At 68.0% G+C, this 55,344-nt stretch carries 55 protein-coding genes, 1 tRNA gene and 2 pseudogenes (1 of these 58 only partly in view); 26 read left to right on the top strand and 32 right to left on the bottom strand.

All coding sequences use genetic code 11. From position 1 onward, the window contains the following. Positions 1-14 precede the first annotated feature (14 nt). From ASF28_RS03115 to ASF28_RS23145, 4 genes are all read left to right on the top strand, one after another. Positions 15-230, top strand: a complete 216-nt coding sequence (locus ASF28_RS03115; protein ID WP_082476113.1) for a SlyX family protein — start codon at positions 15-17, stop codon at positions 228-230. A 100-nt stretch (positions 231-330) separates the two neighbouring features. Beyond that, the gene (locus ASF28_RS03110; RefSeq protein WP_056087509.1) at positions 331-1,728 is read left to right on the top strand and encodes an ethanolamine ammonia-lyase subunit EutB; all 1,398 of its coding nucleotides are present in this window, start codon (positions 331-333) and stop codon (positions 1,726-1,728) included. Positions 1,729-1,756: 28 nt separating this feature from the next. Further along, positions 1,757-2,560 (top strand): ethanolamine ammonia-lyase subunit EutC, encoded by an 804-nt coding sequence (gene eutC, locus ASF28_RS03105; protein WP_056087507.1) that lies wholly within the window; start codon positions 1,757-1,759, stop codon positions 2,558-2,560. Between the two features lie 90 nt (positions 2,561-2,650). Next, positions 2,651-3,070 (top strand): hypothetical protein, encoded by a 420-nt coding sequence (locus ASF28_RS23145; protein ID WP_056087505.1) that lies wholly within the window; start codon positions 2,651-2,653, stop codon positions 3,068-3,070. 115 nt (positions 3,071-3,185) lie between these two features. On the opposite strand, the gene fabI is transcribed toward ASF28_RS23145, so the two are convergent. The 3 genes from fabI to fabA all read right to left on the bottom strand — a co-directional run bounded on the left by fabI (position 3,186) and on the right by fabA (position 6,182). Further along, positions 3,186-4,019: an enoyl-ACP reductase FabI gene (fabI, locus tag ASF28_RS03095; protein ID WP_056087502.1), complete on the bottom strand. Its 834-nt coding sequence runs from the start codon at positions 4,017-4,019 to the stop codon at positions 3,186-3,188. A 280-nt stretch (positions 4,020-4,299) separates the two neighbouring features. Next, entirely contained in the window at positions 4,300-5,526 is a 1,227-nt protein-coding gene (fabB, locus tag ASF28_RS03090) for a beta-ketoacyl-ACP synthase I (RefSeq protein ID WP_056087499.1), read from the bottom strand. 89 nt (positions 5,527-5,615) lie between these two features. Beyond that, the gene (gene fabA, locus ASF28_RS03085) at positions 5,616-6,182 is read right to left on the bottom strand and encodes a 3-hydroxyacyl-[acyl-carrier-protein] dehydratase FabA (RefSeq protein WP_056087496.1); all 567 of its coding nucleotides are present in this window, start codon (positions 6,180-6,182) and stop codon (positions 5,616-5,618) included. A gap of 346 nt (positions 6,183-6,528) precedes the next feature. Between fabA and irr the strand changes: the two genes are divergently transcribed. Beyond that, positions 6,529-7,026: a Fur family transcriptional regulator Irr gene (gene irr, locus ASF28_RS03080; RefSeq protein WP_443189705.1), complete on the top strand. Its 498-nt coding sequence runs from the start codon at positions 6,529-6,531 to the stop codon at positions 7,024-7,026. A gap of 286 nt (positions 7,027-7,312) precedes the next feature. Here the strand turns inward: irr and ctrA are convergent, their stop codons facing one another. Both ctrA and ASF28_RS03070 read right to left on the bottom strand, forming a co-directional pair. After that, complete coding sequence (ctrA, locus tag ASF28_RS03075; RefSeq protein ID WP_056087493.1) at positions 7,313-8,014, bottom strand: response regulator transcription factor CtrA; 702 nt, start codon at positions 8,012-8,014, stop codon at positions 7,313-7,315. Between the two features lie 378 nt (positions 8,015-8,392). Then, positions 8,393-8,938, bottom strand: a complete 546-nt coding sequence (locus ASF28_RS03070) for a PAS domain-containing protein (RefSeq protein ID WP_056087489.1) — start codon at positions 8,936-8,938, stop codon at positions 8,393-8,395. 142 nt (positions 8,939-9,080) lie between these two features. On the opposite strand from ASF28_RS03070, the gene ASF28_RS22200 reads away from it, so the two are divergent. Continuing rightward, positions 9,081-9,299, top strand: a complete 219-nt coding sequence (locus ASF28_RS22200; RefSeq protein WP_147709996.1) for a hypothetical protein — start codon at positions 9,081-9,083, stop codon at positions 9,297-9,299. Positions 9,300-9,346: 47 nt separating this feature from the next. Here ASF28_RS22200 and ASF28_RS03065 read toward each other — a convergent pair whose 3' ends face one another. Further along, positions 9,347-10,777 carry a TAXI family TRAP transporter solute-binding subunit gene (locus ASF28_RS03065; RefSeq protein ID WP_056087486.1) on the bottom strand — a complete coding sequence of 477 codons (1,431 nt, stop codon included), beginning with the start codon at positions 10,775-10,777 and terminating at the stop codon, positions 9,347-9,349. Between the two features lie 163 nt (positions 10,778-10,940). Between ASF28_RS03065 and ASF28_RS03060 the strand changes: the two genes are divergently transcribed. The 3 genes from ASF28_RS03060 (at position 10,941) to ASF28_RS03050 (ending at position 14,216) form a co-directional block, all read left to right on the top strand. Beyond that, positions 10,941-11,471, top strand: coding sequence for a regulatory protein RecX (locus tag ASF28_RS03060; protein ID WP_056087483.1), 531 nt, complete (start codon positions 10,941-10,943; stop codon positions 11,469-11,471). 85 nt (positions 11,472-11,556) lie between these two features. Continuing rightward, a complete protein-coding gene (locus tag ASF28_RS03055) occupies positions 11,557-12,771 on the top strand; it encodes a putative DNA modification/repair radical SAM protein (protein WP_056087480.1) in 1,215 nt (404 codons plus the stop codon). Positions 12,772-12,773: 2 nt separating this feature from the next. Next, positions 12,774-14,216: a UdgX family uracil-DNA binding protein gene (locus tag ASF28_RS03050; RefSeq protein ID WP_056087477.1), complete on the top strand. Its 1,443-nt coding sequence runs from the start codon at positions 12,774-12,776 to the stop codon at positions 14,214-14,216. 10 nt (positions 14,217-14,226) lie between these two features. Here the strand turns inward: ASF28_RS03050 and ASF28_RS03045 are convergent, their stop codons facing one another. Further along, positions 14,227-14,547, bottom strand: coding sequence for a hypothetical protein (locus ASF28_RS03045; RefSeq protein WP_056087473.1), 321 nt, complete (start codon positions 14,545-14,547; stop codon positions 14,227-14,229). Positions 14,548-14,679: 132 nt separating this feature from the next. On the opposite strand from ASF28_RS03045, the gene ASF28_RS03040 reads away from it, so the two are divergent. The 6 genes from ASF28_RS03040 to ASF28_RS22905 all read left to right on the top strand — a co-directional run bounded on the left by ASF28_RS03040 (position 14,680) and on the right by ASF28_RS22905 (position 18,739). After that, on the top strand, positions 14,680-14,898 hold the full coding sequence (locus ASF28_RS03040) for a hypothetical protein (protein WP_056087469.1): 219 nt from the start codon (positions 14,680-14,682) through the stop codon (positions 14,896-14,898). A 56-nt stretch (positions 14,899-14,954) separates the two neighbouring features. Then, positions 14,955-16,580 carry a DEAD/DEAH box helicase gene (locus ASF28_RS03035; protein WP_056087465.1) on the top strand — a complete coding sequence of 542 codons (1,626 nt, stop codon included), beginning with the start codon at positions 14,955-14,957 and terminating at the stop codon, positions 16,578-16,580. A gap of 70 nt (positions 16,581-16,650) precedes the next feature. Continuing rightward, entirely contained in the window at positions 16,651-17,043 is a 393-nt protein-coding gene (locus ASF28_RS03030; protein ID WP_056087462.1) for a phage holin family protein, read from the top strand. A 92-nt stretch (positions 17,044-17,135) separates the two neighbouring features. Further along, complete coding sequence (locus ASF28_RS03025; RefSeq protein WP_056087459.1) at positions 17,136-18,023, top strand: HpcH/HpaI aldolase/citrate lyase family protein; 888 nt, start codon at positions 17,136-17,138, stop codon at positions 18,021-18,023. Further along, positions 18,020-18,523, top strand: a complete 504-nt coding sequence (dut, locus tag ASF28_RS03020) for a dUTP diphosphatase (protein ID WP_056087456.1) — start codon at positions 18,020-18,022, stop codon at positions 18,521-18,523. The genes ASF28_RS03025 and dut overlap by 4 nt, the downstream gene beginning before the upstream one ends. A gap of 42 nt (positions 18,524-18,565) precedes the next feature. Then, entirely contained in the window at positions 18,566-18,739 is a 174-nt protein-coding gene (locus tag ASF28_RS22905) for a ribosome modulation factor (protein ID WP_187273046.1), read from the top strand. 13 nt (positions 18,740-18,752) lie between these two features. Here ASF28_RS22905 and ASF28_RS03015 read toward each other — a convergent pair whose 3' ends face one another. Then, positions 18,753-19,094 carry a hypothetical protein gene (locus ASF28_RS03015; protein ID WP_082475965.1) on the bottom strand — a complete coding sequence of 114 codons (342 nt, stop codon included), beginning with the start codon at positions 19,092-19,094 and terminating at the stop codon, positions 18,753-18,755. 132 nt (positions 19,095-19,226) lie between these two features. Here ASF28_RS03015 and ASF28_RS03010 point away from each other — a divergent pair, with 132 nt between their 5' ends. Continuing rightward, complete coding sequence (locus tag ASF28_RS03010) at positions 19,227-20,699, top strand: TAXI family TRAP transporter solute-binding subunit (protein ID WP_082475964.1); 1,473 nt, start codon at positions 19,227-19,229, stop codon at positions 20,697-20,699. Then, a complete protein-coding gene (locus ASF28_RS03005; RefSeq protein ID WP_056087451.1) occupies positions 20,696-22,042 on the top strand; it encodes an L-serine ammonia-lyase in 1,347 nt (448 codons plus the stop codon). Before ASF28_RS03010 ends, ASF28_RS03005 begins: the two co-directional genes overlap by 4 nt. A 7-nt stretch (positions 22,043-22,049) precedes the next feature. Here the strand turns inward: ASF28_RS03005 and ASF28_RS03000 are convergent, their stop codons facing one another. Next, a complete protein-coding gene (locus ASF28_RS03000; RefSeq protein ID WP_056087448.1) occupies positions 22,050-22,487 on the bottom strand; it encodes a hypothetical protein in 438 nt (145 codons plus the stop codon). Between the two features lie 205 nt (positions 22,488-22,692). Here ASF28_RS03000 and ASF28_RS02995 point away from each other — a divergent pair, with 205 nt between their 5' ends. Further along, the gene (locus ASF28_RS02995; protein ID WP_056087444.1) at positions 22,693-23,763 is read left to right on the top strand and encodes a DUF808 domain-containing protein; all 1,071 of its coding nucleotides are present in this window, start codon (positions 22,693-22,695) and stop codon (positions 23,761-23,763) included. 16 nt (positions 23,764-23,779) lie between these two features. Here ASF28_RS02995 and ASF28_RS02990 read toward each other — a convergent pair whose 3' ends face one another. Next, complete coding sequence (locus ASF28_RS02990; RefSeq protein ID WP_056087441.1) at positions 23,780-29,758, bottom strand: DUF3320 domain-containing protein; 5,979 nt, start codon at positions 29,756-29,758, stop codon at positions 23,780-23,782. A gap of 396 nt (positions 29,759-30,154) precedes the next feature. Here ASF28_RS02990 and ASF28_RS02985 point away from each other — a divergent pair, with 396 nt between their 5' ends. After that, positions 30,155-30,529, top strand: coding sequence for a hypothetical protein (locus tag ASF28_RS02985; protein WP_056087438.1), 375 nt, complete (start codon positions 30,155-30,157; stop codon positions 30,527-30,529). A 36-nt stretch (positions 30,530-30,565) separates the two neighbouring features. Here ASF28_RS02985 and ASF28_RS02980 read toward each other — a convergent pair whose 3' ends face one another. Continuing rightward, on the bottom strand, positions 30,566-30,871 hold the full coding sequence (locus ASF28_RS02980; RefSeq protein ID WP_056087436.1) for a hypothetical protein: 306 nt from the start codon (positions 30,869-30,871) through the stop codon (positions 30,566-30,568). Positions 30,872-31,031: 160 nt separating this feature from the next. On the opposite strand from ASF28_RS02980, the gene htpG reads away from it, so the two are divergent. From htpG to ASF28_RS02960, 4 genes are all read left to right on the top strand, one after another. Beyond that, the gene (gene htpG / locus ASF28_RS02975) at positions 31,032-32,900 is read left to right on the top strand and encodes a molecular chaperone HtpG (RefSeq protein ID WP_056087431.1); all 1,869 of its coding nucleotides are present in this window, start codon (positions 31,032-31,034) and stop codon (positions 32,898-32,900) included. A 46-nt stretch (positions 32,901-32,946) separates the two neighbouring features. Further along, the gene (locus ASF28_RS02970; RefSeq protein ID WP_056087429.1) at positions 32,947-34,005 is read left to right on the top strand and encodes a glycosyltransferase family 4 protein; all 1,059 of its coding nucleotides are present in this window, start codon (positions 32,947-32,949) and stop codon (positions 34,003-34,005) included. Between the two features lie 82 nt (positions 34,006-34,087). Then, positions 34,088-34,177, top strand: a tRNA-Ser gene (locus tag ASF28_RS02965). A 436-nt stretch (positions 34,178-34,613) separates the two neighbouring features. Then, on the top strand, positions 34,614-34,991 hold the full coding sequence (locus tag ASF28_RS02960; protein ID WP_056087426.1) for a hypothetical protein: 378 nt from the start codon (positions 34,614-34,616) through the stop codon (positions 34,989-34,991). A gap of 69 nt (positions 34,992-35,060) precedes the next feature. Here the strand turns inward: ASF28_RS02960 and ASF28_RS21375 are convergent. From ASF28_RS21375 to ASF28_RS02900, 16 genes and pseudogenes are all read right to left on the bottom strand, one after another. Beyond that, positions 35,061-35,360, bottom strand: a pseudogene (locus ASF28_RS21375) (transposase); the annotation flags it as partial. 197 nt (positions 35,361-35,557) lie between these two features. Then, a complete protein-coding gene (locus ASF28_RS21370; RefSeq protein WP_082475963.1) occupies positions 35,558-35,764 on the bottom strand; it encodes a hypothetical protein in 207 nt (68 codons plus the stop codon). 622 nt (positions 35,765-36,386) lie between these two features. Next, a complete protein-coding gene (locus ASF28_RS22195) occupies positions 36,387-36,614 on the bottom strand; it encodes a hypothetical protein (protein ID WP_157085305.1) in 228 nt (75 codons plus the stop codon). A 58-nt stretch (positions 36,615-36,672) separates the two neighbouring features. Further along, positions 36,673-36,930 carry a hypothetical protein gene (locus tag ASF28_RS02950; protein WP_056087421.1) on the bottom strand — a complete coding sequence of 86 codons (258 nt, stop codon included), beginning with the start codon at positions 36,928-36,930 and terminating at the stop codon, positions 36,673-36,675. 565 nt (positions 36,931-37,495) lie between these two features. Beyond that, a complete protein-coding gene (locus ASF28_RS02945) occupies positions 37,496-37,756 on the bottom strand; it encodes a hypothetical protein (RefSeq protein ID WP_056091122.1) in 261 nt (86 codons plus the stop codon). Positions 37,757-37,767: 11 nt separating this feature from the next. Beyond that, a complete protein-coding gene (locus ASF28_RS02940) occupies positions 37,768-37,986 on the bottom strand; it encodes a hypothetical protein (RefSeq protein ID WP_056087418.1) in 219 nt (72 codons plus the stop codon). Between the two features lie 21 nt (positions 37,987-38,007). Continuing rightward, complete coding sequence (locus tag ASF28_RS02935; RefSeq protein WP_056087414.1) at positions 38,008-38,295, bottom strand: hypothetical protein; 288 nt, start codon at positions 38,293-38,295, stop codon at positions 38,008-38,010. 139 nt (positions 38,296-38,434) lie between these two features. Then, on the bottom strand, positions 38,435-38,635 hold the full coding sequence (locus tag ASF28_RS22190; RefSeq protein WP_157085303.1) for a hypothetical protein: 201 nt from the start codon (positions 38,633-38,635) through the stop codon (positions 38,435-38,437). A 5-nt stretch (positions 38,636-38,640) separates the two neighbouring features. Further along, a complete protein-coding gene (locus tag ASF28_RS02930; protein WP_056087411.1) occupies positions 38,641-38,913 on the bottom strand; it encodes a hypothetical protein in 273 nt (90 codons plus the stop codon). Between the two features lie 116 nt (positions 38,914-39,029). Beyond that, complete coding sequence (locus ASF28_RS02925; RefSeq protein WP_056087408.1) at positions 39,030-39,410, bottom strand: hypothetical protein; 381 nt, start codon at positions 39,408-39,410, stop codon at positions 39,030-39,032. Then, entirely contained in the window at positions 39,407-39,865 is a 459-nt protein-coding gene (locus tag ASF28_RS02920; protein ID WP_082475961.1) for a lysozyme inhibitor LprI family protein, read from the bottom strand. The genes ASF28_RS02925 and ASF28_RS02920 overlap by 4 nt, the downstream gene beginning before the upstream one ends. Continuing rightward, positions 39,829-40,122: a hypothetical protein gene (locus ASF28_RS02915; protein ID WP_157085302.1), complete on the bottom strand. Its 294-nt coding sequence runs from the start codon at positions 40,120-40,122 to the stop codon at positions 39,829-39,831. The genes ASF28_RS02920 and ASF28_RS02915 overlap by 37 nt, the downstream gene beginning before the upstream one ends. Before the next feature lie 146 nt (positions 40,123-40,268). Then, on the bottom strand, positions 40,269-40,967 hold the full coding sequence (locus ASF28_RS22185; RefSeq protein WP_157085300.1) for a hypothetical protein: 699 nt from the start codon (positions 40,965-40,967) through the stop codon (positions 40,269-40,271). 908 nt (positions 40,968-41,875) lie between these two features. Then, positions 41,876-42,250 carry a hypothetical protein gene (locus ASF28_RS02910; RefSeq protein WP_056087400.1) on the bottom strand — a complete coding sequence of 125 codons (375 nt, stop codon included), beginning with the start codon at positions 42,248-42,250 and terminating at the stop codon, positions 41,876-41,878. Positions 42,251-42,287: 37 nt separating this feature from the next. Then, a complete protein-coding gene (locus tag ASF28_RS02905; RefSeq protein ID WP_056091119.1) occupies positions 42,288-42,611 on the bottom strand; it encodes a hypothetical protein in 324 nt (107 codons plus the stop codon). A 5-nt stretch (positions 42,612-42,616) separates the two neighbouring features. Beyond that, positions 42,617-42,988 (bottom strand): hypothetical protein, encoded by a 372-nt coding sequence (locus ASF28_RS02900; RefSeq protein WP_244474869.1) that lies wholly within the window; start codon positions 42,986-42,988, stop codon positions 42,617-42,619. A 304-nt stretch (positions 42,989-43,292) separates the two neighbouring features. Here ASF28_RS02900 and ASF28_RS23650 point away from each other — a divergent pair, with 304 nt between their 5' ends. Next, entirely contained in the window at positions 43,293-43,502 is a 210-nt protein-coding gene (locus tag ASF28_RS23650) for a hypothetical protein (protein ID WP_338011684.1), read from the top strand. Between the two features lie 320 nt (positions 43,503-43,822). Here the strand turns inward: ASF28_RS23650 and ASF28_RS21360 are convergent, their stop codons facing one another. Next, positions 43,823-47,185, bottom strand: a complete 3,363-nt coding sequence (locus tag ASF28_RS21360) for a DUF4214 domain-containing protein (protein WP_162239974.1) — start codon at positions 47,183-47,185, stop codon at positions 43,823-43,825. A gap of 1,096 nt (positions 47,186-48,281) precedes the next feature. Here ASF28_RS21360 and ASF28_RS02885 point away from each other — a divergent pair. Together ASF28_RS02885 and ASF28_RS02880 are read left to right on the top strand one after the other, a co-directional pair. Continuing rightward, the gene (locus ASF28_RS02885) at positions 48,282-49,304 is read left to right on the top strand and encodes a helix-turn-helix domain-containing protein (RefSeq protein WP_056087390.1); all 1,023 of its coding nucleotides are present in this window, start codon (positions 48,282-48,284) and stop codon (positions 49,302-49,304) included. Positions 49,305-49,513: 209 nt separating this feature from the next. Next, positions 49,514-49,780, top strand: a complete 267-nt coding sequence (locus ASF28_RS02880) for a hypothetical protein (protein ID WP_056087387.1) — start codon at positions 49,514-49,516, stop codon at positions 49,778-49,780. Positions 49,781-50,437: 657 nt separating this feature from the next. Here the strand turns inward: ASF28_RS02880 and ASF28_RS21350 are convergent. From ASF28_RS21350 to ASF28_RS21345, 4 genes and pseudogenes are all read right to left on the bottom strand, one after another. Continuing rightward, positions 50,438-50,656, bottom strand: a pseudogene (locus ASF28_RS21350) (DUF4113 domain-containing protein); the annotation flags it as partial. A gap of 214 nt (positions 50,657-50,870) precedes the next feature. Then, on the bottom strand, positions 50,871-51,614 hold the full coding sequence (locus ASF28_RS22180) for a hypothetical protein (protein ID WP_157085296.1): 744 nt from the start codon (positions 51,612-51,614) through the stop codon (positions 50,871-50,873). Between the two features lie 90 nt (positions 51,615-51,704). Next, the gene (locus tag ASF28_RS02875) at positions 51,705-52,052 is read right to left on the bottom strand and encodes a hypothetical protein (RefSeq protein WP_056087384.1); all 348 of its coding nucleotides are present in this window, start codon (positions 52,050-52,052) and stop codon (positions 51,705-51,707) included. A 7-nt stretch (positions 52,053-52,059) separates the two neighbouring features. After that, positions 52,060-55,344: the 3' portion of a beta strand repeat-containing protein gene (locus tag ASF28_RS21345; RefSeq protein WP_162239973.1), read on the bottom strand. It continues 360 nt past the right edge of the window; 3,285 of the gene's 3,645 nt are visible here — the last part of the coding sequence; its start codon lies off the right edge, out of view; it ends in the stop codon at positions 52,060-52,062.

Here is a 55,344-nt window from a genome sequence, read left to right as displayed (position 1 = left end):
TGAGCGACCCCGAGATGAGCGACCCCGACCTCGGCCTCCGCATCGACGCCCTGGAGATGCGCCTGACCGAGCAGGATGCGGTCATCGACGACCTCAACGCCACCATCACCGCGCAGTGGCGCCAGATCGACGCCCTCACGCGGCGGATGGCGAAGCTGGCGGAGGAGATGGAAGAGGCGGGAAGCCGCCCCGGCACCCATGCGCCGGAGCCGCCGCCCCCGCATTACTGATCGCCCGTGACGGATCGCGCGGTCCGCCCGAGAATCCGGGCCGCCTCGACACGTGCCCCGGGCTGTGGCTTCGTAGGCCTCCGGTGCGGGAGACAGGGCCATGGCCTACCGGTGCGACCTCGGCGGCGAGCGCTACAGCTTTTCCGACCTCCGACACGTGCTCGCCGCGGCCTCGCCCCGGCGCTCGGGCGACGAATTGGCGGGGCTGGCGGCCGCGAGCGATGCCCAGCGGATCGCGGCCCGTCGCGTTCTCGCCGACCTGCCGCTCCGGGTGTTCCTCACCGAGGCTCTGGTCCCCTACGAGGACGACGAGGTCACCCGGCTCATCATCGACACCCACGATGCCGCCGCCTTCGCCCCCGTGGCCCACCTCACGGTCGGGGGTTTTCGCGATTGGCTCCTGTCCCACGCGGCCACCTCCGCGGTCCTCGCCGCCCTAGCGCCGGGCCTGACCCCCGAAATGGTGGCGGCGGTGTCGAAACTGATGCGGGCCCAGGACCTCATCGTGGTGGCGCGCAAGTGCCGGGTGGTGACGGCGTTCCGCACCACCATCGGCCTGCCCGGGCGCCTCGGCACGCGGCTGCAGCCCAACCACCCCACCGACGACCCGCGCGGCATCGCGGCTTCCGTCCTCGACGGCCTGCTCTACGGCGTGGGGGACGCCTGCATCGGCATCAACCCCGCCACCGACAGCGTCGAGAACGCCGGCGCGCTGATGACCATGCTCGACGAGCTGCGCCAGCACTACGCGATTCCCGCCCAGACCTGCGTGCTGACCCACGTCACCAACGCCCTCGCCATCCTGGAGCGCGGCGCCCCCGTCGATCTCGTGTTCCAGTCGGTCGCCGGCACCGAGGCGGCCAACCGCGGCTTCGGCGTCGATCTCGCGGTGCTGGCCGAGGCCCACGACGCGGCCCGCGGCCTGAAGCGCGGGACGGTGGGCGACAACGTCATGTATTTCGAGACCGGCCAGGGCGCGGCGCTGTCGGCCGACGCCCATCACGGCGTCGATCAGCAGACGGTGGAGGCCCGCGCCTATGCCGTCGCCCGCGCCTTCCGGCCGCTCCTGGTCAACACCGTGGTGGGCTTCATCGGCCCGGAATATCTCTTCGACGGCAAGCAGATCGCCCGCGCCGGCCTGGAGGATCATTTCTGCGGCAAGCTGCTCGGCCTGCCGATGGGCTGCGACGTCTGCTACACCAACCACGCCGAGGCCGACCAGGACGACATGGACGGGCTGATGACCCTGCTGACGGTGGCCGGGTGCAGCTTCCTCATCGCCGTGCCGGGCTCGGACGACATCATGCTCAACTACCAGAGCCTGTCGTTCCACGATGTGCTGACCCTGCGCACCACCCTGCGGGTCCGCGCCGCCCCCGAGTTCGAGGCATGGCTCGACCAGATGGGCATGACCACGCCGGAGGGCGGCATCCGCGAGCTCGAACCCCGCCACCCGAGCCTGACCCGCCTCATGGACCGCGCGAGCCGAGTGGTATGATGCGGCTGGATCGGAGGAGAGGTTCACCATGAGCGACGGCACGCCCGCCACCGCCGCCGACCGCTGGGCGGCCCTCCGGTCGGCGACCTCCGCCCGCATCGGCCTCGGACGCCGGGGCGACGCGATGCCCCTGGAGGCGGTGCTCGACTTCCAGCTCGCCCATGCCAGGGCCCGCGACGCCGTTCACGCCGCCCTCGACGTCGCGGCCCTGGAGGACGCGTTGCGGCCCCATCCGGTGGTGCGCGTCCGCAGCGCCGCCCCCGACCGCGCGACCTACCTGCGCCGGCCCGACCTCGGCCGCACCCTCGACCCGGACAGCACCCTCCACGGCGCGGCGGACGGCGTCGATCTCGTTTTCGTCGTGGCGGATGGCCTGTCGGCGATGGCGGTGCAGAGCCAGGCCGCCCCGTTGATCCATGCCTGCCTCGCGCGCCTCGACGGGCTCTCGGTCGGCCCCGTCGTGGTGGCGAGCCAGGCCCGCGTCGCCATCGGCGACCCCATCGGAGAAATGCTCGGCGCGCGCCTGTGCGCCGTCCTCATCGGTGAGCGCCCCGGCCTCAGCGTCGCCGACAGCCTCGGGATCTACGTCACCTATGGACCGCGCCCGGGCCGGCGCGACTCGGAGCGCAACTGCATCTCCAACATCCACGACCGGGGCGGCCTGTCCATCGACCGCGCCGCCGACACCCTGGTCCGGCTCGCCCGCGAGGCCCTGCAGCGCGGTGTGACGGGCGTCGCCCTCAAGACTAGCCTCGGCGTCGAACCGGACGCGTCTGGACTTCCACCTGCGACGGCGGGTCGATCCCGCAATGCGGAACCCCCGTCAGGCTAAAGGCTTGAGACAACGCCGGCTGCTCCTTGGGGACGCTGGCGTACCAGATCACCTGAGGGGGTGATTTGCTCGAGAGATGGCCCAAGCACCATGATCATCACCCGCACCGCACCGTTCCTGCTGCTCCTGTCCCTGGGTTTGCCCGCCGCGGCACAGCCGGCACACGGCCTCGACAGGCCCCTGCTGGTCCACGGCAACTATTGCGGCCCCGGCAACAATGCACCGCTGCCGCCCATCGATGCCCTCGACGCGGCCTGCGCCCGGCACGATGCCTGTACGCCGTCGGGCGGTCTGCCGTCGAAGGCCTGCAACATGCGTCTCGAGCGCGAGGCCGCTGCCGTTTCCCGCGATCCACGCCAATCCGAGGACGTGCGCGCCATGGCGGGCCTCGTCTCGACCAGCATCGCCCTGATCCCGTCGGAGGAAATGATCCGGCCCGCGTCGCATCGGCTCGGGACGCCGCTTCCCATGTCCCACCACCGGGACGCCCCCGTGGACGCCGAAGACTGATCCGTAGACGCGTCCCTCCCCGGAAGGGGAGGGCCGCACCTCCGGAGCATGGCGAAACGGTGCGGAACGGCCCACACGGAACATCGTCCCGTGATCCTCGGATCACGGGACGGTTTCAGGCGGTGGCGTCGATGACGCCGGCCTCGTCCTGGGCCTGAAGGACGTCCGGGCGCGGCATCGAGATGATGTTGTATCCGGAATCGACGAAGTGGACCTCGCCGGTGACGCCGCCGGACAGGTCGGACACGAGGTACACCGCCGAACCGCCGACTTCCTCCAGGGTCACCGTGCGCCGCAGGGGGGCGTGGGCCTTCTGGTGATTGAACATGAGCCGGGCATCGGCGATGCCGGCCCCGGCGAGCGTCCGCATCGGGCCGGCCGAGAGGGCGTTGACCCGGATGCCGTCCGGGCCGAGGTCGCCGGCGAGATAGCGCACCGACGCCTCCAGGGCGGCCTTGGCCACGCCCATGACGTTGTAGTTCGGCATGACCCGGGTCGAGCCGCCGTAGGTCAGGGTGAGGAGCGAGCCGCCGCGGGGCATCCGCTTGGCCGCGCGCTGGGCGATCTCGGTGAACGAGAAGCACGAGATGGCCAGGGTCCGCGAAAAGTTCTCGCGGGTGGTCACATCGACGTAGCGGCCCTTGAGCTGGTTCTTGTCGGAAAATCCGATGGCGTGGACGACGAAATCGATCCCGTCGGGAAAACGCGCGTCCAGGGCGGCGAACACCGCGTCGACGCTGGCGATATCCTCAACGTCGCAAGGAATGACGGTGTCGGACCCGAGGGATGCGGCGAGGGGAGCGACGCGACGACCGAGGGCTTCCCCCTGATAGGTGAATGCGAGTTCGGCACCGTGCTTGTGCAGGGCCGAGGCAATGCCCCAGGCGATGGAATGATTGTTGGCGACCCCCATGATGAGGCCGCGCTTACCCGTCATCAAACCCGTCATGCGTTTCCCCGTGGACGTGGCCGCGATTGGCCGCCGCACTCATCCCTGGGGATGGGCTTAGCGTGCGGGTCGCGGACCTGTCCAATTCGGGGCGACGGACGGCCTAGAAATATCCGTTCGTGTCGGCGCGGGCCCAGTCGATCAGGGCCTGCTTGGCATAGACCGCCGCGAGACCGGTGACGGCCAATCCACCGACGGTGCCCAGGGTGAACCACAGCATGCGCTTTATCCTTGCGTGTTGCAGGGAAAACGCAGCCGGAGTCCGGGGGTTCCGACGGTCTCAGGCGTCGACGTTCTTCAGCACCAGGGTGGCGTTGGTGCCACCGAAGCCGAAGGAGTTCGACAGGACGTGACCGAGCTTGGCCCCGTCGCGGCGCTCGCGCAGGATCGGCATGTCGGCGAAGGCCGGATCGATCTCGTCGATATGCGCACTCTCGCAGATGAAGTCGTTGTTCATCATCAGGAGGGAGTAGATCGCCTCCTGCACGCCGGTGGCGCCGAGGGAGTGGCCGGTGAGGGACTTGGTGCCCGAAATCGGCGGGCACGCGTCGCCGCGGCCGAACACCTCGCGGATGGCCTCGATCTCCTTCTCGTCGCCCACGGGCGTCGAGGTGGCGTGCGGGTTGATGTAGTCGATGGGCGCGCCCTTGAGGCCGCCGATGGCCTGGCGCATGCAGCGCACGGCGCCCTCGCCGGAGGGGGCGACCATGTCGTAGCCGTCGGAGGTGGCGCCGTAGCCGGCGATCTCGCCGTAGATGGTGGCCCCGCGGGCCTTGGCGTGCTCGTACTCCTCCAGCACCAGCACGCCGGCGCCGCCGGCGATGACGAAGCCGTCGCGGTTGGCATCGTAGGCGCGCGACGCCCTCGCCGGGGTGTCGTTGTACTTCGACGACATGGCGCCCATGGCGTCGAACAGCACCGACAGGGTCCAGTCGAGGTCCTCGCAGCCGCCGGCGAAGATGATGTCCTGGCGCCCGCCCTGGATGATCTCGGCGGCGTTGCCGATGCAGTGGTTCGAGGTCGCGCAGGCCGAGGCGATGGAATAGTTCACGCCCTTGATCTTGAACCACGTCGCCAGGGTCGCCGAGGCGGTGGACGACATGGCTTTCGGCACCGCGAACGGGCCGACGCGCTTCGGCCCCTTCTCGACGGCGATGGCGGCGGATTCGACGATCACCTTCGTCGACGGGCCGCCCGAGCCCATGATGATGCCCGTGCGGTCGTTGGAGATGTCGCCGGCCTCGAGGCCGGACTGGCGGATCGCCTGATCCATGGCGACGTGGTTCCAGGCGGTGCCGCCGCCGTGGAACCGCATGGCGCGGCGGTCGACGATGCCCTCGGGATCGAGGCTCGGCCGGCCTTCCACCTGACTGCGGAAGCCATGCTCGGCATACGAATCCGAATGGGCGATGCCGGACTTGGCCGCGCGCAGGGAGGCCAGGACCTCGTCGGTGTTGTTGCCGATGGACGAGACGATGCCCATCCCGGTGATCACGACACGCCGCATGGACCGCTTCTTCTCCGCCGCCGGTGCTTCGGACGGCACCCTGTCGTCGTCAGTTAGGACGCTGGCGCGCCGATCTCAACCGTTTCGCCTCAGGCGGCCGGCGAGCCTTGCGCCTGGAACAGGGCGACGCGCAAGTCCTTGGCCTCGTAGATGCGGGTGCCGTCGGCCTCGAGCCAGCCGTCGGCGATGCCGAGCACGAGCTTGCCGAGGCGCACCCGCTTGATGTCGATGCCGTAGACCACCTTGGTCACCGTGGGCAGCACCTGGTCGGTGAACTTGACCTCGCCGACGCCGAGGGCCCGGCCGCGTCCGGGGGCGCCGAGCCAGCCGAGGTGGAAGCCGACGAGCTGCCACAGGGCGTCGAGGCCGAGGCAGCCGGGCATCACCGGATCGTTCTTGAAGTGGCAGCCGAAGAACCAGAGGTCCGGTCGGATGTCGAATTCCGCCAGCACGTGGCCCTTGCCGTTGGCGCCGCCCTCGGCCCCGATGGAAACGATGCGGTCGAACATCAGCATGGGCGGCAGGGGCAGCTGGGCATTGCCGGCCCCGAACAGCTCGCCGCGCCCGCAGGCCAGCAAGTCCTCGTAGGAGTACTGCGTCGCCCGGGCGGGGGCCGGGGTGCCGGTGGGTGCGGTGGGATCGGAAGCGGAAGACATGATGAGCGGATCGGTCCTCTGAGGAGGGGGATCTGTGACGGGCTGGCATCCGCCGCGCGGGAAGAGCCGTTCCGCGACGGCGGAACGGGCCGGAAAACGGCGCTTCGTTAACACAGGGCCGGTGCGCCTCAAAGCTGTGCCGGATCGCGCCTCGAAACGACTGCGCCCGCGACTGCGCCATGGCGCGTGCGGATGCCGGGCGCGGGGAGGGGGGATATGCGCTCACAGCCGGGCTTGCCGGCGTCGGGGCCCCTGACCTCGGCTTGCGGCAACGCGGCGGGTTCCGTATAAACGCAGATGTGAAGACCGAAGTTTGGGTGAAATGTCAGCCACCGCGATTCCGAACATGCAGCCGTTGCAGGCCATGCTGAACGCACGGACCTCCATTCCGTCGGGTGACGTCGCCGGTCGGCGTGGCTGTCCCCTGTCCGACCTGCGCGATCGCCTGCGCCGGGCCGGCCTGCGACCGACCCGCCAGCGCCTGTCCCTCGGCTGGCTCCTGTTCGGCCGCGGAGACCGCCATCTCACGGCGGAAATGCTCTACGACGAGGCCATGCGCGCCAAGGTGCCGGTCTCGCTCGCCACGGTCTACAACACCCTGCACCAGTTCACGGAAGCCGGCCTCCTGCGTCAGCTCGCCCTCGACGGATCGAAGGCGTATTTCGACACCAATCCGAGCGAGCACCACCACTTCTTCCTCGAAGAGGAAGGTCAGGTCCTCGACATGCCGGATTGCGGCATCACCGTCGATTCGCTCCCCGATGCCCCCGAGGGCATGGAGATCGCCGGCGTCGAGGTGATCGTGCGCCTGCGCCGCCGGGGCGCCAGCGCCCGCAAGGGCTGATCGTCCCCACGCTCTTCCGTCGTTGTGCACACGAAAAAGGCCCGGGCGACCGGGCCTTTTTCGTGTGCGCGGGCGGCATCCGCGTTCGATGGGGTCAGAGTGGGCGGAGAGCAAGGGAGGTTGCAGGGTTGAAACCTGCCCTGAGCACGGCGGTGCAACGGGACGATCCGTGTCACCCGTGCGGGCCTCATGGCAACCGCGCCGAGCCCGACCGGTTGTTGCGTTCGGCGGATATCCGCCGCCGCACAGGCGGACGGCGATGCGTTCCCCGCACCACCGTCCTGTCTCAGCTGGCGATGGCGCGCATCTCGGCGACGCCGTCGCGCAGGACGTAGCCGCGGCCCCAGACGGTCTCGATGTAGTTCTGGCCGCCCGAAGCGTTGGCGAGCTTCTTGCGCAGCTTGCAGATGAACACGTCGATGATCTTCAATTCGGGCTCGTCCATGCCGCCGTAGAGATGGTTGAGGAACATCTCCTTGGTCAGGGTCGTGCCCTTCCGCAGGGCGAGGAGTTCCAGCATCTGGTACTCCTTGCCGGTGAGGTTCACGCGGTTGCCGCCGATGGCGACGGTCTTCTCGTCGAGGTTGACGATGAGATCGCCGGTGGTGATCACCGACTGGGCGTGGCCTTGCGAACGGCGGACGATGGCGTGGATGCGGGCGACGAGCTCGTCCTTGTGGAACGGCTTCGTCAGGTAGTCGTCGGCACCGAAGCCGAGGCCCTTCACCTTGTCCTCGATGCCGGCCATGCCGGAGAGGATGAGGATCGGGGTCTTGACCTTCGACACCCGCAAGGCGCGCAGCACCTCGTAGCCCGACATGTCGGGCAGGTTCAGGTCGAGGAGGATGATGTCGTAATCGTAGAGCTTGCCGAGATCGATCCCTTCCTCACCGAGGTCGGTGGTGTAGGTGTTGAACCGTTCGGACTTCAGCATCAATTCGATGCTTTGCGCGACGGACGCATCGTCCTCGATCAGTAGGACACGCATAGGCCGGCTCCTTGAGACATTTACCCGTTCCTATACAAACATTGCCAACAAAACCTTAATGCCGAACGGCGGACGAACGCCGTCGCGCGGTCGGGTTCGTCGAGGTCCGGTCTCACCGCACCCGCTTCCCTACGCTCAGGATCGCGCCCATCATCGACAGGATCTTGATCGTCGAGGGAGCGTGGTCGCGCGAAGCCGCTGGCGCGGCGCGTACCGTCCGTGAGGCGGCGCCCCGCATGGGTGAAAGCCTCGCGAAACACTGGGTTGCGCGAGGGGCCGCGTGGCCGCCACGGCTTCGGGGATCGGCACCGCGGCCGCATCCGGGCGGTGGCCTTCCCCCGGATGCGGGACGTCTGCCGCTCCGTCGGTGGCTGCGGTTCAGTTCAGGGTCCGCTCGGCGTCGACCTTGCGGGCGAGGGCCCGCCCGACCTCGTACAGGGCTTGGCGCAAACCGGGCAGGGCGGCCTTCGCGCCGTCGTCCTCGATCATCGCGTTGGCGATGAGAAGATGGTCGGCGATCGATTCCAGATGATCGTTCGTAATCGTCGCCGGGTGGGCGGGGGGCGGGATGAAGCGGCCGATCTGTCCGTAGGTCTGCAGGGCGTTGGCCGGGTCCGGCACCAGTTCGGTCATCGAGCCGAGGTAGCCGAGGAAGGTGCGGTCCGGCGGCCCGAACGAGGGAACGCCGCCGGCGCCGATCCAGCGCCGACTGCCGTCCGTCGAGCAGAGGCGGAACCGGACGCTGAATTCGGAGGTCCTCTCGGCCGCCCGCGTCAACACATCCTTCACCACCGGGCGATCCTGGTCGTGGACACACGACAGCCAACCCTGGTCCAGGGCGGCCGCGACGGTCTGCCCCGTGAGCTTGGTCCATTCCTGACTGATATGACTTAAAGACCCAATCGGATCGATTGCGAAGATCACGTGCGACTCCTGCCTCAATCCAGCGTCATCGAGGATGTATCGCGTGTGTGACCGCTGATCATACAGCCAACCGATCCTGTGTTTTGATAAGATTCGCAACCCATTATGGAGTTCATGCGGTGCGACTTTATGGCCGGGAAACATGACCGAAGACCCTGACGCGCAGATTCGTGCACGCCTGCGCATGATCGCCGAGACGCTCAACCTGCCGACGGAATATTTCTACATCGAGCCGACGACGCCGGGCAGCGTCGCGGACGCGAACGAATGCCTGCGGCTCTGGTCCCGGATCAGGACGCCCGAGGGGCGCCGCCGGGCCCTGGAGATTCTCCGGGCCCTGGGGGATGACGGCGAGCCGTAGCCGCTCGACCGCGCGTGGGTTCGCTTCGACCCCGGGGGCTCGCGCCGCTACTCGGCCGCCGGCGTGTTGAGGGCCAGGAGGCGCGCCGTTCGGGTCCGGGCCGCGTTGCGCGTGGCCTCCGGTTCGCGCCCGTCCAGGGTCCGGCGCGCGTCGTTGACGGCGGCGTGGACCGCATCGATGGCGAGGATCAGGGCGCTGATGGTGCGGGTGTCGATGTTGCGGGCCCGGGCGTGCTGGACCACGTCGGCGACGAGGCTGTCGGTCTCGCGCACGAGGCCGTCGAGGTCGTCCTGGGTGCGGGCGCCGCGCACTTCGCGCAGGAGGTCGAGGAGGCGGTCGAGCACCACGTCGATGCGCTCGCGCCGCTCGCGGGCGAGGCGCTGGCCGAGCCAGGCGATGCCCGAGCCGATGGTGCCGCCGAAGAAGGCCAGGAGGTAGATGTAATCCTCGTAGCGCTCGAACAGGGTCTGCTGTTCGCGCTCGAAATAATCCACCGCGCCGGGATGGTTGGGCAGGCGCGCGCTGGTGGCGGCGACGCTCGAATCGAAATCCGGGGCCTTCATCAGCTTGGCGATGGGGGCCTGCGGCGCGAGCTTCGAGCGCCACTCGAACAGGTGCTGGGTCACGGAGGCGACGGTGAAGCGGCTGATGCTGCCCCGGGCCATGAGCCGGTAGGAGGCGCCGACGGTCTTCACGTCCTCCTCCGGCCGCTTCGGACGGCCGCCGAAGGTGCCGGCGGGAATCGTCACCGATTGCAGCTCGGGCATCCGCTGGATGATGGCCTCGCCGTCGGGCACCGAGACGAAAGTCACCTGCTTTTCGGTGGAAGCCGCCTCCACGGCGCGTACAGTGGAGATGGCGGCCTTCGAGGCCGGGGCCGCGATGACCGCCACGGCATCGACGCGGCCCTCCTGTACGGCACTCGTCACATCCGCCGGCTTCAGCGGCACCAGGGCGACGCGGGCGGGACCCATCGGCTTGTCCGCTCCGGCCTCCCCGAGGGGTTCGGCGGTGAAGTCGTAGAAGCCCAGCAGGTTGGTCACGAACGGCACGTCGGCCTGATGGCGCTCGACGATGCCGAGGCGCTTGCGCGACAGGTCCGGAAAGCTCTCGATGGCGGCCGATGCGGGGGCCACGATGAGCAGCGCCTCGTCGTGCAGGATCGCGAGCGTCAGGCCGTTCTCCGGCAGGAGGACGTCCGGGCGCACCACGGCGAGGTCGGCCTCGCTGCGCTGGAGGGCCTCGGCGGAATCGCGCACGTCGTCGTAGGGCACGACCTTGAGGCGGACATCCTCGTGGCCACGGGCCAGCGCCCGGGCGTAGGTCTGGAGCAGGGTCGCCTCGGCACCGTCGCGCGGGCCGACGGCCACGGTCAGCGTCGTCGGGCGCGACAGGTACACCACCGCCCCGGCCAAAGCCGCGAGGCCGAGGGCCAGCACGACGAGGAGCCATTCGCGTCTCAGGAGGAATGCCGGCATAGCATGCTCGAGCCCTCGCCCATCATCACCATCCGGGTCGGATCATCCGGACGAACCTGAACCGAAAACCTGTCCGAAGCGTAAAGAACAGATGAAGGCCTCGAACGTTGCAAATCCCAGACCGGCGCTGAGCGGTTCGACTTCACCCAAGCCGACCCCGCCCGTGACCGCCGCCTATCTGGAGCGGGCGGCCCTGCATTACCTGGAGCGCTACAGCGCATCCGTGGCGATGCTGCGGCGGACCCTCCAGCGCCGGGTGGAGAAACGCTGCCGCCTGCGCGGCGAGGACCCGTCCGCGCACGCCGAGGCCATCGAGGCCGTGGTGGCCCGGGCGGTGAGCGCCGGTCTCGTCGACGACGCGCGCTTCACCGCCGGCCGGATGGCGGCCCTGCGCCGGCGCGGCACCTCGGCCCGGGCCCTCTCGGCCAAGCTCGCCGCAAAGGGCGTGTCGCGCGACCTCGTCGCCGACGCCATGGCGGCGGAGCGCGACGAGGCGGACGCGGAGGGGACCGACACCGAGGAGACGGCGGCGGCCGCCTATGCCCGGCGCCGGCGTCTCGGGCCGTGGCGCCGGCCCGGCACCCGCGAGGCCCACCGCGACCGCGACCTCGCCGCCATGGCCCGGGCCGGCTTCGCCTACGGGCTCGCCCGCCGCATCGTCGAGGCGGAGATGGAGCCGGACGCGGACCCGTGAGCCTGCGACGATCCGGCAGCGAACACGGCGGCGATTTTCTCCGGAATAAATTGAACGAACCACGAACGGGGCGCATCTCCTATCCATGGACGAAACCCTCGCGAAGAAGCTGCGCATCCTCGCCGATGCCGCCAAATACGACGCCTCGTGTTCGTCGTCGGGGGCCCCGAAGCGCACGGCGGGCAAGGGCGAACTCGGCTCGACCACGGGGGCGGGCATCTGCCACGCCTACACCCCGGATGGGCGCTGCATCTCGCTCCTGAAGATCCTGCTGACGAATTACTGCCTGTTCGACTGCGCCTATTGCGTCAATCGCCGCTCGTCCAACGTTGAGCGCGCGAAGTTCACCGTCGAGGAGGTCGTGACCCTCACGGTGGAGTTCTACAAGCGCAACTACATCGAGGGCTTGTTCCTCTCGTCGGGCATCATCAAGTCGCCCGACCACACCATGGAGCTGCTGACGCGGGTGGCGAAATCGCTGCGGCGCGACCATGGTTTTCGCGGCTACATCCACCTGAAGTCGATCCCCGAGGCGAGCCCGTGGCTGATCGAGGAAGCGGGGCTCTATGCCGACCGGCTTTCCATCAACGTCGAGTTGCCGACGGAGGTGAGCCTGGAGCGGCTGGCGCCCGAGAAGAACGGCACGATCATCCAAAACGCGATCCAGCAGATCGGCGAGCGGATCACGCAGGCGAAGGCCGAAAAACGCCGGTTCTCGCCGGCCGGGCAATCGACCCAGGTCATCGTCGGGGCCGACGCCACCACCGACGAGGCGCTGATGCGCAAGAGCGCGCATCTCTACGGCTCGTTCAACCTGAAGCGGGTCTACTACTCCGCCTTCAGCCCGATCCCCGACGGCTCGACCATCCTGCCCCTGAAGTCGCCCCCGCTCCAGCGCGAGCACCGGCTCTACCAGGGCGACTGGCTGCTGCGGTACTACGGCTTCACGCCGGACGACGTCGCCGACGCCACGGAGGACGGCATGTTCGCCCTCGACGTCGACCCGAAGCTCGCCTGGGCGTTGAAGCACCGGTCGCACTTCCCCCTCGACGTGAACCGGGCCGACCGGGAATGGCTCCTGCGGGTGCCGGGCCTCGGCGCCAGGGCCGTGGACAAGATCGTGCGGGCGCGGCGCCACACCCGCCTGCGCCTGGAGGACGTCGCCCGCCTCACCTCCGGCCTCAAGCGCGCCCGGCCGTTCCTCATCGCGGAGGATTACCATCCCAGCGGCGGCCTCACCGACCGCCTCGATCTCCGCGCCCGCCTCGCCGACCCGCCGAAGCAGCTGAGCCTGTTCTGAGGATGGAGCCGGACGACCTGTTCGGGACCGGACCGCGGGCGGTGTCGCTGGGCGCCGGAGCGGATGGTGCCGGGTTCCGCGCCGCCGTCCGGCGTCTGGCCGCCGCCGCCGTCCCGCCCGAGCGCGTGGTCTGGTCCGTCGGCGAGGCGCCCGGCCTGTTCGGCGCCCCGGACGCGGCGACCGACGCCCCGCCGCTCGCCCTGCCGCGCGGGGTCGGCGACCTCGTCGCCCGCGTGGTGCCGCACCGCGATCCCGAGCGCTACGCCCTGCTCTACGCCCTGATCTGGCGGGTCCTCCGGGGCGAGCGCCGCCTACTGGAGGTCTCGAGCGATCCCCTGGTCCATCGCCTGGAGCGCATGGCGAAGGCCATCGCCCGCGACCTGCACAAGATGCACGCCTTCCTGCGCTTCCGCCGGGTGGAGGGGGAGGGGCCCGAGCGCTTCGTCGCCTGGTTCGAGCCCGACCACCACATCCTGGAGGCGGCCGCCCCGTTCTTCGTCGGCCGTTTCCGAAGTCTGCACTGGACGATCCTCACGCCGGAGGGCTCGGCCCGGTGGGATACCGAAACCCTGACCTTCGGCCCGCCCGGACGGCGCGAGGACGCGCCCGCCAGCGACGGGTTCGAGGCGGGCTGGCGCGACTATTATGAAAGCACCTTCAACCCCGCCCGCACCAATCTCGCCGCCATGCGGGCCGAAATGCCGAAGAAGTACTGGCGCAACATGCCCGAAACCGCCGCGATTCCGGGCCTCGTCCGGGCGGCGGCCTCGCGCACGGAATCGATGATCGAGCGGGCGCCGCAGAAGGCGATCAAGCGCGATCCCGTCCGGGCCGTGGCCGCCATGGCCGATCAGGCCCCGGATTCCCTCGACGCCCTGAACGCCATCATCCGCCGTTCCGAGCCCCTGGTGCCGGGGGCGACCCAGGCGGTTTTGGGCGAAGGACGGGTGGGGGCCGCCATCGCGTTCGTCGGCGAGCAGCCGGGGGATCAGGAGGACCGCCAGGGCCGCCCGTTCGTCGGGCCGGCGGGCCAGCTCCTCGGCCGGGCCATGGCGGAAGCCGGGATCGTGCGGGGCGACGCCTACCTCACCAATGCGGTCAAGCATTTCAAGTTCGAGCAGCGCGGTCAGCGCCGCATCCACCAGAACCCCACCGCCGGCGAGGTCAGCCATTACCGCTGGTGGCTGGAGCGCGAACTCGACTTCGTCGCCCCCCGCCTCGTGGTGGCGCTGGGCGCCACCGCCGTCCTGGCTCTCGCCGGCCGGGCGATCCCCGTCACCCGGGCGCGGGGGCCGGCGGAGTTCGGCAAGGGCTACGCCGGGTTCATCACCGTGCACCCGTCCTACCTGCTGAGGCTGCCGGACGGGGCGAAGGACGAGGCCTACGCGGCCTTCGTCGCGGATCTGCGGCGGGTCGGCGATCTCGCCACGACCCTGGCCGCCTGAGGCCGCCGTCTCACCGACGCCGCGTCAGGCCGAACAGCGCGAATCCCGCCAGGGCCGCCAGTCCGAGGGCGAGGCCGCGATTGCCGTTGACCGCCGACACCACGGAATCGCCGGTGCGGCGCAGGTCGTCGGCCAGGGCTGAGCCCGTGAGGATGCGCTCGGCCCGGGCCTTGTTCTCGGGGCGAGTGTTGATGGCGACGGAGAAGTCGTCGTCGTGGCGGATGATGTCGATGCTGTTGCGGGCGAACCCCGCCCGCGCGAGGCGGTCGCGCGCCGCGCGGGCCAGGCCGAGGGAGGGAAAGGCGACCGAGGCGAGCACGCTGTCCGACATGAATTTTCTTCTCCGCTGAGTCCGAGCGAAACACGGTGGCGTGAGGGGGAGTTCCGTGGGGCCGCCTTAAGAGCCCGGCAACCCGGCGCGCTTAGGCCCGGTCCGAGCCCGACCGGACGGCCCTGCCAGGAGATGCCCGCCTTGCGCGATCCCTTCGTTCCCGACGCGCTGGCCGAGCGCCTGCGGGCCAAGCGGCGCAACACCCGGCCCGTGGCGGCGCTGGCCTACGAACCGGCCAAGCCCGTCTTCGCCGAGCTGCTGGACGGGCGCGGCCACGGCACGGGCCAGTTCGTGCGCCTGTCGCAGGGGATGGTGGAAGGGATCACCCGCGTGGTGCGCGGCACCGACTAGGGGGCCTGCTCCGCTCGCCGTTCCGCATCGCGAAGAACCGCCGTAGAAACCCGGCGATGGAGCTCAGACCCTACCAGCGTGCCAGCCTCGACGCCCTCTACGCGTCCTGGCGCAACGAGACCGGCGACGGCCTCATCGTCCTGCCCACGGGCGCCGGCAAGGCCTTCGTCATCGCTGCCCTGGTGCGGGAAACCATCGCCCGCGCGGCCGGCGCGCGGATCGCCGTCGTCACCCACACCCGCGAACTCATCGCCCAGAACCATCGCGAACTCCTCGCGTATTGGCCGGACGCCCCGGCCGGAATCTACTCGGCCGGCCTCAATCGGCGCGAGACGGCCACGCAGATCCTGTTCTGCGGCATCCAGTCGGTCTGGAACCGGCTCGATGCCATCGGCGCCTTCGACCTCGTGGTGGTGGACGAGGCCCACCTGATCCCGCGCGCCGCCGAGACCCGCTACGGCCGCTTCCTCGCCGCCCTGCGGGCCGCCAAGCTCGACCTGCGCGTCGTCGGCCTCACGGCCACGCCCTACCGCCTCGACAGCGGCCGCCTCGACGAGGGCGCGGGCCGCCTGTTCGAGCGCATCGTCTACGAGGCCAATGTCGGCGACCTCATCCACCAGGGCTACCTCGCGCCCCTGATCTGCAAGGCCACCGCCACGGCGCTCGATGTCTCCGGCGTGGGCAAGCGCGGCGGCGACTACATCCCGAGCGCCCTGGAGGCGGCGGTGAACCAGGACTGGATCACCCGCGCGGCCGTGGAGGAAATGGCCGGCTACGGCCGCGACCGCCGGGCCTGGCTCGCCTTCTGCGCCGGTGTGGCCCACGCGGAAGCTGTGCGCGACGCCGTGCGGGGGGAGGGGGTTTCCTGCGAGATGGTGACGGGCGAGACCGGCAAGCGCGAGCGCGACCGGATCGTGCGCGCGTTTCGTGAGGGCCGGGTACGCTGCCTCACCTCCGTCGGCGTGCTCTCGACGGGCTTCAACGTGCCCCGCGTCGACCTTATCGCGCTCCTGCGCCCGACCCAGAGCACGGGGCTCTACGTCCAGCAGGTCGGCCGGGCCCTGCGCACCGCGCCGGGCAAGACCGACGCCCTCATCCTCGACTATGCCGGGCTGGTGCGGATGCACGGGCCCGTCGACATCGTCACCGCCCGCAGCGCGGCGCTCATCAAGGGCCGCGAGGGCGAGGTGCGGGCGAAGGCCTGTCCGGGCTGCGGCGCCCTCATTCCCCTCAACGCCAGCACCTGCGAGGGCTGCTGGGTCGAGCCCGAGGACGAGGCCGGCCCGAGCCACGAGGCGGCGGCGGAGGACGAGCATCCGATCCTGTCGCGGGCCGTACCGGTCTGGCGCGGCATCCGGGGCTGGCAGCTCGTCCGCCACGCCGCCTCCGGCAGCTTCGACGTGGTGTTCCGCACGGAGGACGGCCTGACCCACCGGGTCCGGATCGCCCTGGAGCAGACCGGGTACCCCCGCGAGAAGGCGGTGCAGTGGTGGCGCCAGTTCGGCGGCGGGCGCGACGTGCCCCTGACCGTCGCCGAAGCCCTCGATCGGGCCGACGAACTCGCCCGCCCGGCCGCGATCCTCATCCGGGCCAACGGCCGCCTGTCCGAGAGCGTGAGCTACCGTTTCGCCGACGGCCGAACCTTCGTCGAGTCGAGGCGCCTCGACGCGGCCGGCGCCTGATCCTCGGGAACACCCGCGCCCGGCCACGGTTGCACCGTTCGGCCCCTGCGGGGCACGAGCGAGGTGTGTGATGCGCGATCCGGCTGCCAAAGGACTCGGCGCCCTGTTGGGGGACAGTGTGCGCCATGCCGCCGATCTCGTCGGCGGCGAATTCGAGCTCCTGCGCCGCGAGACCGACGGCAACATCCGGGCGATCCTCGGTCTCGTCGCGGCGTTCGGCACGGCTTCGCTCCTCGTCCTCGCCGCCCTGATGCTCTTCGTCGTCTTCCTGGTGAAGGGACTCGGCGCCCTGCTCGGCTCCGAGGTCGCCGGGGCCCTCGTCGTCGGCGGGCCGTTCGCCGTCGCGGCCCTCGTCCTCCTGGTGCTGGGGATGCGGCGCATGTCCCGCGAAAACCTCGCGCCGCGCCGGTTCGAGCGGCAGGTCGCCCGCGACGCCCGCATGGCGACCCGCCCGCGCGACTGAGACTCTCGCCTTGAAGCCCTCGCCTTGAATCGGGGAGCCGGGAGCGGTACCGCTCCGGCCAACGCCGGATTCGCGCGATAGGGTTGACCGTCATGACCGAGATTCGCCCCCGCCGCAGCGTCCTGTCCATGCCGGGCTCGAATGCGAGAGCCCTCGAAAAGGCGGCCCACCTCCCCACCGACGTGGTGATGATCGACCTCGAGGACGCGGTGGCGCCCGAGGCCAAGGACGAGGCACGGCACGCCGTCGCCGAAGCGATCCGGGCGGAGCGGTTCGGTCGGCGCGAGGTGGTGGTCCGGGTCAATGCCCTCGATACCCCGTGGGGCGAGGCGGATCTCGCGGCCATCGCGCCCGCCGGCCCCGATGCCATCCTGGTGCCGAAGGTCACCGGGCCCGATGTGCTCGTGGCCGTGGGCAGCCGGCTGCGCCGCCTCGGGGCGCCGGACCGTACCCGCGTCTGGGCGATGATCGAGAGCCCGATGGCGCTCCTGCACATCGCCGAGATCGCGAGTTCGGCCCGCGACGTCGATACCCGGCTCGCCTGCCTCATCGTCGGCCCCAACGACCTCGCCAAGGCGAGCCGGGTCCGCCTCGGCGTGCCGGGCCGCCCGGCCCTGATGCCGTGGCTGATGAACGTGGTCGCCGCCGCCCGCGCCTACGAGATCGACGTCATCGACGGCATCTACAACGCGTTTCGCGACGCCGCCGGGTTCCTCGCCGAGTGCGAGCAGGGCCGCGATTGCGGCTTCGACGGCAAGATGCTGATCCATCCGGGCCAGATCGAACCCGCCAACGCGGTGTTCGGGCCCACGGCGGAGGCCGTCGCCGAGGCCCGCGCCATCATGGCGGTCTTCGCCGATCCGGCGAACGCCCGGCGCGGCGTGGTGGAATTCGAGGGGCGGATGATCGAGCGCCTGCACGCCGTGGACGCCGCCCGCGTCGTGGCCATGGCCGACGCCATCGCGGCGCGGGCGGCGTGAGCGCGCCGCCCGAACTCGCCGTCGATCTGCACCTGTCCGACCCTCGCCTGACCGGCTGGGGCTTCCCGCATTGGGGCTCGGCCGGGGCCGCCGGCCTCGACCTCCACGCCTGCCTCGACGCGCCCCTGACCCTCGATCCCCGGGCCCCGGCCGTGCTGATCCCGGCGGGGTTCGCCCTGGCGATCCGCGATCCGTCCTGGTGCGGGCTGATCTACCCGCGCTCGGGGCTCGGCCACCGCGACGGCCTCGTCCTCGGCAACGGCGTCGGGGTCATCGACGCCGACTATACCGGCCCGCTGATGATCTCGGCCTGGAACCGCAACCCGGCGGGACCCGCCCTGACGATCGCGCCCGGCGACCGCATCGCCCAGCTCGTCTTCACCCGCATCACCCGCCCGCGCTTCACCCTGGTGGACGGGCCGGCGGAGGCCGGCTCCGGGCGCGGCGCCGGGGGCTTCGGCTCGACGGGGGTGGCGGCCGGACGGACCCAAACGCCCTGAACCGTGTTCACCCCTCGGACGAATTTTGAGCGAGGGACCCCCATGGCATTCGTATCGAAGACGGTGATGGAAGAGGGACTGGCCGCCAAGCGCGCCGGCCGGTCCGACGAGGCCAACCCGTATCCGGCCGGTTCGCAGAACAGCGCCGACTGGCTCGAAGGCTACACCGCCGACGAGACCGAGCAGAACGTCGACCGGCCGGAATCGGAAGCCTGAAGCCGCGCGGCGCTCAGCGCCGCAGCATCGCGATCCAGGACGAGACCGGATCGACCACGTAGGCGGCCATGGAGGCCGCCCACTCCCGGGCGCGCGTCGCCATGGTCCGAGTGCCGTCCCCGGTCGCGCGCTCGGCCATGAGGGCGGCGACGTAGGCGTCTTCCCGGTCCTTGCAGGCATCGAGGGCGTTGCGCTGGGCGCCGGCCTTGCCCTGGATCGCCGGCTGCCCGGCGAAGGACTCGCGCACGCACGCCGTCCAGGCCCGCTCCAGGGCCGGCACGTCGGGGGCGGCCACCACCTCGCCGAAGGGCAGGCAGAGGATCAGACTGAGGACGACGCGCGCGCGGATTCGCATGGCCCCGATATCGCCGATTCGGCCCGTCCCTGACAAGGTGAGGCCGGGCCTCAGCAACCGTCCCGCTTCGCGGCACGTTGCAGTGGCGCCGCGGCGGTATCATCCGCACTGTCCAGGAGACCCGATCCACGGATGACCCTTCCGGGCCTGCCCATCCGCCGCGAGCTGATCTTCCTCGCCCTCGCCATCCTCCTTGCGCTTGCGGCGGCGGGCGCCTTCTACGTCTCCCGCGCCACCACCCTGACGGTGGCCGTGGCGCCGAGCGACGGCACCGAGCCCGCCCTGATCCGGGCCTATGCCGACGCCCTGACGGCGGGCCGCAAGGAAGTCCGCCTCCGGGTCCTGCCCTTCGACGACGTGCGCGACTCCGCCGCCGCCCTGCAGACGGGCAGGGCGGATCTGGCCGTGGTGCGCCCCGACGTCGCCCTGCCGGAGAACGGCCTGACCCTGGCGATCCTGCGCGACCAGGCCATGATCATCGCCTCGCCCGAGCCGTCGGGGATCACGGAGTTCGCCGACCTCGACCGGAAACGCCTCGCCATCCTGGCCCATCGCGACGCCGACCACACCCTGATCAAGGCCCTGGCGGAGCATTACGGCCTCACCCTCCTCGACGACGCCCCCGACGGCCCCGTTCCGGCCCGCCACGTCGCCCTGGTGCAGCTGGAGGAAAAGGACCTCGCCCAGGCCTTCGCGAAGAAGCGGGTCGATGCCGTCGTCTCCGTCATCGCGCCGGCGGCGCCGACGGCCCTTCGCATCGTCGGGATCGTCCAGGCGGCGAGCCGCAGCCGCAAGGTCGCGTTCATCGATGTCGCCGACGGGACCGCCATCATTGAGCGCATGCCCCGGCTCCAGGCGGTAACGATCCCGGCGGGCCTGTTCGGCGGTTCCCCGAAGGTGCCGGCCGAGGACGTGCGCACCATCGGGGCGTCCTACCGCCTCATGGCGCGGGCCGGCCTGTCGCGCACGGTGGCGGCGGACGTGACCCAGCACCTGTTCGAACTGCGCAGCGGCCTCTCCAACGCCACGCCGGCCGCCGATTACATGCTGGCCCCGAGCTACGAGACCACGGCCGCCGCCACCAGCGCGCGCCTGCCGATCCACCCCGGCGCCATCGATTTCTTCGAGCGCGAGCAGCAGGGCTTCATCGAGCGCTACGAGACCTGGATCTACCTCGTGGCCTTCCTCGGCGGCGGCCTCGGCTCCGCCCTGGCCTCCCTTCGCCAGCGCCTGTCCCGGGTGCGCCGCGAGCGCGTCGAGGAGGCGACCGACCGCCTCCTCGCCATCCGGGCCGGGGTGCGGGATGCGCCCGACCGCAGGCACCTCGACGCCCTGGCCGCGGAGATCGACGATCTGGCCGGCGAGATCGCCCGCCATGCCCTGGAGCGGCCGACGGAAGCCCGCACCATGAGTGCGGCCGCCATCGCCATCGACGCCGCGCGCTCGACGGTGCGGCGCGCCACCCGGCCGGAGGCGGCGGTGGCCGCGGCACCGGACGGCCCGTTTCCTGCTGAGGCGGCCGGGGGCCCGGTGTCGGTCCGGCCTGAATCGGCGTCGGATGCCGGGACCGGTCCCCTGTCGTCCGAACGGACCCCGAGCCGATGATCAGCGCCTTCGACCTCTTCAAGATCGGGATCGGCCCGTCGAGTTCCCACACCGTCGGGCCGATGGTGGCCGCGCGCCGGTTCCGTGAGCGGGTCCGGGGCGGGGCGGGCACGGCGCGGATCCGGGCCGAGATCTTCGGCTCGCTCGCCTGGACCGGGCGCGGCCACGGCACCGATGTGGCCATCGTCCTCGGGCTGCTCGGCCACGCGCCGGACACCGTCGATCCCGACGCCGTGGAGGGACTGGTCGCCGAACTGAACCGCGAAAAGCGCCTGTGGCTCGGCGGCCCGGCCTTCGATCCCGCCCACGATCTGGTCTTCAACTTCACCGAGGTGCTGCCGCTCCACACCAACGGCATGCGCTTTTCCGCCCTCGATGCGGCCGGGGCGGCCCGCGACACGCAGGTGTTCTATTCCGTCGGCGGCGGCTTCGTCGTCACGGAGGCCGGCCCGGAGCCGGGGCCGGAGGCGGCGTTCCCGCTGCCCTACGCGAGTGCCGCCGAACTTCTGGCGGTCTGCGCCCGCACGGGCCTGTCCATCGCCGCCGTGCAGCGGGCGAACGAAGGCGCGATCCGGGGCCCGGACGCGGTGGATCAGGGCCTCGATGCCATCGCGGAGGCCATGTTCGCCTGCATCGAGCGGGGCCTGCGCCAGGGCGGCGAGCTCCCCGGCGGCCTCAAGGTCCGCCGCCGGGCCCGGCGCCTGCACGAGGATCTCACGGCCGGCCGCCTGCGCAACGCCCGCCCGGCCCACGAGGTCGTCGACTGGATCAGCCTGTTCGCCCTGGCCGTCAACGAGGAGAACGCGTCCGGCGGCCGCGTGGTCACGGCGCCCACCAACGGGGCGGCCGGGATCGTGCCGGCGGTCCTGCGCTACGCCCGCGACTTCTGCCCCGACTGGTCGGAGGCACGGGGACGCGACTACCTGCTCACGGCGGCCGCCGTCGGGGGCCTCATCAAGACCCGCGCCTCGATCTCGGGGGCCGAGGTCGGCTGCCAGGGCGAGGTCGGCTCGGCGGCCGCCATGGCGGCGGCCGGGTTCGCCGCCTTCCTCGGGGGCTCGCCGGCCCAGGTCGAGAACGCCGCCGAGATCGCTATGGAGCACCATCTCGGCATGACCTGCGACCCCATCGGCGGCCTCGTGCAGATCCCCTGCATCGAGCGCAACGCCTTCGGGGCCAACAAGGCGGTGGTGGCCGCATCCCTCGCCCTGCGCGGCGACGGCATCCACCGCGTCTCCCTCGACGAGGTCATCGAGACCATGCGTCAGACCGGCGCCGACATGCAGGACAAGTACAAGGAGACCTCCCTCGGCGGTCTCGCGGTGAACGTCGCCGCCTGCTGAAGGGCTCCTATGCGGAGCGGATCGGCTCGGCTTTCCGCACAGCCCCGTCGAGGTCGACGTGGAGGGTGAAGGCCGCATCGCCCCTCGTGGCCGGAACCTCGAAATGCTTCGGTTTGCGCCTGGCCTCGCCGCTCGGCGCGTAGCCCGCCCTGCGGGCGGCGGCGAGGGCGGCTTCGGGATCGGCCGGGGCGTGACCGGGCTTGTCGGCCTTGGCCGGCCAGGCGATGGGGCGGGCCGGACCGTCGCCGAGGATGAGGCGGCTCACCTTGATCTCGGAGGGCTTGCGCTCGCCGGTCACCGTCACGGTGTCGCCGGGCGTCAGGGTCAGGCCTTTGGCCCCTTCGGGACCGAGATCGGCGAGGAACCGCCCGTCTGGGCCCTCGACGGCGAGGCGGTGGCCGAACACGGCCCAGATGGTGCCGGTGGCGGTCTGCAGGTCGGTCATGTGGTGGCCTGTGGTGTTCGGGGGCGCCCTTTCGGGGTGTCACCGATCTACGGGATGGCTCCGGACCGAGACTGAACGGCGCGGTTCAGCCCCGGTTCAACGGTTCGGGGCCGGCCGGCGGACCTCGTCGGCGCCGCGTTCGGTTTGCGGACGCCCGCGGCTGTGCCATGTCTCGGGCGGAACGACGGGCCGGGGGAAATCGATCGTGAGCGTGGGACTTCTGGCACTTCTCGACGATGTCGCGGCCCTCGCCCGGGTGGCGGCGGCCTCCCTCGACGACGTGGTGGCCCAGGCCGGCAAGGCCGGCACCAAGGCCCTCGGCATCGTCATCGACGACGCCGCCGTGACCCCGCGCTACGTCGTGGGCTTCGCCGCCGCGCGCGAACTGCCCATCGTCTGGCGCATCGCCGTGGGCTCCCTGAAGAACAAGCTTCTGTTCCTGCTGCCGGGCGCCCTGCTGCTGAGCTATCTCGTGCCGTGGGTGATCACGCCCCTGCTCATGCTCGGCGGGCTCTACCTCTGCTACGAGGGCGCCGAGAAGATCCTCCATGCCCTCGTGCCCGCGCCCGCGCAGGCCGAGGACACGGTCGCCACCGGTCCACAGGACGCCCAGGCTCAGGAGGATCAGCGCGTGCGCGGCGCGATCCAGACCGATTTCATCCTCTCGGCCGAGGTGATGGCCCTGACGCTCGCCTCCCTCACCACGGAATCGACGGTGACCCAGGCGGCGATCCTCGCCGTGGTCGGCATCGGCGTGACGCTGCTGGTCTACGGCGTCGTCGCCCTCATCGTGAAGGCGGACGATGCCGGCGTGGCGCTCGCCGCCAACGACCGCCCGGCTTCCACCCTCCTCGGCCTGCGCGCCGCGACGCCGGGGGCCGCCTCCGGCCCGGACCGTGCCCTGCGGCCGGTGACCCGGGGCTTCGGACGGGCCCTCGTCGTCGGCATGCCGTACTTCCTCAGCGGTCTGGCCATCCTCGGCACCGCCGCGATGCTGTGGGTCGGCGGCGGCATCCTCCTGCACGGCCTCGAGCATTTCGGCGTCACCGCCCCGGCCCACCGCGTCCACGATGCGGCCAAATGGATGGCCGCCGCGGTGCCGAGCCTGGCGGGGGCCGCCGAATGGCTCACCACCGCGACCCTGTCGGGCCTCGGCGGCCTCGTGGTCGGCGGCCTGACGATCCCCGTGGCGCAGTTCGTCCTGGCCCCGGTCACCCGGCGGGTCCGGGCCCTGTTCGGCTCGGCCAAGGCGCAGGCGGCACCGGCCGGACACTGACGGGCCCGGCCCCGTCTCAAGGGGGCGCGGCGCGGCCGGCCAGCGCGATGGCCCGTTCGAGGCGCGCGCGGGTCGCGGCCTCGACCCGCGACAGGCCGAGGGCGCGCGCCATGAGCCGAACCCGATCGGCCTCGGGAGTCCAGGCGGGAAGCGTTTCGGCGAGCCCCACGAGTTCCGGCATCGGCGTCTCGGCGTGGCTGCGCACGCTGTGTTCGGCGGGACGATGGCGGCGGCCCGGTCGCGGCGCCTCGCCGGCGGGCCAGAGCAGGGCGCGCCCCTCGTCGTCCGTGCGGGCGGTGGCGGCATCGACACCATCCAGGATCGCCTCGCGCACGGGCGGACTGACGCGTCCGATCCCGTGGGCGCGACAGATGCGGCGCACCAGAACGTCCTCGTAGATCGGGGCCTCGACGGCGAGGACGTGTGCGATCATCGCCGCCAGGACCGGCCGGTAGGCGGCCTCGTGGAACCGGGCCGGTTCCAGGGGCAGGTCGAGATCGGCGAAATCGGCGATCCGATAGCCGGGCGGGCTTGCGAGTGGGCTTGCGAGTGGGCTTGCGGCCGGCGCTGGGGCGATCTCGACGGAAGAGGGCGCGCGCTCGGCGTAGAGCCGCACCGGCTCGGGCGCCGGATCACCAGCGGGTGCGTCGTTCATTGGCTCCCGGGGGAGGGCCCCCGCCAATGGCGCGTCTTCCACCGACCCGGCCCCGTCCGGCGGTTCCGGCGGGCTGTCGGCCTCCGCCGCCGCGGCGGCCTGGGCTTCGGCGGCCAGCGCTTCGGCAACGCGGCAACGGTCCGTCTCCAGGTCCGTGCGCAGGCGGGCGTCGAGCTTCTCCAGGGCGCCGGCCGCGTCCATCCACCAGTCCGTGCTCCAGACCCGGCGGATGCGCCAGCCGAGGTCGACGAGCACCTGTTCGCGCAGGCGGTCGCGATCCCGCGCCGTGGCGGAGCGGTGATAGGTGGCGCCGTCGCACTCGATGCCGGCGAGGTAGCGGCCCGGTGCGTCGGGGTGGACGATGCCGAGGTCGATGCGGAAGCCCGAGACGCCGATCTGGGTGTGGACGGTCCAGCCCCTGGCCTCCAGGGCCGCCATCACGGCGGCCTCGAACGGCGATTCCACGTCGCCGCCCGTGGGCGCGAACGCCTCGGCGAGGGCCCTCGGCCCGCGCTCGGCGAATTCGAGGAAGTGCTTGAAGTCGCGCACGCCGCGCGAGCCCGTGCGCCCGAGGTCGATCTGCTCGGGGCGCAGCGAGGCGAACACCACGAGTTCGCGCCGGGCCCGGGTGATGGCGACGTTGAGGCGCCGGTAGCCGCCCTCCCTGTTGAGGGACGAGACGGTGCCGCCCACCCGCCCGGTGGCGTCGGGTCCCACCGCCACGGAGAACAGGATGGCGTCGCGCTCGTCGCCCTGCACGTTCTCGAGGTTCTTGACGAAGACCGGCTCGTGCCAGTGCGCGCGGTCGAAGTACGGCTCCAGCTCGGGGTGCGCCCGGCGCTGCTCGTCCAGAAGGTTCTCGATGAGGCGCTGCTGCTCGCCGTTGAAGGTGACGATGCCGAGGGACCGGCGCTCCGTGAGGAAGGCGGGGTCCCGCAGGCGCCGGACGATCTCCGTCACGACGGCCCGCGCCTCGGGCCGGTTCACCCGTCCCGCGCCGCGCTCGTAGAGTCCGTCCCGCACCAGGGTGAGACGGACCGCCCGGTCGTCTGTGACGGGGGAGGGGAACGTCACGAGCCGGCCGCCGTAATAGCGCGCGTTGGAGAACGCGATCAGGCTCTCGTGGCGGCTGCGGTAGTGCCAGTCGAGGTTGCGTCGGGGGATGTTGGCGGCCAGGCACTCGTCGAGGATCGATTCCTGATCGGCCACGTCCGAGCCGTCCTCGATGGCGTCGACGCCGCGGTCGCCGACATTGGTCGGCGGCAATTGCTCGGGGTCGCCGACGATGACGACCTGCCGGCCCCGGGCGATGGCGCCGATGGCGTCCCAGGGCGAGATCTGCGAGGCCTCGTCGAAGATCACCACGTCGAAGGGCGTCGAATCCGGCGGCAGGTACTGGGCGATGGAGAGCGGGCTCATCATCACGCAGGGCGCCAGCCGGGTCAGCGCCGACGGCATCCGGGCGAACAGCTTGCGGAGCGGCATGTGCGCCGTCTTCTTCGTCAACTCGCGCGACAGGGTGCCCCATTCCGGGTCGCTCCCGAAGGCGGTGGGGGCCGGGACGGCGCCGCCGAGGCGGGCGCGCACCACCTGTTTCGAGAGTTCGGAGACCCGGATGTCGGCGGCGCGGAAGCGCGCGATGGTGTCCTCGTGGCGCTCGGGCAGGAAGCGGGCGAGCACGGGATCGTCGGAGACCACCCGGTCGATCCACCACCGCGCGTAGGCCGCCTCGAACGCCGCCTCGGCTCCATCGGGGGCGACGCGGCCCGCCTCCAGGCCGGCGATGAGCGCGTCGAGGCCGGCGTCGCGGGCGGTGCGGGCGACGGCCTGCCAGGCGCACCAGGCCTGCGCGCGCCCGAGTCCCGCGCTCCAGCCGCCGATCCGCTCCAGGCTCCGGGTGATCCAGTCCGGCCCCGGTTCGATGGGCTCCTGCGGGTCGTCGCGGCCGGCGAGGCGCGCCAGCGCCGCTCCGGTCTCGGCGACGGCGGCGCGGTCGCGGCTGAAGCGCCCGTAGGCGCGGGCGATCCGGCCGCCCTCGGCGAGGGCCCGCCCCTCGGTCCGGGCGAGGCGGACGAGGTGGTCGCGCAAGGGGTCGCTCCCCAGGGTCTGGGGTCCGAGGATGGCGACGAGTTTTTCGATTTTCTCGGCCCAGTCGAGGGGCGCCCGGAAGGCTTCTTGTCCGGTCTCGGGCAGGTTCCAGGGGGCACCAAGGCTTGCGAGCTGCGCGTCCTCCGGACAGCCCGCCCGGATGTGGCGGGCGACCTCGATCAGGCCGATGAGGTCCGGGCCGAGATCCGCCGGCATCTCCCCCTCGACGTAGGGCCGCACCCGGGCCTGGACCCGCTTGAGCCGGCCGCCGCGCACGAGGAAGTTGGCGCCCTGCGCCGCGACCCATTCGGCGAGGAGGGCGGGAAGATCCTGATCGAGGAGGCTCGCCCGGTAGCGGCCGGCGAGGCGGGCGAGGCCGTCGTCGCGGACGGCGCGGAAGCGCGCGCGCGCGTCCACCGCCCGGCGCAGGTCGCCGGTGGCGTCGGCGAGGAAGGCGGCGCCGCAGGGCGCTTCCGGCCGCACGAGATAGGCGCCGAGGACCACGAGGCCCCGCGTCCCGGCCGGGGTCGCCAGCAGAGCGCCGAGGCCGATGGCGTCCGCGCAGTCCCGGCCGCTGGCGCGAAGGGCGGTAAGCGCGTCCGCATGCGCCGCGATGGCCGCCGCCATGTCGGCGCGCCAGACCGGCGACCACTGCGTCGCCGCGATCCCCCGCAGGGGATGGTCGACGGGGGAGCCGAGGGCCGCCAGGACCGGGCGCAGGTCGCGGCAGGCGGCGCGCAACCGCGCGAGGGTGCCGGCATCGTGGGCGCGGTGGTCGGGCCACGCCAGGACGACGGGCGGCTCCGTGGCGCCGGCGGCGACCACGTGGCCGAACGCCTCGTAGGCGCTCATCCCGTTCTCGCGCCGGCGATGCAGGGCGGCGACGAGGCGGTTGAGCTCGTCGCGCAGGGCCGCGAGGTCGCCCGTGGCCTCGCGCCAGTCCGCCTGCGGCGGGGCCGCGCGCTCGTGCCAGGCCTTGCGCAGCTGGGCGAGCACGCTTGACTTCTGCGCCTTGGTCGAATGCACTTCGAGGCAATGGTCGCCGAGCCCGATCTCGTTGAGGCGGCGGCGCACCACCTCCAGGGCGGCGGTCTTCTGCGAGACGAACAGCACCGTGCGCCCCTGCGCGAGGCACTGGGCGATCATGTTGCCGATGGTCTGGCTCTTGCCCGTGCCGGGCGGGCCGAACAGCACGAAGTCCTTTCCGGCGCCCGCCGCGATCACGGCGGAGAGCTGCGAGGAATCCGCCGACAGGGGCGCGAACACCGTCTCGGGCGGGTGCTCGACGTCGAGGCGGCCGGACTCGGGGAAGGGCGTTCCGTCGCCGTAGGCGTGTTTCGGCGTGTCGATGAGGTGGCGCACCACCGGGTTGCGCTTCAGCACCTCGGCCCGGTCGACCAGATCCTTCCACATCAGGTACTTGGTGAAGGAGAAGGCCGAGAGGACGATGTCGGGCACCACCTCCCAGCCCCTGAGGTCGCGGACGTGGCCGCGCACGATGCGAAAGATGCCCTCGACGTCGATGCCGGAGGCGTCGCGGGGCAGCTCGCCCTCGAGTTCGGGCAGCGCCAAGCGGAAATCCTCGCGCAGCAGTTCGAGCAGGGTCGGGTTGATGCGGATCTCGTCGTCGTGGAGCGCGAGGCGGAACCCGGCGCGCACGCTCGACCGCTGGAGGGCGACGGGGATGAGGAGCAGGGGCGCGCGATGGGCGGCCTCGCCGGCCTTGCGCGTCCACGACAGGAATCCGACGGCGAGGAACAGGATGTTGGCCCCGCCCTCCTCGAAGCCGTTGCGGGCGAGGCGGTAGAGGTCGAGGAGGCGGCCGTCGAGTTCGGCCTGCGTCGCCGTTGTGTGCACCTCGCCGCGGGCCAGCGCCGCGGCGCGGTCCCGGCGTCGGACGTCGTCGCGGGCGTGGAGGTCGGCGGCCTCCGCCCCGTCCGCCCCATCGGAGGCCGGGAGCAGGCGGAAGGCGTGTCCGGCCGCGAGCCGGTCCTCCAGGGCGCCGGCCTCGGCGCAGTCGAGGATCACCGAGCCCTTGCCGGGTTTGAAGTTCAGGAGCTTGTTGCGCAGGGTCAGGTCGAGAAGCCTGCGCTTCCACGTTTCGAGACGGTCGACGGGACCGGTCACCGGGGGCTCCACCCAGCGGATTTCCTCGTCCTGGAACCGGGGCGGGGCCGACAGGCCCTGGTCCAGGGGGACGGGGACTTGGACGGGGGCCGGCGCCGACGGGCGGGCGTCGCCGAGATCCAGGGGGCGGATGCCGCGCCGGCGGCAGCGCCGGACATCGATGGCGACGTCGAGGGCGGCGGGGGCCGACTCCGCGACCTGGGCGCCGCCCCGGTCCGTGGCCGCCGCGAACAGGGCCGGCGGCGTGTGGGTGAGCAGCGTCGTCTCGACGAGGATCACGTCCTCGAGGTCGCGGCGCTTGCGCAGGGTCTGCATGTCGTCGACGAGGGCGCTTGGTCCGTCCTCGTCCTTGAGCCACAGGCCGACGAAGGCGTGTCCCGTCGTGAGCACGAGGAGCGGGTGGAGGCCGGCCTGTTCGAGGCACGCGGCGTAGAGGAGCGAGAGGTCGAGGCAGGTGCCGACCCGGCGTTCCAGCACGTCGGACGGCCCCCGGACCTTCTGCCCGGTCTGCTCGAAGCTCGCCGGCGGCAGCACGTAGGCGATGCGGCGGTCGGCGAGCGCCGCCCAGATCGCCTCGGCGACCTCCCAGGCCCGCGCCTTGGTGCCCGCCCCGTAGCCGTCGAGGCCGGTCGCCCGGCCGGCCTGCCCGAGCTTGGTCGCGGCGTCGCGCAGGATCGCATCGACGGCCGGGTCGTTGGGCCGGACGAAGGCGGCGAGCAGCTCCGGGGCGCTGCGGCCGCCGCCCCAATGCGAGGGCGGCAGCAGGCGCAACGCGGTCACGGTCTCGGCCCGTGCCCCGCCCGCCTCCGTCAGGGTCACGGTGAGGTCGAGGCGGCTCGCCTCGGTGAAGCCGGCGAGCACCGCCGCGTCGAGGCGCAGGTTCGCGGTGGCCAGATCCGACGCGGCGATGTGGTGGCTGGCGCCGGCCGCGATCCGGTCGAGGCGCAGGGTGACGGGCCGCACCACCGGCGGCCGGCTCTCGATCCGCACCGCGACGTCGCGCAGCTCCGTCTCCGACCCGTTGCGGATGACGATCTCCCGGACCACGGGAATCGCGTTCTCGTGGTAGGCGAGGCTGACGTGCTCGGTCGCCTCGCAACCGATCTCGATGGTCCCGTCCCGCACCGTCCGCCCCCTCGCCGGGGAAACCTTAGGGGCTCATCCTGAGGTTGCGCAAGCGGCGCCGGGATGGTCTCCCGTCGGCGCGGCCGCGTGGGCACGGACCGCGGGGGATCGATCCGGGTGCGGCCCTGCGCCGATGGGCGCCCTGCCGCCGGTCGCCCGGGATGTGGCCGCGGAACGGGCTCGCCTTGTTCCGCCGCCGCCCGACGCGGTCCGGGCTGGACTCCGGTGTGAGACCTGGGTGTGAGACCTGGGTGTGAGACCTGGCATGGTTTTCGGGCGGCGGAATTCCCGGCGCCATGTTTGGGTGCACCGAGCCGACGCCGCCTGAAGCCGGCTGCAACGGTCCTGACCCGACGGACGTTCTCTCCGGCATCGGTGCGAGAAGGAAGCGACGGTTTGGACGTGACGCGCGCGGACATCCTCCGGCAGGTGATCGCCCAGGCCCGGCGCCGGGCCATGGCCTTCCCGGGCTCCGTCAGCGGAGATGCCTTGCCCTGGGCAGTAGTCGAAGCCTTCGACGCCGAGATCCGCGGCCATGTCGAGCGCGACCGGCGCATCGAGGAGGAGCGCGACCGCGTCCTCATCGCGGCGGTCGGACTGGCCGAGACCCGGCCCGAGGACGGGCCGGCGGCGATCGAGGCCGCGCGGGCCCACCTCCACGACGCCATCGATTACCTCGAACAGGCGGTCCTGCGCTTCGGCATCGTGAACCGGCGGGGGGCGCAACGCGGGCTCGGCGAACCCGGCCAGCGCGTCACCGTCAAGCCTTAAGCGAGCCGGAGGCGGCGCGAGGCCGCCCCCTAAGAGTCAGTCGAAGAGTCCGTCGACGACCTTCAGGTCGTCGACGGACACATCACCCGTCTGGCTGGAGAAGCGCGGGGCGCTGCCGTTGGCCTGCTGCACCCCGGAGATGCGGTGGTCGCCGCTGTCGTAGGTGGTGAGCGTGCCGTCGGTCTCGACGAGGAGGCGACGGGCGTCGGGGAAGAAGGCGTAGCGCAGGCCGTTCTGCGAGCCCGTGGTCGAGGGCTGGCCCAGCTCCTGCGGCCACCACGGCTCCGAGCCCTTCATCGGTTCCATGGGCTTCATGGGTTCCATCGGCTTCATCGGTTCCATGGGGCGTCTCCGCGCGTCGCAGGGTGAAGGCATGGCTACGCTCGAACGCCGCGATGGTTGCGCCGCGAGGGTTGCGCCCCTCGGCGGGCGGCATTGAATTCCTTGGCCCCCACGCGCATATCGCGCGCACCCAGCGAAAAAAACCTTCGGAGGCGGACCCTTGAGCGACACCGTGGAGCGGCACGAATTCGGCGCCGAGGTCGGGCGCCTGTTGGACCTCGTGGTCCACGCCCTCTATTCCGACCGCGAGATCTTTTTGCGGGAACTGGTGGCCAATGCGGCCGACGCCATGGACCGGCGCCGCTTCGAGGCCCTGACCGACCAGGCCTCCGCCCTGCCGCCCGACGCCAAGGTCCGCATCACCCCCGACAAGGCGGCGCGCACCCTGACCCTGTCGGATGCCGGCATCGGCATGACCAAGGCCGAACTCGCCCAGAACCTCGGCACCATCGCCCGCTCCGGCACCCGCGCCTTCAGCCAGTCCCTCGGCGACGCCAAGCCGGAGGACAAGCCGAGCCTCATCGGCCAGTTCGGCGTCGGCTTCTACTCCGCCTTCATGGTCGCCGACCGGGTCACCGTCACCTCGCGCCGCGCCGGGTCGGACGAGGCCTGGACCTGGGCGTCCGAAGGCCAGGGCAGCTACACCCTGGAGCCGGCGACGCGTCCTGAGCCCGGCACCGACATCGTGCTCCACCTCAAGGCGGATGCCGACGAGTACCTCGAGGGCTACCGCCTCGATCACGTCGTGCGCAAATGGGCCGACCACATCACCGTGCCCATCGCCCTGGTGGAGGACGGCAAGGAGGAGACGGTCAACCAGGGCACCGCCCTGTGGCGCAAGTCCAAGTCCGAGATCACCCCGGAGCAGTACACGGCGTTCTACCGCCACGTCGGCATGAACTTCGATGAGCCGTGGGCGACCCTGCACTGGCGCGCGGAAGGCGCCCTGGAGTTCTCGGCGCTGCTGTTCGTGCCCGGCATGAAGCCGTTCCAGGCCGTGGAGAACGAGCGCGCCAGCAAGGTGCGTCTGCATGTCCGCCGCATGTTCATCACCGACGAGGCCGAATTGCTGCCGACCTGGCTGCGCTTCGTCCAGGGCGTGGTCGACACCGAGGACCTGCCCCTCAACGTCTCCCGCGAGATGCTGCAGGCGACGCCGGTCCTGACCAAGATCCGCCGGGCGGTCACCGGCCGGGTGCTCACCGAACTCACCAACCGGGCCAAGGACGCGGAGGGTTACACCCCGTTCTGGGAGAATTTCGGTCCCGTCCTCAAGGAGGGCATCTACGAGGACCACGAGCGCCGGGCCGAGATCGCCCCGCTCCTGCGCTTCCATTCCTCGGCCCAGGACGGCTGGACCTCGCTGCCCGACTACGTCGCCCGGATGAAGGACGGACAGGAGGCGATCTACTACCTCGTCGCCGACGATGCCGACGCCCTCAAGAGCTCGCCCCAGCTCGAAGGGTTTCGGGCGCGGGGCGTCGAGGTGCTGCTGCTCTCCGACCACGTCGACGCGTTCTGGCCCGAGGCCCTCGGCCGCTTCGACGACAAGCCCCTGCGCTCGATCACGCAGGGCGCCATCGATCTGTCGACGTTCGCGGACGCGGCCGAGGGCCCCGAGGCCCCGGCTTCCGTGGACGCCCTCGTCGCGGCCCTCAAGACGGCGCTCGCGGCGGACGTGTCCGAGGTCCGCGCCACCGACCGCCTCGTCGAGAGCGCCGTGGTGCTGTCGGCACCCGCCGGCGGGCCGGACCTGCAGATGCAGCGCCTCCTGCGCCGGGCGGGCCGGGGCGGCGCCAGCCTGCCGGTCCTGGAGATCAACCCGCGCCATCCCCTGATCCGCGGCCTGGCCGACCGGGTCGAGGCGGGGGCGGATGTGGCGGAGGCCGCCGGCACCCTCGTCGACCTCGCCCGGGTCCAGGACGGCGACACCCCGCGCGACCCCGTGGCCTTCGCCCGCAAGGTCGCCGCCGCCCTGGCCGCCGCCCCGCCCTCCACCGCGCCCTCAGCCCCGGCCACGGACGCGTGAGCCCCGCCCGCGCCCCGGTCCGCATCCCCGTGCGGGCTGGGGCACCATGAGGATCCTGCTGCCCACCCTCTACGACACGCGCGGCGGCTCGACCCGGGTCCTGCTCGCCGCCGCCGAGGCCCTGGCGCCGGTCCACGCCGTCACGGTCCGGGCGCCCCTGGCCGAGGCCGACGATCCGGCACCCGCCCTGTTCCCGTCCCGGCCCCTCACCGGCCTTTGGCGCAAGCTCACCGTGCTGCCGCGCCTCGTCCGTCTCCTCGTCCGCGAGACCTGGGCCCTGCGCCGCCTGAGGCCGGACCTGATCCACGTCCACGACGAGCCGTCCCTCTACGTCTACGGCCTCGCCGCCCGGGCCCTGCGCCCGCGCCCGTTCGTGCTCTGGCACCTGCACGCCGATGCGGGGACGGGGCGCACCGCCCGCCTACGCGTGGCCCTGGCGGATGCCTGCATCCTCATCAGCCCGCACGTGGCCCCGCCGCGCGGCCTGTCCGCCACCCTGATCCCGAACCCCCTCGCCCTCGCGCCGCTGCCCGCCCCGGACGGCGATCCCCTCGGCGCCGATCCCCTCCACACCATGGCGGTGGTCGGCGCCGTGGTGCCGCGCAAGGGCCAGGATCTCGCCGTGGCGGCCCTGGCGCTCGTGCGCGCCCGCCACCCCGCGGCCCACCTCACCCTCGTCGGCCCGGAACTCGATCCCGCCTACGCCGCCGCCCTGCGGGCCCGGATCGCCGCCCTCGGCCTCGACGGCGCGGTGCGGTTCGCCGGCGCGCGCCCGGCCGCGACGGTGTTTTCCGGCATCGCCCTCGCGGTCTGTCCGTCCCGGTCCGAGGCGCAGCCCCTGGCCCTGGCCGAGGCCCTGGCCCGCGGCCTGCGCATCGCCGCCACCGACATCCCCGCCCACCGCGCCATGCTGGAGGCCATCGGCGCCGACGCCGCGACCCTCGCCGCCCCGACCCCCGCCGCCCTCGCGGACGCGATCCTCTCCGCCGCCCGCACCCCACCCCCGCCCGGCCTCGCCACCCGCACCCGCCACCGCCACGACCCCAGCCGCTTCACGGCGGCCCTGCGCGCCCACATCGACGCCCTGCGCGGCCCCCCACCGTGAGCCGCCCACTTTTCTCCCGGGGCCGACTTGTGAATCCGCCACGCCCCATGCTAAGCCGCGCTCGTCTCATCGAGGCCCCCGCGGAGAGGTGGCAGAGCGGTTGAATGCACCGCACTCGAAATGCGGCATGCCTGCAAGGGCATCGGGGGTTCGAATCCCCCCCTCTCCGCCAGTAGATCTATTTAAGTTTCTGATTTTGCTGCACTTTTTTAGAAGCGCAGCTTCAGCACCCCAACATTTACCCCAACGTTTTTCGTGGATCGCAGCAAACGCTGGCGGACTCAGCCTGGGACGGCATTGTGTGGGTCGCCGCCCCGACGGAGGGCGTCATAAAGCTGCACTGGCTGCCGCCGGATGCCTTAGAGCGCCTATCAGAACCGTCTGCTTTGACCCGGAGCTAAGGGGGCCCGCCGAAGGCCAGCCGTGATGCCGGACTGCCGGCAGAAGGAAGGACGTGCAGCATGGTCAATCGCAGATCGTGGCTCCGTGGCTGCGCGTTGGCGATCGCTGCGCTATGGGCCTCCTTGCCGGCCTTTCCAGCGACGGCACAGGGGATCAAACTACCCGATGGCGCCGAAGCCGCTGCAAGGCTTCCTCCAAGCGACGTTATGGCGAAAGCGCAGGCCCTTCTCGCGGCGGGCCGCGCAGACGAGGCGACGTTCTGGTTTTATGCCGGACAGTTGCGCTACCGCAGCTACCTGACAGCGCATCGTGATCTTGATCCGACTGGGCACCCGGCCCTTTTCGCCGCGCTGATCGAGACGATCGGGCGGCCGGTCAACGAATATGCCTTCGGCGACGTCCCGAAGCTGGCGAGTACGATCTCGATGGTCCTGGAATGGGACCGGCGCTATCCCGATCCGTCGCTGGCTGGCCCGGAGCACGAAAAGACGCGAAACGGTCTCGTAGGCCTTCGAGAGCAGATCATGGCCCAGGCCGACAGCATCCGCCGCAAGCGTCAGCGGCGGGGATTGCCGAACCGGTAGAAGCCGCAGACGGGGCCACAGCCGGTGAAGCCGGCGGATCCCCATGGGGCGCATCCCGCCTTAAAATGCCTAACAGAAGCGTCTGATTTGGTTGAAGGTGATGAGGCTTGCGGCGAGGCTGGTGAAAGCCTTGTGGATGTCAGCGCGCCGCTCGTAGCGAATTGGCAACCGGTGGAAGCGGCTGAACCAAGCATGGGTCCGCTCCACCACCTAGCGGTGGCGGCCGAGCCTCTGGCTGCTGTCGATGCCGTTGCGTGCGATGTGCGGCGTGATCTCGCGTGCGCGGAACTTCCTCCGGCGGGATCTGGCATCGTAGGCCTTGTCAGCGTGCAGCTTGTAGGGGTGTCGGCGAGGCCGGCCCAGGCGACTACTGCGCAGCCGCGGGCACAGCCGTTGCGGGTGGAGTGACTATCGGCGCTGGTGGCGCAGTTGCGCGCTCAGGAAGATGCGGGCGATCCGAGTGGTCGAGGGTGAGCGGACGCAGGTGGGGCAGGTGCGGCGGACTCGCTAGCAGAAAAGGCGCAACCTCACAGTTGCGCCTCTCCAAAATTACTAAGTCTGATGATTCAGCGGAGCGACCGGCGGCGTATGGCTTCGTCGTAGCTGCCGGGGTGCAGACGACCGAATTTTACGTCGGCGATCCGCCCCTGGTTCACATCGAAGGGTGCTGCGATACGGCTGTAGATTTCGCCGTCCATCAGACGAAGATGAACCTGTACGGCCTCCTCAAACGTGAGGCGGTGGCAGGGCGGCTGGTGTCGAGCTTTGGCCATTATGGCCTCCTTTTGGAGGCCTTGGAAACTTGACACGCCATCAGGCACGCACGTAAAGTACATGTGTTGTTGCTGACAGCCGCAAGCCCCCAAGGCCGTTGCGGTTAAGACATTAGCCGGGGCAGGCACGCCTCGGCTTTTGTCGTTTTTGAGCCGAATCGTTCAGCCCAATGCTCATATTAGCTTTCGCAGACCAAGAGTCAAACGGCCGGCGTTTAAATGCGCTCAGAGGCCTCGCCAGCGCCATTTAAGACTTTAAGCCTTCAAACCACGCAGGAGCGCTTTTTGGCCACCCACGACCGTTTTTGGGCCAACTCAGGCACGTTCCGTATTGGTTCCGAGGGGCATATCGCCTTAGCCGGCGTGCCGCTGCCAGTAGCATTCCACGCGCGTCTGACAGTCGGAGTTATTGTCAGCCCAATCGTGCGGGTGAACGCCGTCCCGTTCGGAAGGCGACCATCAATTAGCTAGAACTCCTCAGCCATTCGCTCCCTGGAACGGCCTCAGCAGCCGAGCCAAACCGGACGCTCCACCATCGGCCTCACTGTGGGCATCGTTGACCCGATAGGCGATTCGACTGAGCGCGGCGGGGAGGGCTACTCCGGGTAGGGAAGCGCCTGGGTTAGCCCCTAGCTGGCTTAAGCTTCGCCGGTTTGGCGGCATCCTTCACCGCAGCCTCATCGGCATCCCGCGCCAACCGCTCAGCCTTCAAGCGAACGATCTTGTCGTCACGGGTCGCCTCTTTCTCTCTCACCTCTTCCCAAACCTGCCCTGCGGTGTCGGCCCTCTCGGCTGCCTTGGCGGCTCGGGTTTCGGCACGATCCTGACTGCGACTATCGTCCTGTGTCATTGGTGATCCTCCGAATGTGCGCCCTCGTGACCATCGCTGAGCCCGGCTCCAGCGCGGGTCACGGACGCGGCGCTGGCGCGGGGTTCTGCTGAGTGGGTCCAGGCTGCGTCGGCGTTGGCTGGTTGGGGCTCTGTGGGACGGGCGCCGGCTGCTGGGGGTTCGTCGACGGTGCAGTCTGGCCGTCCGAAAGCGTCTGGTTCGCTTTGGTCTGGAGCTGATCGGCGGTCTGTTGGTTGATGAGCCCGTACGAAACGGCGGCCGCGAGAGCGATCGCGATGACAGCGCCGATGATCGTCTTCGAGAGTTTGCTCTGCATGGGTACGCTTCCAACGGCTGGAATGGAAAAGGCCCCGCCGCGGCATGCGCGGCAGGGCCTTCAGACTCAGTATGATGGCGCCAGCCTAGTAGCCGCGGCCATAGTAGCCAGGACCACTCCGGTCATATGCGCTGGCGGCTGCAGCACCCGCTGCTACGCCGGCAATGCCTAGGCCCACGGCTGCACCTGTCGATAACCCGCGACGGTCGCGTCGGTCAGCACGGCGGTCATAGCCTCGGTCTCGATCGTATCCCCGATCGGCACCGCGCTCGTAGCCACGGCTGTACCCACCATCACGGTAGCCGCCGTATCCATATCCCTGCGCCTGAGCACCGGTTGCGCCAATAGCCCCGAGTGAGAGCGTAACGGCGGAAATGAGAGCGAGCTTACGCATCGTTGTCTCCATCGCTGTTGCGTTGAGGAGCCAACTCAAAGTGATGGGATGTGTTCCGATGTTTCCCTGGGGACGGACCGTGATGGCTGGCGCCTTGCGGCTCGAAGCATTCCCTTAGGCGCTCGCCAGTCCTTCTCGATGAAGATGACGCCAGCGGCCTCGATGGCTCTTTTAGTGACCTGCCGGCGCGTCCTCGGTTAAGGACCTGATGCCGTCCTTGGCAACCGCGCGCTCGAAGGCTTCGTAGGCGTCCAGATCGCTCTCGAACGTCTCGTCCCAAACGATGTGGCTGCGATCAATGCCCACAACCTCCAGCGTCCATTCATCCTCGGTATAGGCAAACCGGTAGATGTGAACCGTCACCGTCTGGCCGTCGCGGGTGATCGCACCACCGAGCGGCGATGTCTCTAGTTCGCGGTCCGGGATCGACATGGCCCACTCCCTCACATGCTGGTGTCAGGAATGTCCTTGTCCCCGATGGTAGGCGCAAGCGCTTCTTCGCCCTCCCACGGCAGGCTCTGCCAGGGCGGCTGACCGCCACGAGCTTCGTAGTCCTCCCGCGACAAGGTCAGCTGGCCTTGCTCCCCATCCTCCGCGCGCACGTGCGTCGGCCGGGGCTGCTTAGGCAGGCAGAGGTAGAGACCCTTGAACGAGGTCGCCATGTGATCGGCCCTTCGGTTTGCCTACTGGCCGGCGCCTGCTGGGGGCAGGCCCTGCTCTGGGGTGGGAACAACGCCTAGGCCGCCAGCAGCATCAGGTGGCGCTGCGCCGAGGCGTCGTAGCAGCGCTTCGTAGGTCTGAGCCGCTGGGGAGTGCGGTTGGAGCTCGTTCGTGCTGTCTAGGACCTGCTGAACGTCCTGGACGAACAGGCGCTTCGCTTCATCACCGCCCGGGACCGTTTCGAACAACCGGCTGATCGCCAGCTCGTACAGGCCGACGAGGATCTGGAGCTTCTGGGTGTCGTCGGACATAGGCGCTCCCCGTGCGTCACAACGAGAGGGTAGGGCACGGATCAAAGATTTCCGCCTACCGAGATGAGGCAGGGATCCGTTAAGGACGGGCAGTTCGCGCCGGGAACGCACCGAGTTCGGCCGCGCTTCTAATGGCATGTCAGATCTGGAAGCGCTCATCGAACGCCTGCGGGCTGAACAAAACTTCCTGGAGCTTAAAGCCAAAGGAAGAGGTTTCCTCCCGGGCAAAGGCGTCCTGCAGCAGATTGCTGATCTCGAGACCAAGATCCATGCGATCGAAGCGGTGATGGAGGATCGCTGAGGAGGGCAACGCAGCACGCAAACCCGTTGCGGCCAGCACTGGGGCTACTTCCGAACTGCCATCATGTCGTGGGTCAAGACCGTCAACTTCCCGATCAAGCCGGTGATGTCGGCACCCTTGCACGACCATTGCGTGCCGATCGCCTCGCCGTCCGCGGAGACGGATACTACCGCGACGGATCGCATCTTGCACTCACGGGCCAGGGCGAGTTGATCCTGCAGTACCGCGATAATCGAAGCAGTATCCTCGTAGGCGACATCGGGTGAAACCCGGGTGGGGAACGGCACGACCCGTCCAGTCTGCTCATTCACGCTCATCTCGACCTCGCTCCAGCCCCGGCTCTTAGGCAATGGCGTGCCGAGTCGCTTGGTGCAGAGTGTGGCAGCTTGTCCGTGTCAGAGAACGCAGCGTTGAGGTGTGGCCGCGAGAGCACTCAGTGCCGCGCCCTCCGCGGGATCGGTCGCATCCCTCCGTCCAAATCCTCCGGCGTCATCCGGTCCCAGCGCGCCCGTCCGGTTCGCAGGTCGACCTCGAGGCTGAACATACGCGGCGCCGTGCCCGGATCGCCCTTGCACCGCGGCGGACGATGCTGCTCGCGAACGTCGAACACGACGACATGGCCGGTGGAATGGCCCCCTCTCATGATGAAAAAGCAGCGTCGCAGCTCCTTCGGAACAAGGCGGTGCTGCCGGATGATGCGGAGGGCGGTATCAGCTTCCCGCCCCTCCTTGCGAGTGGCCGGCGCTGCGCTGGCGTTCGCTGTTAGCAGCGCGCCGACGAAGCCCAAGCTCAGGATCCGCAGGCCCAGCCTCATCGCGGATCGGCGTGTAGCTTGAGCGCCTTCGCTCTGGCTTCGGTCAGCGCCCGTGCGCAGTCGAGGACGGCGCCCGAACGACCCGTGCCGCCGTACCACTCGAATCCTGTCACCTCGCACTCTGCATCACGGTAGGCGACCCAACGGCGCTGCGCCTCGACGAGGGCCTTTCGCCAGTCCTTCCGAACCTCCGGCGCTGTGTCGCCCTTGTCGATTGAAGCCATCACGGCGCGGTAGGCCTCGTTCAGCAGTTTGTCCGCCACCTCGTAGGCGTCGTTGATGCAGAGGGTGGCGTCCGGCGTTGAGATCGCCTTCTTGCAATCGATCCCGAGATCCTCTGCCTGGGAGGCGAGCGCGAACGACGGCGTCCCAGCGAGCGTCAGGCCCAGGATCAACCTGGGAAGTATGCGCTGAACCATCAGCCCTTCACCCCCTGGAACGGTCTCAGCAGCCATGCGAGGCTGGACGCTCCATCCTCGACCTCGTCGCGGGCTTCATCGACCTGATCGACGATTTGTTGGAGCGAGGCTGGCAGCTCGGCCTCGTACTTATCCAGCAGGATCGCGGCGTCGAGGAGGGCGTGGATATGCGCCTCTGAGATGCTCTGGCCGGCGTCCTGCTCGCTCAGCACTCGTTCCGCTAGAAGGGCCGCGAGGTTCGAGAGCTCGCCCAGACGCCGCGGAGGCACAGGCGAAGCTGGGTCGTCGGTCATTGAACCCTGTCTCCTGCCCACTGGCGGCATTATGAGCTGTCATCGCTTGAGCTAATCGAGGGTGGCCCCGAGGCAAAGGGCGTCTATTCAGACGACGAGAAGCCCTAATCCTTCACGGTATCCCGATGCTGGGACCTCCGAGCGTGCTAGCGTAGGCGAACCAAAACGTTTTTCGGTGGGCCACCACAGGTTTGAAGTTTGTACGGTGTGAAGAAGCTATCTGGCCCAGGCTTTCCATCTGGATCCATATAAGTGAACTCGATGCTTTTTGGGCAATTTTGCCCCCCCTTGGATCGAATATTTGTCCAGTGCCAGCGCTTACTAAGAGCGCAACCACCAATCACGCTGGGTTCTTCGACTATCAAGCACCTTTGGTCGGGCGCGCCTTGCGCATGCTCATCACGTACTCGCTTTGCTTGTAATGCCTTTGAGCCTCCGGCCGAAACGACATGACAACTTTCTCGCTTTTTATATTGGTCCCCTAATGAGCTAACTGAGCAAGTTTGACCAGAGAAAGTATAATTGGCTGAAGTTCGAAAACCTGTAGGACCAACAGTTTCAAATGTAATGTTATTACCGATGATTGATACGGTTACAGTTGAGCCGACTGGGCCAGGGTTCGATCCAAGGCGGTAAGTGCCCGAACCTGCTCCGCCTGTAAGCTGGATTTCATCGCCACGAATATTTAGAGAAGATTGAAATGTTTTGCAGCCATTGCCGCATGTTTCGTATGTGATAATGACAGATGTTCCATCTAAATTCGAGACAAGTCCGGCTGAGAAGACGCCCCGCGACGATACAAAAAACATTATTATGGCAAATGTAGTTTTGACTAAATTCTTCATTTATTTGCACCATCGCGTTAAATAACATTGCTGCAGGGTAAAAATCGCACGGTATATTCTTCTAACTTACGACCAGATTAGCGGACGCTAGCGGCGATTCCGCTTGGACGGCCGCCGCAGGTACGGAACGAGGAGCCCGAAGTCTGCGTCTGATCGCCTTGAGCGCCATCCGGCTTGGTGTAGGTGAACCGGAAGCTCGCGGGGCAGCCGGGCTTGTTAGTGGATCTAACCGTGTTCACGTGCCAGAACTGAAACTTATTGCCGCAAACCTCATCGGTCTGCTTCACGTTCAGCCTGTAGCATCGGCTGTCGACAACGTCCTTCGGAGGCTTGCCCGCCTTGGATGGGATCGAAGGGCCGCTTAGGCTTGGCGAGAGGACGCGGCACGTCATATTGCGTGCGGGCACGCCAGGACCTGTGATGGACAAGGAGCACGATCGCCCCGACACGGAGACTTGCGTGAGGCTGCGGCCTCCAACTGTGTCGCTTGCCATACTCAGGACATTGCCTGCGATGGATACATTGGTCGTGAGGCCGGACGAGGCATTCGAACCGTATCTCAGCGTTCTCGAAGCGGCTCCGGTCAAAAGGATGTTGTCACCCTCGACCCGGAGCTGGCTGGGGAAACGACGGCAGGAATCGGAGCAGATCTCATAAGATAGGGAGACGGACAGTCCATCGAGCTCGGAAAGAGGCCCGGCAGATGCACGCGGTGCAGCGAGTAGAATGAGGGCCGCCGTCCCAACGATACTAAGATCCCGGATCATGTGCCCTCCGCCGTTTGAGGAACAACAGAGCCAAATCCGGTGCACTTGGTCAAGGCGGAGTTGCGCGTGACCAGCTCCGACAGAGGGGAGTGCTCAAGCCAGATATCGGGGATGACCACTACAGTGCACATTTAGGTTTGCTCACTCGAGCGGGCTACCTATGAACTCTGGTTGGCCAGGCACCTTGTAGAATGCGCGCTGGGCCGGGCACCAACCAGCAGCACCCTCTCGCTTGATCACGCCTAGGAACTCGGAACGCACGCGATCAACCGTGCGCTGGATGAGAACTGCGCCGAACCTCTCAACGCCGTCCTGCAACATCCAGCCTTTGACCTCGGCAAGCCGCTTTCTGTCGAGCAGGTAGAAGGGGCTGCAGATCGGCTCAATCAGACCGATTCGAGCGATCGAGCGAGCCGATTTCATCAGCGTCTCGTCCGCTGTCTGCGCTTGGGGCGATCCAGCGATCAGCGTCGCAGCGAAACCAACCACCCACAGCTTGGCGAACTGCCGAGTCATTTCAGATAGCCCTTCGCTTTCGGGTGCCTGGCGAGCATCAACTTTTCGCCCCTTGGAACGGCCGGAACATCCAAGCGAGCCGACCTGCGTTGTCCAAATCCGCCTCGGGCTTTGGCGAAGTGACCGGCCCCGGCCCTTCCGCGGCAAGCATGATCTGTCCCAGCAGGGACGGCAACTCGATACCATACGCCTTTAACAGCAGGCCGGCGTCGAGAAGCGAGCGAATGTGGTCGTCAGGTACCGGTTGCTTCATGATTTGAGCGTCCAGCACTTGATCAGCGAGGAGCGTCGCGAGCCGCGAGACCTCAGCAAGGCGCTGCGGGGCTGTCGGGCGGGTAGTAGCTGGAAGCAGGTCTGCCATGGCCTTCAGGCACCGCCACACATGTGCTGGGAATCGCTAAGCGTCCACGAGCCTTCGGTGCGCAGGTTCGTAGTCGTGTACGTCTTGCCGCGGTCATCCCCCTTTGGACAGCCCTTGGGAACCGACACGAGGCAGGTCAGCACCTTGTCGCCAACCCGCGAGCGGCCGATCTCGGGCACGTACTCGTAGGACACGCCGTACACGCCGTTCTTCAGATCAACGGTCGTGCCTTCGTCCATCCCGTCGCCCTTCGGTTTGACGAGCTTGTCGCTAAAGCGCGTTCCAATGCGGACGATCACCGACGCCGAGCAGGTGCCAACTTTCTTCGGCGGCTGCGCGAGAGCTGCTGTCCAATGGGCAGTGAGCAAAAGCCCCACGCCGGCCACCCCAAATGATCTTCGAAACACCCCGACGCCTCCCTACTGCGAATCGCCCCGCTATTCCGAACTACCTCCACTAGAATCACTTTCATTAAGGTTACGTCCACCACGGACGTCAGACGCGTCCGAGATGACGACCCGCAGGAAACGCCCCATGGCCCTCAGCTCCGAAAACTCTCCCACGCCCGGCAATCTCGTCCTTGAGACCCCTCCGGACTAGCAGGCGCCGACGACCGCGATACTGAAGGCCGATATCGATAGCGGGCGGACCGGAGATAAAATCGCTCATTACGATCCGGGCTTGTCGCAGCTTGGCACCGACGACGAGGCGGCCGGAAATCCACCCTCGCCCGAACGCATCGCCCTGGCGCGCGAGACCGGAGCGGCCACGCCTCGTGTCCGCGCGGTCGCCCAGCCACATGGTGGGAACGCTTGGGTGATGCCGGCCTTCGTCGGGGCGGCCGTCCTCATTCCGACGGTCATCGGCGTATCGCTCTACCTGCTTCGGTAGGACGCCGGGCCGGGTTTCGTGCCGAGGCTGTCAATCTGTCCCGCGCCGCCCCCGCCCCAAAGGCTCGGCAGCGATCCGCCGCTTCGCGCAATCCTTGCGGGCCTCATGCTGCTCGGGACCGTCCGCGGCCATGGCGCGGTCTCAGCCGACTACCCGAAATTCCCTGAGACCCACCGACGTCGACGGTTTTACGGATGTCGTATTGTATCCTTCCAATGGGCCGCTATGGATAAACCCGCCGCGGCCGGAGCCGGGCGGGTGGATATTGGTCACGGGATAGGCTGAACCTTTTAGCGGGTCGGCCCTCTGTAATGCGTCCCTTATGCAGCTAGCTGAAAGCCGCCCTCGATAAGGCCGACGAGGTGGATCTGCGCCTCAGGGCTCTGCGCGATCTCCAGCGCCACCGTGGCGCGAGAGACACCATGTGCGAGCTGGTCGATGTAGAACTCGGCACCCCCAGCTTCCGGCGACCGGCCCAGCGCGCCCTGATACAGACCGTTCACGAATGCCAGGTCGCTGCCGCTCGGGATGCGGCCCGCGTACTCCGTCGACGTGAGGATCGCTGCTGCAGCTTGGCCGAGTCGGCCCGCCTCTCCGGCAGCCCCGCCTCCGCCATTCTCGACAAAGGCGGAGAACGCCTGCAGGCCACCTGCATCCGGTGCCCGTCCAAGCAGGCCATAGTACAAGCGCGCCACGCCCGCCTCCGAGGCGTCCGGCACGTACACTCCCGTCTTGAAGATCGGCGCCAGAACGGACTGAGCCTCGGCGCTGGTTGCGAGCTGGACCGCCACCGTTCCGGGGCTGATACCGGCTGCGAGCTCGCCGGTGAAGGTCTGCAATCCTGACGGGTCGGCCACCCGCCCTAGGAGCTTCTGGTACAGGCTCTGGACGAAGCCGTTCGGGTCAGTGGCGGCGTTCGGAGCGCTGGCGCCCTCCGGGGAGCCCAGCAGCGCATTGGCGACATCCGTAAGGGTAGCCCCGTTCTGGATAGCGGTGGTGAAGGACTCCAGCCCGAGCGGATCTGGGGCACGGCCGAGCAGCGCCTTATACAGGCCGTAGACGCCGCCAGCAGCGCTTGCCGTGTCCGTCACCGTCCCACCGAACGCAGGCGCGTTGGCCGTCTGCGGCGTCGGCCCGGTGGGCTGGGTCGGCTGCGTTGGCTGAATGGGTTGCGTCGGCGGGGTTGGGGCTGGCGTGACATCGCGGATCGCTACGTCGTTGCCGTCCCCGCCACTGTAGTCGATCAGGTAGGTATGCCCCTGAGTTGAGAAGGTGTCGTTGGCACCAAGATCGACTGCGGCATTGTTGATCCGCAGGCTGGTGAAGCGGCCGGTGACGGCGTCCGTCACGTCGTTGGCGATCAGGATCAGGTTCTGGCCAATGCCAGCGGCGAAGTCGGTTGGCGTCGAGAAATCGAGCAGGCCGGCAAGGCTGACCGTGCCGGTGACGTTGATGCGGTCGGCGACGGTCGAGGAGGCGACGTCCTCGTGGAAGATCGGGTTGCCGCCGTTAGCAGTGCTGAGGGTCAGACTGCCGGTCGCCAGGGTCCCGACCCCCAAGCCGGCTGAGATCGTTCCCCCGACCGTGATGGTGCCGGCGATCGTGCCGGAGCCGCCCAGGGTCGCACCTACCCCTACCGTGACGGCTGATTGCTGAGCGAGCGAGCCGTTGACGAGCAGCGTACCGCCCGAGACCGTGGTCGCTCCAGAGTAGTCGCTTGCGCCGGTCAGGATCTCGGTCCCGCCTGCCACGCTCAAGCCACCGGTGCCGGTGATCTTGCCGGCGAAGGTGTCGGCGGCGGCCGAGAGGTTCAGGGTCTTGGTGCCGAGCGTCACCGTCGCACCGACCGTGGTGCCGGCCAACGACTTGATCGATGAGCTAGCGGCGGTCACGCCGGAGATGTCGAAGTTAGCGTTGTCCGTGACCGTGGACGAGGCAGCGATCGAACCGGCCCCGGACAGCGCGAGGGTGCCGGCTGCGATCGTAGTCGTGCCGGTGTAGGTGTCGACGGCCGACAGCGTCAGGGTACCGGCGCCGTCCTTCTTCAGCGTGCCTGAGCCGGTCGTAATCGTGCCGGCGATCACAGTGTTGCCAGCGCCACCCACCGTGAGATTGAAGCCTCCGGTCACGGCGTTCGCGGCATTCAGGGTTAGCGTGCCGCTCTCCGACTGGATGCGGGCATCGGCCGCAAGCGTGACAGTGCCGCCGAAACTGTTGGTGTCGCTACCGTTCGACAGCGCCCCGGAGCCGCGGCCATTGCCAGCAAGGCTCAGCGCTTCGGCACCGACCGTGATGTTGTTCCGCAGATACAGGGTGGCGCCAGACTCGACGATGGTGCCGCCTGCAGTCGTGCCGAGGGCCGTATCGTTTAGGATATTGAGGTTCCCTGACGAAACTGTTGTTGTTCCCGTGTAAGTGTTGGAGCCATTCAGGCTGAAAGTATTCCGGCTAAACGTGAGGCCGCCACCGTTACCTGAAACAGTACCGAAAAAACTCGAGGATCCATTAACATTGAGGGTTTTTGCACCAAGTTCTGTCTGCCCAACGCCATTATAATTATTGATATCGGTGCTTGTCCCGGCCAGCCCCGAAATATCGAAAATCGAGCCGTTATTTGATATTCCACTTGAACTCGCGATTGAGCCCGCATCTATCAACGCGAACTTGCCTCCGTTGAGTTCTGTTGTGCCAGTGAACCCTGTATTGTTCGCAGCCAGAGTTAGTGTGCCGCTACCCTGCTTTGTCAGCCGCCCCACGCCCGTGATGGCGCCATTCACCGTAAGTGTTGTTCCAGTAGCTTCGGCGAACGTGCCGCCGCCGCCATTGATGGCGACTGCACGAGCCATCGCGAAACTCGCGGTGGTGCTGAGCGTGCCGCCGGTGAAGGTAAGACCGCCAGTCGAGGCACCAAGGTTATTGTCAGCACCGACAGACAGCGTGCCGGAGGAGAGCGTGGTACCGCCGGTGTAGGTATTGGTATCCGACAGGGTTACGGTGCCGGGGCCATTCTGCGTCAACGCGCCGTCGCCGGAGATGACCTTCGACACCGTGACGGCTGTCGCCTGTTTGAACGCCAGCTTCGCGCCAGCGGCCACGCTGATGCCGCTGGTGTTGGCTAGCGTTCCATTGCTAATACCGTTGCCGAGCTGCAGTGTGCCAGCGCTAATGGTTGTCGCGCCGGTGTAGGTGTTGGCGCCGGTTAGGGTCGTCGTGCCCGTCCCAATTTGCTGGAGAGTGCCCGTCCCGGAGATCACCTTGTCCAGGGTGATGGCGTTGGAGTGGTTGACTGCCAAGATGCCGTTGTTGGTGATCGAGCTAGTACCGGCGATTGAGCCAGTCTCGCCGCCGTCGCCGAGTTGCAGTGTGCCAGCCGAGATTGTTGTAGCGCCGGTGTATGTATTGACGCCGGTCAATCCGACGAACTGATTGCCATCCGTCTGAACATTAATGTCACCAGCTCCACGAAAGCTGTTGACATAGGTGAAGCTGTTCCCTGTGTTGATCGTGCTCTGATCGAGGCTCAACGTCGCGCCCGCCGCGACAGAAATGCTTCCGTTGCAGCTGCCTCCCGTAATCGTGATGAGCTGGTTGATGCCGCTGGTGAATGCTAGTGCATCGCCGATATCGCCCGTTCCACGGCTCGCCACGCCGCCGGTAAAGCTACCGGAGTTCAGGACGCGCAAACCAGATCCCGCTAAGCCGGCGCCGCCAGCGGCGCCCGAGCCACCATCGCCGCCAGTGATCGAGCCCGTGTTCGTTACAGTCGAGTTCAGGGCCGTAAGGCCAGCGCCACCCTCGGCCGACGTACCTCCAGTGCCGTTAGCACCGCCCACACCGCCGTTACCGCCTACGCCGCCTCGAATGGTTCCAGCGTTGGTAACGGCAATCCCTGAGGTGACCTGGAGGCCGACACCACCTCCGCCGCCGTCACCTCCGAAGGAGCCAGCGTTGCCTCCCGCCGCTCCACCGTTACCGCCATTGCCGCCGAAGCTTCGGCTAGTGGCTTCAATCTCAATGGTTGGTAGGAAGTAAGCGAGGATATTTGCGCCAGCACCGCCGCCGCCGCCACCTCCATTTCCATTGCCAGCTCCGCCGTTACCGCCTGCCCCACCTTGCACTAAGTTGGAAATTAATGGCCCAAAGTTGCTGGTAGTTATACTAGCGCCGCCGCCGCCGCCGCCGCCGCCGGCCCCAGCATTCGTTGTTGTGTCGCCGCCGGAGCCATTGGCGCCAGTTCGGTTGCCATCGTTCCTAATCGAATTGCCGCCGAGACCGCCTGCCCCCCCAGCCCCGCCGGACCCAGCTCCACCTGCTGCGCCTGATGATCTGCTAGGGGCAGAACCAGCGCCCCCGCCGCCGCCGCCCGAGACGTTATCAGTGCCGCCTACAACGCCTGGCGAAGGGGCGCCTAACGTCGTCGAACCCTGGCCGCCACTTCCGCCGTTGACGCCACCTGCAGCGCTACCACCCTTGCCGCCAGCCATTTTCGCTCCCGTCTCGCATGGCCCGGGGAGCCTTGCCTGTGAGACAGGATTGGCAAACCAGAGCATAGTTTGGCCGTCAGGTATCATCAGCAGTGATGCCTGCGGAGGCCCTACTGACCAACGTGATGCGAAAGTGTTGTCGCTGCGTCTCATCCTGACGCATGAAGGGGCTGTCCGTCGTGCTGGCCGTGGCTTCGCGTTCCCGGTCCGCACACCAGCATTTGGCTTGCCCCGCCAAGGGCCGTGTGACTAACGTCCTTTACCGAACGGGTCGGGCGGCGAGGGATTTGGCCCGTTGGGTGCGGACGATACGACGGCTGAAGCGAGCCTGCCGCACTTCTTCCTAACGACCTCAGGCTTGCCCCCTGAAGAGGCCTTCGAGCGATGGCGCAGCCTCTGTGCGCCGATGTACGAGGTCAGTCCGACCACGCGAGCCGCGCCTCTGCCTTTCGGCACCAACATCGCCTACCCGATCGAGGACCTCGTTTGTCATCGCACGCGGCTCTCGACCCAGCGGCTCCAGCGGGACAGCCGCCGTGTCAACGCTGGTCCTGACCACTACATGGTTCAGCTCTACCGGTCCGGCCGCTTCAAGGGCACTGTCGGCGGTAAATCGCTTTCGGCCTCTCGGGGTACCGTAACGCTCATCGGGCGCCGTCACCTGCTCGATGGCATACTCGACCGAGCCGATGGGATCGGCATCGCCGTACCCTGTGCCCGCCTCCACGGGCTGCCCTTCGAGCAGCATGGCCTGCTCTTCGATGCGGCCCGCAACCGGCTACTGGCCGCGCGCATTCTAGACATCTACCGCCGATTGCCGACCACACGCGCCGACAAAGCTCCAGCTCTCGCCGATGAGTTTGTTGCGTTCCTGCGCCGCCTGCTTGACCCCTCGCAAGCGTCTGACGTGCTGGAGGGCTGCGAACTCCACGGCGGGCTACGCGCCCTGGCCGGGACGATCGTTCAGGAGAACCTGTCGCGGCCCGATCTGTCGCCTGAGTTCATCGCCGGGCAGATGCAGGTCTCACGGGCCACGCTTTACCGGATGTTCGAGCCCGATGGAGGCGTGATGCACTTCGTGCAAGGCGAGCGCCTTAAGGCAGTGCGCGACGCCCTTGCCGATCCGATGGAGACGCGCACCCTCGGCCGCTTGGCCGATGTCTTCGCCTTTAGCAGCCTCTCGCAGCTCAGCCGCAGCTTCCGCAACCGCTACGGTGCTCCACCGCAGGCTTGGCGTGGCGAATGTCGGGCGATCCAGCGGATGGGTGGTCAGGGCACCTTGCAGCAGGTCTGGGCGTGGCTGCGCGAGACGCGATGACAATCTGCGAGTTGAGCTAGTTTCGTGTGTTGCGACGCGCGCACGCTCAGGCGTCGACGAATGTGACGGCGATGCCGTCACTATACAAAAAACCTGCCTCAGATTGCTCCGGGCGGGTGAAGGTCGGGTCTTGCTTAGGACTGCTCAACGGCCGGACGGCTGCGTTGTTCCGATCTGGCTGTTCGGGCGGTAGGCCCTACCTGGGCACGATGGCAAACGCACCCCAGACCACCGGCGAACTGTTCAAGGCAAAGGCCGTGACGGAAACGGACATCGCCGCCGCGGTGGACGCCTTCATGGCCGACCCGAGCAAGTCGACGTTTCTGTTCGGCGAAGGCTACCGTATCGACCTTGCCGAGGCGGTGCGGGCACATGAGTGGGCCTCCGTCACCGCGGTGAACAAGGATGCGACGGATCACCTGAAGCGCGCTGCCGTGCGCACGGCGATCCTACTCGCCCGTCCGGAGCCGGTGTGATCCCGAATCGGGAGCGGGTCGCCGCTGGTCCCTTGTGCCTGCCGTAACCCGTCGGCCGCATCCTAGCGTTGAGCCAAGTTGCGTACCGGCTCGAGCGTGAGATGCGCGTCCCACCCCGCCGACCCGTGATCAGATCGGGCGGCGGGGTCAAGCTAATCATTATCGGGTCGCGAATATGGAAAACCAGTTCATCTCAGCGCATCGGTACCAATGAAGATATCGTAGTCGCTGGCCGCCCTCATCATGGTAGCGATACAGGCGGCCCCAGTTCAGGCTTCTGAGGCGACTGAACTCCTAGGCCTGTGGGCACAGGTCGCCACGAACGCAGGCGCCTGCGAGACGTGCACCATAGACTTCCGGGCTGCAGGCTCGGGCTTCTCTGTAACGGCCAACAACGGATGGGCCGCGAGCTTGGGCAATTCCACCGGGCGCGAAACCTTCGGCTTAGGTCGCTGGGAAGATCGTGGCGCTGCCTGAGTTTCAAGAAAGCCGTTCTCAGTCCGATTCCATTGAGAGGGTGACCGACTGGAAATGATGATGACGATTGATACAGGCTCCGAGCCGAGGCCCGTTGTCCGAGGCGTCTACAAACGAGCCTGGCAGGGCATGTAAGCGGTCGAGAACGATAGTATGGCGCCGGTCCCTACCGACCGACCCTCAAGCGTGCGCCGTCGGCAGCTCGGCCACCTGGGTCGTATAGCGGGGCGAGCGCATCTCGAATTTCGTCGACCACGTCCGCTTCTCCGTGAGCCCTGCGCGGGCCGGCACCACAGTGCCCCGCCCAAAGCGTCCATTGCACGCGTCCATAGCCGCCATGAGCGGGCCACTGCGTTAGCGGTCGATCCGGCCGATCAACGCGCGTGGCGAAGCCGGCAGAACGCGGCGGCCTCGTCCTCGATCGCGGTTGCGATCTGGTGCGCGCTCATCGACTGCCGTTCATGCTGGGGGTCGCCCTGCACTGTTGCTGCTCCTGCGAAGGTAGCGCGAACAGCGGAATGGGGCGAGGGCTGGAAACGAAAACGCCCGCCGGCCTTTCGGCTGTGGGCGCCTCTCTCGGACGGTGGTGTTGTGCCGGGCATCAGGCGTCGGGTCAAGTTGCGCCGCGACTGGCGGAACTCCACAGGCGATCCATAATCATATTCTCAATTTTCGAGAGGTGAGACCCATACAAATTGACCAAAGTCTCCATGTCTTCAGGGGGGTTGAGCGTTCCTGGCATCCTAATATTAAAGTCGTGCCTCATTAATATGTCCAATATTATTTTGGATGAGGCCGTCAATTCTTTATTTAAATCCTTTGGTATGAATATTGCATATTTTCTTTGATACAATTGAAATTCTCTATTTGCATCAAAGGCGGCTTTCGTCCTCTTTCTTTCTATTGCTTCAAAGAATACAGGCATTTTATCTTGGCTTCGAAGTACAAGAGAAATATTACGTTCGGATATGCCCTCGCTAATCAAAAATGCTTTTAATTCGTCTTCGGTGTATCCAGAAAAATCTATCGCCCAGTTGAAGTTGGCAACCGCAGTGACGGTGTCGGCATAAGCATCAGTAAGCTTGCGCCACATTTCCGGCACAACCTCAAACTCGAACTGGTTAAGCTTTAGGTTCCGGTCTGTCATAAAATTGAGATCGAACTTAACTCTCTCAATTTCCTTGGCCTGCGCATGCTTGAATAATTCCATTCTCTCTTGGAATTTTTCTTCCAGCCATTTTGTACTCATATATCGGAATAGGTAGAAACCACCGATCAGTCCAACGAGTATTGCAACTCCGGGCACTCCGTACACTACCCAGACTGATCGGAAGAACTCTGTAGCTGTATTTTCCATGGTGCGAGCGCCTTTTATATCTGGCGCTCATCCTTGCACAGGAACGATAGCACGTCCCATGATGGCCATAGGTCTTTTGTCGCGGATCTATCAGCCCGCCTCGTTGACCGCATCTTCCAGAACGCGCCCCCAGCGATACCCACGCCCGGCCCTCACCAGGCGCCCGCGCTCGTCGAACTCCTCGCCCGTGGCCTCGCCGGTCTCGGCGTAGATCATCGGGTTACCCTCGGCGTCCTTCACCGCGATGCCCGTGGCGGCAAAGGTCTCGTCGAGCGCCTCCAGCAGGAAGCGGAATCGGTCATCGATCTGGGCGGCCTTGCGCTCGCTGGCGAGCGGGTCGCGCGTCCGGGCGTAATCCTTGAACGTGCCGGCGCCGCTAGCAGCTTGCGGACAGGAAACCCGCCACGGTGTGAGCCGGGCGGGTGAAGATTTGCTCACGGCAGCGTCAGGCGATGAGGTACTGTCCTAGCTCGATTTGACCAACGAGGTGCACCTGCGCCTCTGGGCTCTCGGCGATCTGCGTCGCCACAACTGCACGTGAGGCGCCGTGACTGAGCTGGTCCGTCCAGTAGACGGACCCCGCCGCCTCGGCCTTCCGCCCCAGCGCGCCCAGATAGACGCTATCTACAAAAGCTGCGTCCTTGAGGCTGCCGCGCGTGCCGGCGTACTCGGTCGAGGTCAGCATCGCGCTCGCCGTGCTCACCAGCCCTCTGAGGGCGCCATCGACACCGCCCGAGGCCGCGCCCTGGTTCACTAGGTTCGAGAAGGCCAGAAGACCATCCGTGTCCGGCGCCCGGTTCAGGAGACCATGGTAAAGCCGAGCTACGCCGGCCGTGACTGCGTCCGGCAGGTAGACGCCCACGTCGAAGGTCGGCTTCAGCACTCCTTGCGCCTCGGTCGAGGTCGCGATCTGCACGGCGACGGCCGCCTGGCTGGTGCCGGTGGCGAGCGCATTCGTGTAGGCGGCCAGACCACCGGCATCGGCCGACCGGTTGAGGACGCTGGTGTAGAGACTCTCCACGTAGGCAGCGCCAGTCACGGGCCGACCTGCGTGCTCGGGCGAGCCCAGGATCGCCCCGGCCACATCCGTCAGGCTTGCCCCCGAACGGATCGCGGTGGTGAAGCTCTGCAGGCCCAGCGGGTCGGGGGCGCGGTCCAACAGCGCCTCGTAGAGGCCGTAGACAGCGCCCGTGGTGCTAGCAGCACTCGTCTCCACCCGCCCGAACACAGCAGCGTTGCCGGTGACGTCGGTGAGCACGACATCGTTGCCGTCGCCACCATGGTAGCTGATGCGCAGGGAGCGTGCACCGAAGCTGAGGGTGCCGCCCTCGGTCAGGCCCGCGAATGTGCCCGCGACCGCGTCCGTGCCGTCGTTGTCGATGATGGCGAAGCTGTTGCCACGAATTGGGCTGAAAAAGCTAACGGCCGAGGCGTCCAGCTTGGCGCCGTTGAGGCTGACAGTGCCGACGACCTTCAGTTGGTCGAATTGGCCGGTTGCCGTGCCGCCGATCTCCTCCCTGAGTACGGCACCTGCCGCGAGGCTGAGATCCTTGGTGGAGAGCACGCCAGGCGAGTTGCCGGGCGAGAGCGTGCCGCCGGCAGCGACCGTAACCGTACCGGTCGAGCCCGAGCCGCCGAGCGTGGCGCCGCTCCCAACGCTCACTGGCGACACGATAGAGCCGTTCACAAGTAGCGTACCGGCGTTCACGGTCGTCGGCCCGGTGAAGGTGTTAACGCCGGTCAGCACGAGCGTGCCGGGACCATCCAACGTGACCGAACCGCTCGACACGTTCGAGAGCGTCTGGGTCTGCCCAGGGCCGGGGCTTACAGGGCCGCCGACCGAAGGGTCGTTCGGTGGCGCGACGAAAGTCACGTCCCGGATCGCCACATCGTTGCCGTCGCCAGCGGCATAATCGATCCGGTAGGTATGCCCCTGGAGCTGGAAGGTGTCGTTGACCGCCAACGCGACGGTCCCGCCGTTGACCCGCAAGCTGGTGAAGGCACCGGTAACGGCGTCAGCCGTTCCATCATTGTCGATGAAGACAAGGCTGTCGCCGGAGTTTGTGCCCAAGTTGGCTGGGAGCAAGAGTTCCAGGGTACCGGCGAGCGCGACTGTGCCGGTGACGTTAACGTGGTCGCAGATGGTTGGGGTGGCGATGTCCTGGCGGAAGATCGGCGTGGCACCGCCGGCGGTGCTCAATGTGAGGCTGCCGATGGCTAGCGTGCCCACCGTAAACGCTGGTCCAGCCGAGATCGTGCCGCTCACGGTCACCGCGCCGGCGATCGTACCAGTGCCACCGAGGGTCGCGCCTACGGCAACCGTGACGGCTGAACTCGCAGCCAGCGATCCGTTGACCAGCAGCGTGCCGGCCGTGACCGTAACGGAGGAATAGGATTGAGAGTTCTGAGTCGTCCAAATACCGCCTTGGACTGATAGAGTCTCGAAACCAACGACGTTCACGAGATTGCCGACGGTCGCGTTGCTGTTACTCCCTAAATTCGCGATCGCACCATTACGATCGTCAAGGCGGAGCGTAAGCGTATCAGTCCCTGCACCACCGTCGATGCGTCCAGTCACCTGCGAGCCCGTGTAGAGGATAAGACTGTCATCGCCTCCTTCGAGGCTGATGGCACGGCCGGTGTTTCCAAGGATAGATCCATAATTCGTGAGTGTATCAGCGCCTTCGCCGGTTTGGATCGCAGCGCCGTCCCCTTGGATGAAGCGTGCGTTGCCAGCATTGCTCACTGCCGTATAGACCGTCCCATTCACTGTTCCCACCGTTCGGGGATCTGCATCACCATTCTGCAGCCGAACGACTGAAGCGGCATCGGGAATTGTGCCGTTTCCTGTAATCACACCGGCATTGATGACTATGTCGTTATCAATGGAGGCGGTGCCGGTCTTGTTTTCTAGGCGGATCGCGTAGCCGTTCTGTCCAATAATTGAACCCGTCACGCCGTTTATGATCGTAGTTGCAAGTACGCCACTACGATTTCCTGACGTGTTAGAGTCATTATTTACAACGATCGCCGCATCTGCGCCGCTGATGATCCCGTTGTTTACGACGGCACCGCCGCCAAGCGACAAGCCCTCGCTCCGGTTGGCACGACCGCCACTGTCGAAGCCTCCAGCACCTTGCCCTGCAAGTGACCCAGCTGGTGCGCCGGCAATCAAGCCGCCCGCGAAGTTGTTCACGGTCGCTGCCCCGTCGACATCTACGCCGTCGCCATCTCCGTCGACTGCGACGTATCCAGCACGATCATAGGTGGGAGCGTATTGGCCTCTGATGGTACCGAAGTTGTTGACGATAATCGTATTCGCAGCGGCGCCCAACGAGTCAGATCCGACTCCTGATCCGTTACGACCGAGGATCGTCGCGCCTGCATAGTTCGTAACGATCAGTCCGGAGACAGTGGCCTGGCCGACATCGACGCCATGCTGCGCTCCCTGGATGGTGCCGTAGTTCTCAATTTTGACGCTGGTTTCGTTGTTTTGATTGAGTCGTACGCCACGTGAAGTGTCGTAGGTCTCGGACGCTGACGTATTTGGATTGCCGTTGGGCCCATTGAGCACGTTGTTGCTGCTTGCGTCATTAACTTGCCCATTGCCGGTGATGATGCCGTAGTTCACAAGCGTTTGGTGAGAGCCTAACCGTATTGCATCACCGGTATTGCTTTGGATCAAAGCCGTATTATTCGCTATCGATCCGTTGATGAGCGTACCGCCACT

Origin of the sequence: Methylobacterium sp. Leaf99 (assembly GCF_001422375.1) — a bacterium.
GTDB lineage: Bacteria > Pseudomonadota > Alphaproteobacteria > Rhizobiales > Beijerinckiaceae > Methylobacterium.
The sequence above is the reverse complement of the archived record's forward strand: the minus strand, read 5'-3'. Positions and strand labels throughout refer to the sequence as shown.

Bases quoted from the DNA above. Each gene is read 5' to 3' on its own strand.
- ASF28_RS02910 (WP_056087400.1), bottom strand. From the start codon at position 42,250: ATGACTCGGCAGTTCGCCAAGCTGTGGGTGGTTGGTTTCGCTGCGACG.
- ASF28_RS03030 (WP_056087462.1), top strand. From the start codon at position 16,651: ATGCGCGATCCGGCTGCCAAAGGACTCGGCGCCCTGTTGGGGGACAGT.
- ASF28_RS23145 (WP_056087505.1), top strand. From the start codon at position 2,651: ATGATCATCACCCGCACCGCACCGTTCCTGCTGCTCCTGTCCCTGGGT.
- ASF28_RS02915 (WP_157085302.1), bottom strand. From the start codon at position 40,122: ATGACCGACGACCCAGCTTCGCCTGTGCCTCCGCGGCGTCTGGGCGAG.
- ASF28_RS02940 (WP_056087418.1), bottom strand. From the start codon at position 37,986: ATGGCGACCTCGTTCAAGGGTCTCTACCTCTGCCTGCCTAAGCAGCCC.
- ctrA (WP_056087493.1), bottom strand. From the start codon at position 8,014: ATGCGTGTCCTACTGATCGAGGACGATGCGTCCGTCGCGCAAAGCATC.
- ASF28_RS03045 (WP_056087473.1), bottom strand. From the start codon at position 14,547: ATGTCGGACAGCGTGCTCGCCTCGGTCGCCTTTCCCTCCCTCGGCCTG.
- ASF28_RS02945 (WP_056091122.1), bottom strand. From the start codon at position 37,756: ATGTCGATCCCGGACCGCGAACTAGAGACATCGCCGCTCGGTGGTGCG.
- ASF28_RS03000 (WP_056087448.1), bottom strand. From the start codon at position 22,487: ATGACCGACCTGCAGACCGCCACCGGCACCATCTGGGCCGTGTTCGGC.
- eutC (WP_056087507.1), top strand. From the start codon at position 1,757: ATGAGCGACGGCACGCCCGCCACCGCCGCCGACCGCTGGGCGGCCCTC.
- ASF28_RS02920 (WP_082475961.1), bottom strand. From the start codon at position 39,865: ATGGCTGCTGAGACCGTTCCAGGGGGTGAAGGGCTGATGGTTCAGCGC.
- ASF28_RS22200 (WP_147709996.1), top strand. From the start codon at position 9,081: ATGACCGAAGACCCTGACGCGCAGATTCGTGCACGCCTGCGCATGATC.
- ASF28_RS03040 (WP_056087469.1), top strand. From the start codon at position 14,680: ATGCCCGCCTTGCGCGATCCCTTCGTTCCCGACGCGCTGGCCGAGCGC.
- ASF28_RS03005 (WP_056087451.1), top strand. From the start codon at position 20,696: ATGATCAGCGCCTTCGACCTCTTCAAGATCGGGATCGGCCCGTCGAGT.
- ASF28_RS02930 (WP_056087411.1), bottom strand. From the start codon at position 38,913: ATGAGCGTGAATGAGCAGACTGGACGGGTCGTGCCGTTCCCCACCCGG.
- ASF28_RS02960 (WP_056087426.1), top strand. From the start codon at position 34,614: ATGGCGAAAGCGCAGGCCCTTCTCGCGGCGGGCCGCGCAGACGAGGCG.
- ASF28_RS03050 (WP_056087477.1), top strand. From the start codon at position 12,774: ATGGAGCCGGACGACCTGTTCGGGACCGGACCGCGGGCGGTGTCGCTG.
- fabI (WP_056087502.1), bottom strand. From the start codon at position 4,019: ATGACGGGTTTGATGACGGGTAAGCGCGGCCTCATCATGGGGGTCGCC.
- ASF28_RS02925 (WP_056087408.1), bottom strand. From the start codon at position 39,410: ATGAGGCTGGGCCTGCGGATCCTGAGCTTGGGCTTCGTCGGCGCGCTG.
- fabA (WP_056087496.1), bottom strand. From the start codon at position 6,182: ATGTCTTCCGCTTCCGATCCCACCGCACCCACCGGCACCCCGGCCCCC.
- ASF28_RS03065 (WP_056087486.1), bottom strand. From the start codon at position 10,777: ATGCCGGCATTCCTCCTGAGACGCGAATGGCTCCTCGTCGTGCTGGCC.
- ASF28_RS03010 (WP_082475964.1), top strand. From the start codon at position 19,227: ATGACCCTTCCGGGCCTGCCCATCCGCCGCGAGCTGATCTTCCTCGCC.
- ASF28_RS22180 (WP_157085296.1), bottom strand. From the start codon at position 51,614: ATGGAAAATACAGCTACAGAGTTCTTCCGATCAGTCTGGGTAGTGTAC.
- ASF28_RS22185 (WP_157085300.1), bottom strand. From the start codon at position 40,967: ATGAAGAATTTAGTCAAAACTACATTTGCCATAATAATGTTTTTTGTA.
- fabB (WP_056087499.1), bottom strand. From the start codon at position 5,526: ATGCGGCGTGTCGTGATCACCGGGATGGGCATCGTCTCGTCCATCGGC.
- ASF28_RS02935 (WP_056087414.1), bottom strand. From the start codon at position 38,295: ATGTCCGACGACACCCAGAAGCTCCAGATCCTCGTCGGCCTGTACGAG.
- ASF28_RS22905 (WP_187273046.1), top strand. From the start codon at position 18,566: ATGGCATTCGTATCGAAGACGGTGATGGAAGAGGGACTGGCCGCCAAG.
- ASF28_RS02950 (WP_056087421.1), bottom strand. From the start codon at position 36,930: ATGCAGAGCAAACTCTCGAAGACGATCATCGGCGCTGTCATCGCGATC.
- ASF28_RS22195 (WP_157085305.1), bottom strand. From the start codon at position 36,614: ATGACACAGGACGATAGTCGCAGTCAGGATCGTGCCGAAACCCGAGCC.
- ASF28_RS02880 (WP_056087387.1), top strand. From the start codon at position 49,514: ATGGCAAACGCACCCCAGACCACCGGCGAACTGTTCAAGGCAAAGGCC.
- ASF28_RS03055 (WP_056087480.1), top strand. From the start codon at position 11,557: ATGGACGAAACCCTCGCGAAGAAGCTGCGCATCCTCGCCGATGCCGCC.
- ASF28_RS03025 (WP_056087459.1), top strand. From the start codon at position 17,136: ATGACCGAGATTCGCCCCCGCCGCAGCGTCCTGTCCATGCCGGGCTCG.
- irr (WP_443189705.1), top strand. From the start codon at position 6,529: ATGCAGCCGTTGCAGGCCATGCTGAACGCACGGACCTCCATTCCGTCG.
- ASF28_RS02980 (WP_056087436.1), bottom strand. From the start codon at position 30,871: ATGGAACCGATGAAGCCGATGGAACCCATGAAGCCCATGGAACCGATG.
- ASF28_RS02970 (WP_056087429.1), top strand. From the start codon at position 32,947: ATGAGGATCCTGCTGCCCACCCTCTACGACACGCGCGGCGGCTCGACC.
- ASF28_RS03015 (WP_082475965.1), bottom strand. From the start codon at position 19,094: ATGCGAATCCGCGCGCGCGTCGTCCTCAGTCTGATCCTCTGCCTGCCC.
- ASF28_RS03115 (WP_082476113.1), top strand. From the start codon at position 15: ATGAGCGACCCCGACCTCGGCCTCCGCATCGACGCCCTGGAGATGCGC.
- ASF28_RS03110 (WP_056087509.1), top strand. From the start codon at position 331: ATGGCCTACCGGTGCGACCTCGGCGGCGAGCGCTACAGCTTTTCCGAC.
- ASF28_RS03035 (WP_056087465.1), top strand. From the start codon at position 14,955: ATGGAGCTCAGACCCTACCAGCGTGCCAGCCTCGACGCCCTCTACGCG.
- ASF28_RS21370 (WP_082475963.1), bottom strand. From the start codon at position 35,764: ATGGCCAAAGCTCGACACCAGCCGCCCTGCCACCGCCTCACGTTTGAG.
- ASF28_RS02905 (WP_056091119.1), bottom strand. From the start codon at position 42,611: ATGGCAGACCTGCTTCCAGCTACTACCCGCCCGACAGCCCCGCAGCGC.